A 55662-nucleotide genomic window follows, 5' to 3' on the forward strand; every position below is an offset into this window, starting at 1 on the left:
CCCAGTCTCCCACGCGGGCCCGGCCCGGACCGGCCCCCGCGAAGAAGCCGTGCCGCTGGTGCTCGGTGAGATCTGGCCGGCTCCGAATCAGTTGTGAAGCCGGGGACCGAGCCACTATACCGATGGATGACGGCTCGGGTAGAGGGGCGGACCGGACCTTCGGCGATCGCCGGTCGATTCCGCTCGGTAACCGGCGAATGCCATTACTCACCGTACGAGACGGGACAACCTTCGGTCAGCCAGCGGCTTCCCGCCGGTCTGACATGTGGGGCAGTACTGGAGGCTCGAATCGGCGAACGAGACCTCACGCACCGTGTCGCCGCAGACCGGACACGGCAGCCCTTTGCGGGCGTGCACCTTCAGGCCCGAGCGCTTCTCGCCCTTCAGCTCCGCGGCCCGTTGCCCCATGGACCGGCGTACCGCGTCGCCGAGCACCGTCCGCGTGGCCGCGTGCAGGCCGGCGAGCTGGTCGTCGGTGAGCCGGTCGGTGATCGCGAACGGCGAGAGCCGCGCCGTGTGCAGGATCTCGTCGGAGTACGCGTTACCCACCCCGGCGAGCACCGACTGGTCGGTCAGCACGCCCTTCACCTGGCCCCGGCGACTGCGCAGCCGCTCGGCGAAGGTCGGCAGATCCGCCTCCAGCGCGTCCGGCCCGAGCTTCGCCACACCCGGCACCAGCGCCGGGTCGGTGACCAGATAGGCGGCCAGCTTCTTCTGGGTGCCCGCCTCGGTCAGGTCGAAGCCGGAGCCGTCGTCGAGGCGTACCCGCACCGCGATCGGGCCCTTGCCGGGCCGCAGCGGGGTCGCCGCCGGGAACGCCTCCCGGTAGTGCAGCCAGCCTGCCCGGGCCAGGTGGACCACCAGGTGCAGGCCCTCGTCGAACCGGACGTCCAGGAACTTGCCGTACCGGCCGGCGCCGGTCACGGCGCGGCCGGCGACCGCGCTCGGCGGCGGGTCGTACGTCTTGAGCGCGCTGATCGCGGCGACCTCGAACCGCTCGACGCGGCGGCCCACCGCACGCTCGCGCAGGTAACCGGCGAGCGCTTCCACCTCCGGTAGTTCGGGCATCGTCCAACGGTAGCCTTCTTTCCCGTGAGCGCGAGGAATGAGCTTGCGAGTCCCGCAGTCGCGAACGAAAGGCGAGCTCTGTGAGAATCGTGGTGGCGCACAACCGGTATCGGGAAGCCCAGCCCTCCGGCGAGAACACCATCGTCGACGCGGAGATCGCCCAGCTCACCGCCGCCGGCGTGGAGGTGCTGCCGTTCCTGCGCAGCTCCGACGAGATTCCGTCGATGTCCAAGCCGGCCAAGGCGCTGCTGCCGATCTCGCCGATCTGGGCGCCGAAGGCCCAGCACGACCTCGACCGCCTGCTCACCGAGCACCGGCCGGACGTGCTGCACCTGCACAACCCGTACCCCCTGCTCTCGCCCTGGGTGGTGCGGACCGCGCACAGGCGCGGGGTGCCGGTGGTGCAGACGGTGCACAACTACCGGCAGGTCTGTTCCTCGGGCCTGTACTTCCGCGACGGCGTGATCTGCCAGGACTGCCGGGGCCGGGCGCTGGGCGTGCCGGCGATCGTGCACCGCTGCTACCGCAACTCCCGGGCGCAGAGCGCGCTGATGGCCACCACGCTCGCCGTGCACCGCCCGACCTGGAAGTCGGTGGACCGGTACATCGCGCTCACCACGGCGGTCGCTGATCATCTGCGCGACTACGGCATCCCGGACGAGCGGATCGTGGTCAAGCCGAACGCGGTACCCGACCCGGGCACCCCGGCGCCGGCCGGGAACGGCTTCCTCTTCATGGGGCGGCTCAGCCCGGAGAAGGGCCTGGACCTGCTGCTCTCGGCGTGGCGGCGGCACCCGGTGGGCGCGCTCGGCCCGCTGCGCATCGCCGGTGACGGCGAGCTGCGTCCGCTCGCCGAGGCGGCCGCCGCCGAACGGCCCGACGTGCACTACCTGGGCCAGCTCGACCGCTCCGGGGTACGCGCCGTGCTGGCCGACAGCTCCGTGGTGCTGGCCACCTCCACCTGGCACGACGTGCTGCCCACGGTGATCATCGAGGCGCTGGCGTCCGGGCGGCCGGTGCTCGGCACCGCGCTCGGCGGCATCCCGTATCTGGTGGGCGCGGACGGCCCGCGCGAGCCCGCCGGCACCGGCCCGGCCGAGGTGGCCACCGCGGCGCCGGGCGACGGGCGGGTCGCGTTGCCGGCCGGGGTGCAGCGCGGCGAAGCCGGCTGGGTGGTGGCGCCGGAGGTGGACGCGCTGGCCGCAGCGTTGCCGCTGGCCGCCGCCGAGGCGGGAATGCTCGCTGGTCCGGCCCGGTCCCGCTACGAGCGCACCTTCCACCCCGACGTGATCACCAAGCGCCTGATCGACATCTACGCGGGCTTGCAGAGCCGCGCCTGACGCGATCTGACCACTTTGCGTTACTGGTAGGTGCGCATCTGCGTCGGTCACCATCTGTGACGGGCGGTTTCTCGTCGATCCGTGCCCTCGATCATCGATCATGGCTCGAGCTGCTCGAATGCCTAGAAGCCGGCTTCGCCGGTAGATGCCCGTCCGCCCCCTTTGCTCTGCAGCCATCGACGCGGCAGTGACCGAGAGTTCCTGGTGCGCTTATGGCTGCAGAGCAAAGGCGCCGAAGGCGAACCGCCCGCCCTCGCAGGGGCATCACTATCAGTGACCGACGTCCGGTGCGGCGACAGAAGGGATCGGCCGCGCGGGGCCATCGGCGCGTCCGCCATGGTGGCCTTCTCACTGACCACGATGGCGGAGCGGGGCGAGGGCGGGAGAAGGCTTCAGCGTAGGGAGGCGCGGGCGGAGAAGGCGATGCTCGCCAGCAGGAAGCCGCCGTTGACGACGGTGAACGCCACCATCACCCAGAACGCCAGCGCGGGCGCGAAGGCCAGCACCAGACCGGCCACGAAGATCACCGCACCGTAGTCGCGGACCAGCTTCACGAGGCGTACCGGGAGCGAGGTCGAGGTGACCATGCTCGCCGCGTTAGGCCCGGACTGCATCACCGACGTCACCAGGTTGACCATCCAGGTGCCCGCGAACACCGCCACCAGCCACACCGGCGTGGACGGGCGCTGTGCCACGGCTGTCGCGCCGATGGCGGCCACCAGCGCGATCTGGGCGGCCACGTCGCAGAGCACGTCGATCCGGGCGCCGGCCGTGCTGCGCTGATCGGTCACCCGGGCGAGCTGCCCGTCGGCGCAGTCCAGCGCGTACGCGATCTGCCACGCGACCAGCGCGAACAGCCCGACTGCCCAGGCCGGTACGGTGCCGGCGGCCACGTCGTCGGCGAGCGCCACCACGGTGATCGAGGCGGCCAGCCCCAGCACCAGGTTGGTCAGCGTCAGCGCGGTCGGGCGCAACCCCAGGCGCTGGGCGGCAAGCGCGAAGGCAGCCCCGATCCACTGGCTGATCGACTCGCTGAACAGGCCGCCTCCCCGGTTGACCCGGTGGAAGTCGGCGACGGTGGGGCGGGGCTCAGCCAATGTGGTCGCGGAGGGCACCGGCGTAGTCTGCCAGCCGCTCCCGCGTCTCGGTAGCCGACATCGTGAGGTGTTCGAGGATGGTGTAGCGGTCCGGCCGGGTGGCCGGCGCGAACTGCACCGCCTCGACGAACTGGTCGTCGGTCAGCTCGACCTCGGCGGGCAGCCGGGGCAGTCCGTGCCGGGTCAGGCAGGCCGCCATGTCGGCGAACCGCCGCTCGTCGCCGCGCAGGTACGTGCAGAACAGCGCGCCGAGCCCGGCCAGCTCGCCGTGCGAGGCGGTGCCGGGGAACAGCGCGTCGACCGCGTGCATGATCTCGTGGCAGCCGCCGCTGCACGGCCGGCTGGTGCCCTCGATCGCCATCGCCAGGCCACTGGAGATCAGTGCCTCGGCCAGCACCGTCACGAACGCGTCGTCGCTCATGTCACCCGGATGGTTCAGCACCGCCTCCGCGCCGGCCCGGGCCAGCGAGGCGGCCAGCCCGTCGACGCGCTCGCCGCGTACCTGGCGGGCGAGATCCCAGTCCGCCAGGGCGCTGATGTTGCTCACCACGTCGCCGATGCCGGCCCGGTTGTGCCGTTCCGGCCCGGCCTCCACGAAGTCTAGATCCACGATCACCGCGATCGGGATATGCACGCCGTAGGAGCCCTTCAGGCCCTCGGTGATCAGGCTCGCCACCGGGGAGGCGATGCCGTCGTTCGCCAGCGCGGTCGCCACCGAGACCATCGGCAGACCGCGCCGGGTCGCGGCGTACTTGGCCACGTCGATGGTCTTGCCGCCGCCGATGCCGACGACCGCGTCGTACGACCGGGCGCGCAGCTTCGCCCCCAGGTCGTCGGCGGCGTCGAGCGTGCCCCCGGCCACCGTGAACACGTCGGCCGAGCGCAGCGACGGCCGGATCAGTTCGGCGATCCGTTCGCCCTGCCCCGGCCCGACCACCACGGCGACGTCGCCACCGGCGGAGATCCGCCCGTCGGAGAGGATCGACGCCAGGTCGGCCACCGCGCCCCGCCGCACGTCGATGTGCAGCGGGGTGAGGACGCTGCGGGCTAGTAGCGGCACGCGATCTCCCGCGCCCGGGCCAGATCGGCGTGGTTGTCGACCTCGACCCAGGACACGTCACCGATCGGGGCCGCCCGCACCTCGCCGCCGCGCTCGGCGAACTCCTGGTAGCCGTCCTCGTAGTAGAGGTTCGGGTCGCGTCGCCAGGTCGCCTCCAGGGCGTCCGCGAGCGGCACCGCCACCTGCGGCTCGATCAGCGTCGCGCCGATGTACTCGCCGTACGCCTCGCCCGGGTCCATCAGCTTGGTGATGCGGGTGAGCTGGCCGGCCGCGTCGAAGGTGGTCTTCATCTCCTCCTCGGCCAGCGGCTTGAGGGTGTCCACTGCGAGCAGGATGCCGGGGCCGCGCTCGGCCAGCAGCGTCTTCTCCACGCTCACCGGGTGCACGGTGTCGCCGTTGACGAGCAGCACGCCCCGGGAGAAGTGCTCCCGCGCCAGCCAGAGCGAGTACGCGTTGTTCCACTCCTCGGCCTTGTCGTTGTGGACCAGGGTGAGCGTGACGCCGTACTTCTCCTCCAGGGCGGTCTGGCGCTCCCGCACCGCGTCGGCCGCGTAGCCGACCACGATCACTACTTCGTTCAGCCCCACCTCGGCGAGGTTGCGCAGCGCGATGTCGAGGATGGTGGTCTCCCCGTCGACCGGCACCAGGGCCTTGGGCAGGGTGTCGGTGTACGGCCGCAGCCGGCGCCCCGCTCCCGCGGCGAGCACCATCCCGATCATGCCGACACGCTCCTCTTCTCGACCCGATTCCACCCGGCGAGGATATCGCCGGACGCGGACCCGCCGTGGTTCAGCCCGTCAGCCCGATCGAGCGCAGCGCGGCGAAGCCGTCCTCCGCGATCCGCCGGATCAGCCCGTCGTTGACGTCGCGGTGCTCGTCGAGCAGCGCGATCTCCGACTCGGCCAGCCAGCGGAACTCGGTGTGCTTGCCGGCCTCCAGCCGGGGGCGGCTGAGGTCGCCGTCCACCCGGACCAGGAAGTCGGTCTCGATCCGGGTCAGTCCGTCGTCGGCGGTGTAGCGGTATTCGCCGACCAGGCCGAGCACGTGCGACACGGCCCAGCCGGTCTCCTCGGTGACCTCCCGGCGCAGCGCGTCGTCGATCTCCTCGCCCGGTTCGAGGTGGCCGCCGACGATGTCCCAGCAGTTCGGGAAGAGGCGCCGATCGGGGGACCGGCGTTGGATGAAGATGCGGCCGTCGTCGTCGACGATCAGCGCGCCGGTGCAGCGGAGGGGCTCGGTGGGCACCCTCCGACAGTAGCCATCCGGGCCGTATCCGGCGATGCCCGTTCTTGTCCCGGTACGCATCGAGGGCCCACCATGTCCGTACTCAGTCGCCGTCCCACAGGGGTGATGTGTGATGCAGGTACGGGAAGCGATGTCCAACGAGGTACTCGTGGTCGGGCCGGAGCACACGCTCCGGCAGGCGGCCCGGATGATGTCGGCCCGCGGTGTCGGGTCGGCGGTCGTGATCGACCCGGACTCCGAGGGGGTCGGGATCATGACCGAACGAGATGTGCTGAAGGCGATCGGCGCCGGGCTCGACCCGGATGTCGAGCGCACCGGAGCACACCTGACCTGGGACGTCGTCTACGCCGGCCCGGACTGGACGGTCGAGGAGGCAGCCGCGGCGATGGCCCGGGGCGGGTTCCGTCACCTGGTCGTGCTCGACGGCCGGGAGGTGGCGGGAGTGATCTCGGTACGGGACCTGATGCGGGTCTGGGCGGGACAGCACGCGCCGACCCGTACCTGATGTTCTCCGGCGCGACCGGCGCCGGAGAAAGGGCGATGGCCCGGCCGATATCGGCCGGGCCATCGTCGTATCTGTTCTCGGTCGTGCCCGCCCGTCAGGGGCCGACGAAGACCGAGGTGCCGCGCCAGTCCACGTCATCGACGCCCGGACCGCTGCGCACCGTGGCGGAGCCGGTCGGCACGCCGTCCGACCACGCCATCGTGGACAGGTTGCCGGTGCTCCGGGAGACGACGTAGAGCGTGTCGGCGTCCAGGAACAGGCCGCCCGCGTCGGCGAAGGCGGTGGTGCCGGTGACCGTGTTGCGCTCGGCGCCGACGGTGCCGGTGTCCGGCGCGAAGCCGCGCCAGAACAGCGTGCTCTGACCGGCCAGCGAGTAGTAGATGCGTCCGCTCTTGTAGAACATCGCGGTCACGTTCGGCAGCTCCGCGGAGAAGTTGCCGGTCATGCCGGCGTACGTGGAGCCCTCCGGCGCGGAGCCGGTGACCACCAGGTCCCACTTCGCGTCGTGGTACGGGTCCAGCTTCTTCGGGGTGCCGAACTCGCTGCCGTCGAACGAGCGCTTGTAGAGGTCGCCGCCGACGCCGTAGAACAGGTCACCGCCGACCCAGAACGCGCCCTTGATGGTCGACCAGCCGGTGTTGTCGCCGTTCGGCACCGACATCGCGTTGCCGACCGAGGTCGCGCCGTCGTACGTCCGCTTGGTGATGCTGTCGACGGTGGTGGCCGGCGGCACCGGGGGCAGCTTGACGATCTCGATGCCCTGCACCAGCGGGTTCTCCAGGACGCGACCGAAGTCGATGTCGATGTTGCCGTCACTGGTGATCGGGAACGCCCGCATGGTGCCCCGGTTGGTGGCGCCGATCGCGGCGATCGGGTCGAAGTTGCTCAGCTTGACCACACCGTCGATCGACACGTTGAACTTGCGCTTGCCGGCGGTGGCGGTGCCGGACCAGCGGTTCGCCAGGTAGAGACGCACCTGCACCGGCGTCCCGGCCGGGACCGGGAAGTCCCACTGCATGTCCGGCGCGGGCGACTCGTCCCACCGCTCCGCGTTGAACAGCTCCACCGGCGTACCCGACGGCACCGTCCCGTCGAGCGTGGCGTTGGTGGTGTAGCTGGTCACCTGGTTGCCGGCGTTGTGGTAGGTGCTCGGCGCGGCGGCGGTGTCCGCGGCCCAGGCCGGGCCGCTCGGCGCGGCGAGCTGGTCGCCGCCCGCGTTGACCCGGTAGAGCACGTCCGAGGCGTCCGGGGTGGGCGCGGTCTTGACGATCTCGATGCCGTGCAGCAGCGGGTTCTGCAGCACCCGGCCGAAGTCGATGTCGACCACGCCGTCGCTGACCACCGAGATGGACTGCATGGTCCCGCGGTCGGTTCCGCCGGCGGTGGCGACCGGGTCGAAGTCGTTCAGCTTGAGCACGCCGTCGATGCTGACGTCGAACTTGCGGGCGCCCGGCTTGCTCGTGCCGGACCAGCGGTTGGCCATGTAGATCCGGACGTCGACCCGGGTGCCGGCCGCGACCGGGATGTCCCACTGCATGTCCGGGGCGGTCGACTCGTCCCACCGCTCGGTGTTGAACAGCGTGGCCGGCGTGCTCGCCGGCACGGTCGGGTCGAACGTCGCGTTCGTGGTGTAGCTGGTGACCTGGTTGCCGGTGTTGTGGTACGGGCTCGGCTCGGTGGCGCTGTCGGCGGCCCAGTCCGGTCCGCCGTCGGTCGCCGGGATGGCCGGACCACCGGCGTTGACCCGGTAGAGCACCTCGGTCTGCGCCGCGCGGCCGGCCTGGTAGACGTTACCCGGCAGGCCCTTCGTGCTGGTCGAGTGCGGCGTGCTGCCGCCGTCCAGCGGGAAGAAGGCGATGCGCTTGCGCTGGTAGTCGAAGTTGCCGATGTACTCCTGGTCGCTGCCGAGCCAGAGGCCCTCCTGGGTCACCAGCATCTCGGTGACGCCGTAGCCGCGCGGGTGGCGGCCCGGGTTCCAGGACAGCGGCAGGCCGCTCACCGGGTCGAGCGCGGCGATGCTGGCCCGCGGCACCGCGCCCGGTCCGGCCTTGTCGCGGGCGAGCGGGTTGTTCGACCAGCGGAAGTGGCCGCCGACGTAGATGGCCTTCTCGCTGATGCCGACGGAGAGGAAGGTGTCGCCGCCGCTGAAGTTCGTCCAGGTCGGCTTCTGGTCGGGGCCGGTGGCGGCGGTCTCCCAGCGGGCCGCGGAGTCGCAGAGCGTGCCCGGGTACGACGCGCCGGTGGTGACCACCACGAAGTACTTGCTGTCCGGGGAGAACTGGACGTCGCGCACCCACGAGTCGAACGCGGTGTACTTGCAGGCCGCGGAGTAGCCGTCGGTGTTCCAGTCGGAGACGGTCGCCGAGCTCTCGCCGAGGTTGATCCGCACGATCTGGTCGTGCACGACGCCGTCGGCCTTCTTGAAGTTGCCGATCACCACGAGGTGCTTGCCGTCCGGCGAGACGGTGAACTTCTCCACGCCGACACCGGCGGAGGCGCCGTTGTTGGTCGGGGTCCAGTTGTGGTTCTCGGTCAGCGACACGGTGAGGTAGTCGTCCACCGCGCCGGTGGTCGGGTTCAGCGAGGCCAGCCCGTTGCGGGTGGTCGTCGCGGTCACCGTGGTGAAGATGCCGCCGACCAGCAGGTGGCCGTCGATGAGCGCGATGTCGTTCACGGTGCCGTTGAACGCCGGGCCCTTGAACCCGTCGACGGGGGTGCCGTCGGCGACGTTCAGCAGGGCCAGCTTGCGGAAGTTCTTGTCACCGACCTTGTTGAACTTGCCGGCGACGTAGACCGTGCCGGGGGTCGGGCCGGCGATGATGGCGGTGACGTCGTTGTCCAGCACCGGCGCGAACGCGTTGTCGATCTTGCCGGTCGCCTTGTCGAAGGCGAGCAGACCGCGGCGGTCGACCGGGGTGGGTGAGGAACCCCGGTTCTGCGCGTTGGTGAACGAGCCGCCGACGATCACCTTGCTGCCGGCGTCGTGGATGGCCAGGACGTTGCCGTCGTTGATGTTCGGCGTCTTGTCCGAGGGCACCTCGCCGACCGTCGTGCTGTGGTCGGGCGCGGGCGCCGTGGCCGGCGCGGCGAGCGCCGGCACCGGTGTGAACAAGGTGGCGATGCCGAGCACGGCAGCGCCGAATGCGGACACCGAGCGGTGTCTCAGGATCGAGGAAGCCACAGGCTACTCCGGGGGGAAACGTCGGAGGCGCTGCGATCGTGGTCGGTGCCGACATGAGGCGGGGCGTCACTCGACCGACCGCAGACGTGAGAGCAATACCTTCTCGCATTCGGCCGTCGCCCGTCCACCCGGGTTCGGCCTTTTTGACCGAGGAAACGCCCCCGGTCACACGAAAAGACGAGCGACGATCACTCGTCGGACACGGAGGGTGTTGCTGAGGAAACGCTCAGGTCGGGCATCGGCGGCTGGAAGTACGGATCGGCCGCCATCTCCCGGAAGACCTGCTCGCTCTCCGGGTCGTTGCCGAACGTGCTGTCGTAGATCGGCTTCTCCGTCTGCCGGGCCGCGAAGTAGACCGCCGCCTTGATCTGCGGGTGCTTCTTCAGGTACGGCCCGACCTCGCGCATCCATTCGGCCCGCTGGCCCGGCCGCCCCTCCTGGGTCAGGCCGTACTCGCCGATGATGACCGGCCGCGGATGCTTCTTGGCGAACGCCATGAAGTGGTCCATCCGGTTGGAGAAGCTGTTCCACTCCGGACTGGGATAGACGTCCGCGCAGAGCCAGTCGACCTGGTCGTCGCCGGGATAGTAGGCGGCGGCCCGGCGCTGCGGCTCGGCGAACCCGTCGGCGTGCGGGCACCACACCCAGCCCGCGTTGGTCACGCCCATCTCGGTGAAGATGCCGCGCACGTGCTTCCAGGCGGCGACGTAGTCCTCCGGCGAGTGCATGCTCGCGGCCAGGTTCGGCCGGTCCATCTCCCACCGGTAGCGCAGCAGCACCGGGACGCCGAACTCCTTGATGTCCTTCGCGCGTTGCCGGATCAGCGAGTCGTAGACGCCGCTGACGGTGGACCGGGTGTCGGTGCCCTGCCACGAGATCATCTGGAGTTTGCCCCGGCCCTGGTACAACTTCTCGGTGGCGCTCGGGAACGGCTCGTTCCACTCGTGGAACATGTGCGCGATGGCGAGCTTGCCGCCGGCCGCCCGGTTGAAATCGTCGAACGCGGCGACCCGCCCGCTGGCGTTGTGGAACTGCGGCTTGACCCAGGTGCCGAGCCAGGCCCCCTTCTCCGGCGGCTCCGGCCCGAGCCCTGTCGTGCGGACCGGTGCGGTCCGCGGTGTCACAGTCGGTGGGGGCGGCGCGGCCTTCGTCGTCTCGCCGGACCCCTCGGAGCCGATGTCACAGGCCGCCACGGCCGGGGCCAGGAAGGCCAGGCCCAGCACGGCAGCCATCGTCAGTCGTAACCGTCGTACCACCGCAACCTCTCCCCAGGACGGTCGCCGGCCACGGTAGGGCCCTGACGGATCCGCGGGGGCGGAGAGGCACGCCGGGCCGGGCGGGCGACCCCTGGCACTCTACCTGTGACGCGGCCCTCAGGCGGGGTAGCCGAGTTGTGCCAGCAGCGGCCCCGCCTGAGCCATCACATCGGCCAGATCCTTTTCGGTCAGTCGCTGCCGCCAGCGTCCCACCGAGCCCGGCCGGGCCTTGGCGAAGCGGGCGTGCAGCGCCTCCCGTCCGGCCGGGTCGCGGACCTCCAGGAAGTCGGCCACGGTCTCGGCCGCCTCGGCCGGGCGGGTGACGACGTCCTCGTACCGCAGGTGCCGTACCCGCTCCGCGGGCAGCTCGGCGAGCTGGGTGAGCGCGCTGCTGGTGAACCGCCGCCACATCCAGGCCGACCGGCCCAGGTCGGAGACCTGGGTGAACTCCTCACGCCGCTCCGGCTCCACCCAGAACCGGGGCGCGGCGCCCCACGGCGTACCGCCCCGGCCGCTGCGGCCACTGCCGGTGGACGCGGCGTTCAGCCAGGGCTGCTCGGCGTGCGACACCGCCACGTCCCGCCCGTCCCGGTAGACGTGCAGGAAGACCGCGTCCGGGAAGACCTCGGTCAGGAACGGCACGATGAAGCAGTTCTCCGGGTCCTTCTCGGCGAAGCGCAGCCCGCCGTGCCCGGACGCGGCGAGCAGCGCGCCGTAGTAGCCGCGGAAGTAGCGGGCCGCCCGCTGCGGCGTCCAGCTTCCCTCGTAGACACAGCGGGCGACCGCCTTGGTCAGGCGCGGTTCGAAGTGGTACGACACGTCCGGCAGCGCGCCCACGCAACTGCCGAGGAACGTGGTGCCGGAGCGCGGGGCGCCCAGGATGAAGATCGGCCGCTCCACCTTCAGGGTGAGCCGGCGGCCGCCCCCCTCCACCGGCCGTTCCAGCTCGCGGCGTTCCTTGCGGTCCGCCAGCAGGCCGACCGCGGCGAGCTTCGCGGCCTTGACGGTGGACAGGCCGGAGTGCGGGGCGTGGGGGGAGTCGCTGGTCATCGAAGGTCCCATCGGTGCGCAGGATCGGTCAGGACTGGGCGGCCGGGTCCGCCCCGGCCCGGTTGCGGCCACGGCGCAGGGCACGCAGCGCGTCGAGGTTCAGCGTGCGCCGCCAGCGCCAGACACCCGCCGCGTACGCGGCCAGCCCGGCGAGGGCCACCAGCGCGAGCATCGGCGTACCGGCGCCGAGCACTGTCGCCGCGCCGAGCGGCAGGCCCAGCGTGACCACCGCGAGCGCCATCGCGGCCCGGGTGCCGGCACCGAACGGGTGCAGCCGCATCGACCACCAGAGCTGGGTCAGCGGCACCAGATTGGTGACCAGGATGGAGACGGTCCAGGCCAGCGCGGCGCCGAGGATGCCGTACCGCGGGATGAACACCAGGTTCCCGACCACGTTGAGCACGGTGCCGGTCATCGCGTTGTAGAACGTCCACGCGGTGCGCCCGGCCATGTTGAGCACCATGTCGACCATGCCGCACCCGGTGGCCAGCAGCATGGTCAGCGCCAGCAGCACCACTACCGCGCGGCCGTCGGCGTAGTCGCCTCCGAACAGCGCCAGCATCGGCGTGGCGAAGGCCGCGAAGATCAGGTACGCGGGCCAGGAGAGGATCACCAGCCAGCCGGTGGCGACCTGGTAGAGCTGACCCGCCTCGGCCCGGTCGTCACGGGCGAACGCGGCGGCCAGCCGGTGCTGCACCGAGCTGGACAGCGCGACGCTGGAGAGCTGACCCAGCGCCAGGAACCGGGTCGCCGCCGTGTAGATCGCCGCGTCCGCCGGCCCGCGCAACGCGCTGAGCAGCACGATGTCCAGCCGTTGCACCACGATCGCGGCCAGGCTGCTGATCGCGCGAGGGCCGGTGAACCGCCAGAACGGCCCGGCCAGCTCGCGCGCCGACACCGGCCGCGTCACCTGCCGACCGGCCCGGCCGACCAGCCGGCTCAGCCAGAGCAGTGCGACCGCCGCGGCGATCAGGTACGGCACCGCCCAGGCCAGCGGCAGCCCGACGGTGGCGGACAGGCCGAGCCAGGCGGCCACCGCCACGCCCAGGAACTGCACGAGTGTGCGACCGAGCCGCTCCACTGTCAGCAGTGGGCGCATCTGGCCGAAGCCGCGGCAGGCGGCGAGCGCGTAGTCGTTCAGCGCGGCCAGCGGCACGAACGCCAGCAGGATGCGCAGCGCGGTGACCGCCTCCGGCCCGGCCTCCGGCATGGTGGCCCGGGCCAGCGCCGGTGCGGCCAGCCAGCCGGCCAGCCCGAGCAGCGTGCCGACCACGAGCACCGGCAGCAACCCGACCAGGATCGTGCCCCGGATCTGGTCGCGGCGGTCGAGGGTGCGCTGGCGGCTGACGAAGTAGACGGTGCCGACGTCGGTGCCGAGCCGGGCCGCCGACGCCGCGATCATGAACGCGCTGGTAGCGGCGAAGAACATGCCCGCCTCGCGGACCGACCAGCCCCGGGCGATGACGATGTTCAGGCCGAACCCGGCCACCGCGGCCAGCCCGACCCCGACCAGGTTGGCGAAGCCCTGCCGGGCCGCGCCGCCCAGCCCCGCGCCCGGTCCGGGGGGCGGTGCGGTGAGCGTCGGGGTGCCGCCGGCGTCGGGCCGGGTCACCGCCGCCACGACGGCACGCGTCCCCACCACGTCGCCAGCCGCTCGTCGTACGGCGCGAAGTGGTCCTCCAGCCGGGCCCGCAGCTCCGCCGACATGGGCGAACGGGAGCGCGAGTTGTGCTTGCCGAACGCGATGTCGGCCCAGCGGGGCAGCTCGAGAAAGTCGCAGACCGCGTCGAAGGAGGGGCGCGGGTCGGCGAAGAAGTCGTCGCTGTCGATGACGTGCATGCGGTCCCGGCCGACGAGCGCCTCCAGGCGCTCCAGCTGCTCGATGTAGCGGCCCCGGGCCAGGTACGCGTTGTGCTGGAGGTGCTCGCTGGCGTACGACGCGGAGCTGATCATCCGCTCCCGCTCGCCGGCCGTACGCGACTCCTCCAGCGCGAGCGCCCGCTCGAAGTCCGCCTCGGTCTCGTAGCCGCGGGCCAGCTCGTGCGAGTGCGCGGAGTAGGCCCGCTCCACCGGGTCGCGCAGGAGCACCAGCAGCTTCACCGAGGGCAGGTCACGGGCGATGCGCTGCCCGGCCAGCGGGTGGAACATGTAGTACGGGCTGGACTCGCCGGTGATCCCGCGTACCCCGATCTGGGCCTTCACCGCCTCGGCCTTGCCGGTGGTGGGGAAGTGCCCGAGATACCAGCTCATCCCCCGGTGGTAGTCCATGTCGAAGTAGTGCACGCCCTTGTGGTACGCGGGCGGCAGCACACCGGGATGCTGCGAGAGCGTCTTGAACAGCGAGGTGGTGCCGCAGCGCTGCGCCCCCACGATCAGGAATCCCGGCACCATCCGCGAACCGGCGGTCAAGCGGCCGACCGTCCGGCTCACCGACTTCACCGCGCGGAGCGCCTGCTCCTTGGCCAGCGTCACGTCCCCACTCCTCAACTCAGCCGGCCCGGCGGGCCAGGTGTTCCTCAACCGCGGGCAGCAGCCAGGTGTCGACGTGCCCCAGCCGCGCACCCGCCTCCGCCTGCCGGTCACGCAGATAGCGCGCCGCCAGCTCCACCAGGTAGAGCACGGCGACCAGATCGGCGCCCCCACCGGTCTGGTCGAACGGCGCCAGGGTGGCCCCGGCGCCGGCGATCAGCGCGCGGGCCGCCTCGACGGGTTCCACCCCGTCGTGGCTCATCGCGCCCTGCACCGCCAGGTGCAGCGCGTCGTAGCCGGCCGGCACGTCGGCCTCGAACCGTTCCCAGTCCCAGACCAGCACCCGGCCGTCGGCGAGCACCGCGCTGTTGCCGCCGTTCCAGTCCCCGTGCCAGGCGCCGAACGCCACCATCGGGTCGGCGTCCGCGACGGACTTCAGCGCCGCACGCAGCCGTCCGGCCTCCGGCCGGGGCCCGAGCGCGTCCACCGCCGCGGTGAGCCGGGCGGCGTGCCCGCTGCCCGCCCAGGACTGCCGGCGTACGCCGAGACAGCCGGCGACCGCCACCATGGCCGCGCGTTCGGCGGCCTGGGCGGCGGCCGGGGTGGCCCGGGGCAGTCGTACCGGCAGCGCCTCCTGCACCAGCAGCGCGTGGCCGTGCCAGTCGCCGTGATGGCGTACCCCGGCCAGCACCACCGGCCCGAGCGGCACCTCGGCGAGGCGGCGCAGCGCGTCCGCCTCCGCGTGCACCAGCGCGCGGGTCAGCGGGTCGACGCCGAGCTTGGCGTACCCGAGGGCCCGGCCGTCCGGGGCGAGCAGTTGCAGCACCGGCTTGCGGTTCGCCCGGGCGGGCCCGATGTGCAGGCTGACCAGGGCCGGTTCGCCGAGCACCTCGGTCAGGTACGCGTCCAGCCCGCCGCCGTCGACCACCAGCCGGTCGCGGAACACCATCGGGCCCAGCCCGAGCCGGAACGCGGTGGACAGCCCCTGCCGGACCAGCTTGGCCTTGCGGCCGACCGCCTCGGTGGAGTGCCGGACCGCGCTCGCCGCCGCCCGGCCGGAGCCGGTCGGCACCAGCAGCCGGGGGCGGGACGCGGACGGCACCACCACCCAGCCGGCGCCGCCGCGGCGCAGGCCGGGCTCGGCCGGCGCGGGCCAGATCAGCCCGGCCAGTTCACCGAGGTACGCGGCACGGCCGTCGCCGTCCGGGGGTACGCGGAACACCATCAGCGGTCACCGGTCGTTTCCAGTCGGGCCCGTAGCCCGGCGATCGTGCCCTGGGGTGGCTCCGGCGCCAGCGACCGGCGGATCCGGTCGTTGCGGGCCAGCAGGGCGACTGTGATCAGGGCGTAGGCGAGTGTCGCTTCCATCGCACCGTAGGTGAACTGGAAGAAGAGCATGAGGATGAGCACGAGCGTGCCGGCGATCCCGATGGCGCTGTGGTCGCGCCGGTAGCGCCAGATGCAGTAGAGGAAGAACGCGTTGTAGCAGATGGCGCCGACCCAGCCCTGCCCGACGAGCAGCGCCCAGACCTGGCCGTTGCTGCCCAGCTCCCGGTTGCCGCACTGCTTGCAGTCCTCGGACTTGCCGATGGCGATGGACCGGTTGCTGCCGATCAGCGCCCGGTTGCCGCCGTACCCGAGGACCGGCGACTGGTTGGCCGCGGTGACCGCGCCCTGGGACAGGGTGGTCCGGATGTCGTCGCTGTGGCCGTTCTGGAGGCGTTCGTCGAAGGTGCGGCCGAGCGGTGTGGCGACGATCAGCACCCCGATCAGCCCGACCGCCAGGGCGAGCCCGCCGAGCACCACCATCCGGCCGCGCAGCGCGAGCCGCAGCGCGACGTACGCGGCGGCGATGCCGAGACCGATCCACAGGCCCCGGTTCAGCGAGTAGACGATCGGGAAGATCGCGGCCAGCGCGATCGCCACGCCAGCGGTACGGCGCAGCGGCTTGCCCAGCACGACCCAGCCGACGATCAGCCAGACCAGCAGGATCGCGGTGTTCTGACCCCACGAGTTCGTGTAGGTGAACGGCGCGGACGGGCGGGGCGAGCTGGCCTCCCCCTCGATCACCTGCTGCACCTGCGCGAACTTGATCTCCATGAGCGAGGTGACGTACGGGTGCCCGGCGATCGACTGGGGCAGGACGAAGCGCAGCGGCGCGACGAACTTGAGGTTCGGGAACAGCGAGCCGATCCAGCCGCCGAGCACCACGACCACGCCCATGAACCCGAACAGCCGGACCATCCGCCGCTGGGACAGCTCCCGCTCCCGCAGGTTGTAGACGTAGAGCATCGTCACGGTCATGGCGACGTAGTTGGCGAGCCGGATGCCCCAGCCGATGTACTTGCCGCTGCCGCCGGGCGGCAGCGTGTTCGGCGCGGTCAGGTCGAGGGTGAGCACCGACAGGAACACCCAGAGCAGCAGGACCATCCAGATCCCGAAGCCGGGTGGCACCCGGATCGGGCCCCGCTTGCGCATCTGCGCCACCATCGGCACCGCGAAGATGACGAAGACGAAACTCGACACGCCGAGCACCCACCACAGCGGGTACAGCAGGAAGACCGAGATCAGCGGCCATGCCGTCGGCAGCCGCCACGACCAGCTCTCCGGCCGCGCCGTCACCGGCCGGAGGCGGTTCCCGTCCGGCGGTGAGACCGCCCCGACCGGGACCGTCCCGCGCGCGGTGCGGGGCGGGGTGGCGGTGCTCATTTCACGGAGACCTTGGCGGTGGTCGGCGCGTAGATGACCCACGCGTTGCCGGGCTGGGGGTGCAGGAGGTCACCGCCGGTGTCGGCGAGCGTGCAGATCATGCCCAGGCCGGGCTTGCGCCACCGGCCCTTCGCGCTGTTCGGCCCGGACACCGCCAGCACCGCGCCCTCACCGAAGACGTTCGCCGAGGGAAGTGAGCGCGGGGACGGATTGCGGACGTCCAGCGTGCGGTATTCCATCGTCAGCACGATGACGGCGGCGGCGGTCACGGTGACCTTGCCGACCTTGGCCGCCCAGAGGGACTTCGCCTGGTCGTACCGCCAGACCATCGGCGGGCCGCCGGCGACGGTGACGGTGAGTTCGGTGGCGGGGGCGAGGTCGCGGGCGGCGAGCGCGTCGCCCTCGCCGGCGTGATCGATCGGCGGGGTGGGCGGCTGGCCGCCCTTCGGGGCCGCCTTGAGCAGCGCGGCCGTCGACGTGTAGTCGCCGGAGAAGACCTTGCTGTCGTCGTCGGGCGTGACGCCGTCGAGGTCGGAGTTCTCGAACTGGGTGAGGAAGCCGGGAGGGCCGCCGTCGTAGCCGACGAACGGGCGCAGCACCGCGAGCGACCGGATGTCGACCGGCCGGATCTCGGTGACCGGGCCGATCTTGGCGGCGTCCCTGGAGTGGAACACGGCGGTCAGGTGCAGCGTGTCGGACTCGGCGAACTCGGCGTAGACCAGATCGGCGGCCTCAAGGCCGGCCGGGGTGGTCGCCGGGCTCACCCGCAGCGGCACCGCGACCGCCTGGCGGGTCGCGGCGGCCGGGGTGCCGACCGGCGCGCCGGTCAGCGGGCCGGTCGGCAGGGTCGGCGAGGCACTGGCCCCGGACGGCGAGGCGGTGACGTCGCCCGGGTCCACCACCTGGATCTTGCCCGGCTTGGGCTCGGGCTCGCTGCACCCGGTACCGACGCCGAGGACGACGGCGGGGGCGATGGCGGCGCGGAGCATCTGCCGGCGGTTCACCCCAGGTCCTCGCCGGAGTCGAGGGCGTAGCTGCGGCCGTCGCCGTCACCCCGGGAGCGGTACGTGCCGCCGGTGCCGTTGAGCGGCACCGGCTTGCCCGGCACGCCCTGGTTGCCCGGGCTGGGCGGCGGGGTGGCCTTGCCGGGTGCCGGCTTGGCCGGGCCGGGCCGGGACGACTGCATGCGCGGCAGCACCATCGTCGACTCGGCGGACGGGCCGGGGCTCGGCCGCGGCTTGGGCCGGGCGGCCGGTGCCGGCGGGGTGCTCGACGCGCCCGACGTGCCCGAACCGCCCGAGGACGCCGGCCGGGCGGCGCCGGCCGCCGGTGCGGGCAGGCGCGGGGCCAGCACGGCACCGATCACCGGCGCGTTGACCTGCTCGAACTGCTGCAGGGCGGCGGTGATCTCGCCGCTACGGGTCTTGCCCGCCTCGGCCACCATGATCACGGCGTCGACGTACCGGCCCAGGGCCTGGGCCTCCACGGCGAACGTGGGCTGGGCGGTCTCGATGATCACGTGGTCGAAGCGCGCGGACAGCTCGTGCATGATCTCCAGCAGCCCGGCGACCGGCAGTTCGACCTCCGCGTCCAGGTCGCCCGGCACCAGCACCCGGAGCTGGCCCAGGCCCGGCACCGGCGCGAGCGCCTTGAGCGGGGGGACGTCGCGGCGCAGCACCGAGGCCAGGTTGTGCCGCCCCTCGGCCACGCCGGTGATGGTGCCCACCATCGAGTCGTGCTTGGTGGTGATCAGCGCGACCTGCTGGCCGGTGCGGGCGTACGCGGCGGCGAGGTTGGCGGCGACGAACCCGGCGGCGGTGCCGGCCGAGGCGTCGCAGAGCAGCAGCTGGCGGCCGCGTCCGCCCTGTGCCGGTTCGGGCACGGCGGACAGCAGCACGTTGCGCAGCCGGCCCAGCTCGCGGGACACCCGGTGGGTGGCCGGCAGGACGGCGAGCGAGGGCGTGCGGACCGGTAGCTCCAGCAGCAGCGGCACGCCGACCCGGTCGGAGATGTCACGGCCGCGCCGGATCCGGGTGTCGAGCCGGTCCAGCACCAGCGCCAGCACGATGCCGAGCAGCAGGCCCGCGCCCATGCCGCTGGCGAGGTTGAGCGTGCGGTTCGGCGAGCTGGGCCGCTCCGGCAGCCGGGCGTCGGAGATGATCTCGCCGGGGTCGGAGCCGGCCGACACCAGCGGGCTGAGCCGGTTGTTCAGGTTGGTGATCTGGCTGGTCAGGACGCTCCGCTCGGCCTCGGCCCGCTCCCGCTCGGGCGAGTTCGACGGGGACGCGGCGATCCGCCCGGCGACCGCGCTGAGCTCCTTCTGGAGGCCGGCGATCTGCTGCTTGAGCGCGTTGGTCTCGTTCTCCAGCGTCTTCTGCGCGGTGGCCTTGCGCAGGTCCAGGTACGCCTGGGCGAACGCGTGCGAACCGGACTGGGCGCCCTCGGCGCTGTTCGCCTCGTACGCCACCTGCAGGATCTGGCTGTTCGGCGGCACCTTGACGGTCACCGACTTGACGAGCTGGTCGGCCCCGGTGTCGACCTTCATCAGCGCCTTGGCACGCTCGGCCACCACCAGGGAACGGACCACCTGGGCCTCGGTGTCGAGGTTGACCTTGGCGTTCGGGTTGTTCTCCGCGCCCGAGCCGAGCGGGCGCACGAGCAGCGACGTGGTCGAGGTGTAGCGCGCCTCCTGGACCTGGCTCAGCGCCAGCCCACCGCCCAGCCCGAGGACCGCGGCGAGCAGCAGGATCCACCAGCGGCGGCGCAGCCAGCCCAGGTAGGCCATCAGGGCAAGACCGTCGGCGTCGCTCTCGGCCAAATGGGGTGAGGGCATCAGAGTCTGTCGCTCCCTTTCGACCGAGCCGGGCAGTCCACGGCACAGCTGGACCTGACCGTGGCCTTGAGTGTCCCCGATCCGAACGACGAGGGAAAGTCTGCTCACGTTCCGGTAAGCCTGCCCGGGTGTGGGCAGCCCGCGTAGAAATGGCCGATCGGCGCTGACCATTCGGCGGGTTTCCCGGTGTCGGGCCCGACCTGCCCCCGGATAAGCCGACGTCGCCGACGGCTCTCGTGCGGAGCGGTGACGGAATCCTGACACATCTCACTTTCTTCCGGTGTCCCGGCCCGGCCTTCCGGCGGTAACGGGCTGACCTGGACGGCGACCGGTCGGTGCATGTCCCAGTGACGGGAATCGAGAGGTGAGCCGACCGGCGCGTCAGGATCCGTCCAATGGCCCCTTCAGTTGCCCAGGGGCGCGCCAGTAGGTTGTCAGGACGCGTCCGAGGGGCTTTCACAAATCCGGACGCGTCATCCGCGTACGGGAGGAAATCTGTGGTGAGCGGGTCAACCGAGGACTCGGGGCAGGTCCTGCTGGTGGGGTCCAGTGGCGGGCACCTGGCCCAGCTCCTGGCCCTGGAACCGTGGTACCGGGATCGGCGCCGCGCGTGGGTCACGTTCGACACCCCGGACGCGCGCTCGCTGCTCGCCGGTGAAGACGTGGTCTGGGCGCACCACCCCACCACACGCAACGTCAAGAACCTGGTACGCAACGCGTTCCTCGCGCTCAAGGTGATCCGCCGGCGTCAGGTCGACGCGGTGGTCACCACCGGCGCCGGGGTCGCCCTGCCGTTCGTGGTGGCGGCCCGCATGCGCAAGATCCCGACGGTCTACATCGAGGTGTACGACCGGATCGACAGCGCGACGCTCACCGCCCGGCTCTGCCGCCCCTTCCTCTCCGCGATGCTCGTGCAGTGGGACGAGCAGCGCCGGATGTACCCGGAGGCCACCGTCGTGGGGAACCTCCTCTGATGGCGCACATTCCGCAGCAGCGGGACCGGCGTTCCGCGGCACCGTACGTGCTGGTCGTCGTCGGCACCGACGTGCACCGCTTCGACCGGCTGGTCGGCTGGCTGGAGCGCTGGCACGCGGCCCGGCCCGGGGTCCGGCTGGTCCTCCAGTACGGCCACAGCCGCACCCCGGCCCTGCCCGAGGCCACCCCGTTCCTCGGCCACGAGGAGCTCCAGCGGGCGATGGCGGAGGCGACACTCGTGGTCAGCCACGGCGGCCCGGCCACCATCACCGAGGCCCGGCGCAACGGCCACCTGCCGATCGTGGTGCCCCGCGACCCGTCGCACGACGAGCACGTCGACAACCACCAGCAGCTGTTCTCCCGTCGTCTGGGCGCGGCGGGCATGGTGCGGCTGTGCGAGTCCGAGGCCGAGCTGCTCGCCGCGCTCGACGAGGGCCTCGCCGACCCGAGCCGGTTCGTCCTGGCCGCCGACCCGGGCCGTCCGGACCCGCGCGCCGAGGCGGTCGCCCGCGTCGGCGCGGTGATCGACGAGCTGGTGGCCCGCCGGGTACGGCAACGAGCCGTCGGGCGTCGCGGATGAGCGCCCCGGATCCGGCTCCGCCGCGGGTCCTCTTCGTCGGCGGCCTCGGCCGCAGCGGCTCCACGCTGCTGGAGCTGCTGCTGGCGCAGAGCGCCGACGTGTGCGCCGTCGGCGAGGTGGTGCACCTGTGGGAGCGGGCGCTCGGCGCCGACGAGCGGTGCGGCTGCGGCGAGCGGTTCACCGCCTGCCCGTTCTGGCGGCAGGTCGGCGACCAGGCGTTCGGCGGCTGGGCCGCTGTCGACCGGGACGACGTGCTGGCACTCAAGGACCGCGTCGACCGGACCCGGCACATCCCCCGGCTCGCCAAGGAATCGCTCCCGCCGGAGCAGCTGGCCGACGTGCGCCGCTACGCCGACCTGTACACCCGGATCTACCGGGCCGCGCTGTCGGTGACCGGCGCCCGGGTGGTCGTGGACTCCAGCAAGCACGCCTCGCTCGCGTTCGCGCTGCGCTGGGCCGAAGGGCTCGACCTGCGGGTGCTGCACCTGGTCCGGGACAGCCGGGCGGTGGCGTACTCGTGGGGCAAGCAGGTGCGCCGCCCCGAGGTGGTCGACGGCGAGGACTTCATGCCGACCTTCTCGCCGTTCGAGGTGAGCAAGCTGTGGACCGCGCAGAACGCCGCGTTCCACCTGCTCGCGTCCCGGGCGAAGGTGCTGCGGCTGCGCTACGAGGACTTCACCGCCGACCCGGCCGGCACCGTACGCCGGGTGCGGGACTTCGCCGGCCTGCCGGACGACCCGGCGGCGCTGCGCATCCTGGCCGGTGCCGACGACACCGGCGCGGCCCCCGAGCCGGCCGCGCCGTTCCGTGCGCACAGCGTCGCCGGCAACCCGTTGCGGTTCAGCGGCGGGCCGTTGACGGTGCGCCGGGACGAGGCGTGGCGGGACCGCCTGCCGCGCCGCAGCCGTGCCGTGGTCAGCCTGGCCACGCTTCCCCTGCGGGTCCGCTACGGCTATCTGGGCCAGCGGGGATCCGACGAGTCCGTGGAGAGAGCATGAGTGGGCCGAGCATCTCGGTCGTCGTACCGACGCGGGACCGTCCGGAGCTGCTGCGTGCGGCGCTCGACGCGATCCTCAGCCAGGCGCACCCGGGCCTGATCGAGGCGATCGTGGTCTACGACCAGTCCGAGCCGGACCGGTCGCTGGAGACCGATCGGGGTGACCGCCGGATCCGGGTGATCACGAATACCCGTACCGCCGGGCTGGCCGGCGCGCGCAACACCGGCATCGAGGCCGCCACCGGCGACTGGGTGGCGTTCTGCGACGACGACGACGAGTGGCTGCCCGGCAAGCTGGCCGCCCAGTTCGGGGCGCTCGACGCGCACCCGGACGGCGCGCTGGTGAGTTGCGGCATCCGGGTCAGCTACGACGACCGTACGGTGGACCGTTCGCTGGACCGGGCCCGGATCTCGCTGGAGGCGCTGCTGCGCGACCGGCTCACCGAGCTGCACCCGTCCACGTTCCTGATCCGCCGGGCCGCGCTGCTCGACGCGATCGGCCTGGTGGACGAGCAGATCCCGGGCAGCTACGCGGAGGACTACGAGTTCCTGCTCCGCGCCGCCCGGTACGCCCCGCTGGTGAACGTGGAGAGCCCGTACGTGCTGGTCCGCTGGCACAAGCGGTCCTACTTCGCGCAGCGCTGGGAGACCATCTCGACCGCGTTGCAGTGGCTGCTGCGCCGCTACCCGGAGTTCGCCACCGTGCCGCACGGCGAGGCGCGGGTCGCCGGGCAGATCGCCTTCGCGCAGGCCGCCATGGGCAACCGGCGGGACGCGGTGCGCTGGGCCCGGCGCACGCTGGCCCGCAACCCGAAGGAGCCGCGCGCGTACCTGGCGCTGGCGGTGGCGAGCCGTGCGGTGCAGGCCGACCGGGTGCTGCGGACGCTGCACAAGCGCGGCCGGGGCATCTGAGCCGTACGCGAAACGGGCGGGCGACCGAGGTCGCCCGCCCGTTGTCGTCGCGTCGCGATCAGGCCGTGCAGAAGGACTTCCACGCCTGGATGCTCGGCTGGTCGAGCAGCCGGAAGTCGCCCTGGTCGACCGTCTGGTTGTAGTACGCCACGAACTCCGGGCGCTGGCCGTTGAGGAAGCCGGTCATCGACCGGATCCAGGCCGCCCGTCCGGTGCCCGCGTCACCCGGCACCAGGTCGCTGCCGGTCTCCGCGACGCCCCACGGCTTGCCTAGTGCCTTCGACTTGCTGATCATGGGGCCGTAGATCTCCTGCGGCGAGGCGTACCGCTTCCACTTCTTGCCCCAGTTGTAGCAGTCCCAGCCGAGCGCCTCGATCACGTCGCCACCGGGGTAGAACGCGTCGAAGCTGCGCCCGGACTTCGGATCCAGCGTCCAGCACATCAGGATCAGCGTGTTGATGAGCTTGGGGTTGCCGGTCCGGTCGGCCAGGCCGGCGATCCGCTTCCACGCCGTCCGGTACGCCGCCGTGCTGAACGCGCCGCGCTCGACGTCGTCCTCCGGCTCGTGGAAGTACGACCAGTAGACGTTGTGCTCGCGCGGGATCGAGGAGAACCAGGAGGTCAGGCGGGAGTCGAACTTGCCGGTGTTGACCTCCTGCGGCGAAGCCTTGAAGGACACCACGACGGTCCGGTCCACCACGTCGGCCCGGCTGCCGGACCAGGCCGGCGGCAGGCCGGGGAAGAAGATCCGGGCCATCCGCAGCTTGCCGAAGGTCCGGTCGGACCGGGCCAGCGCCTGACCGAACGTCTCCCCGCTCTGCACACCGATCGAGGCGCCGGGCAGCGTCAGTCGCGTACCGCTGAAGGCCGGCCCGGCGTCGGCGGAGGCCGACGGACGCGCCGAGGGCTTGCCGCCGAGACCCTGGTCGGCGGTCGGCGACGCGCCCGGGGTGGCGGGCGTGCCCGGGCCCATCGAGGTGGCCGGTCCGACCGAGCCGGGCGTCCCGCCGGCCTGCCGTTCCGCCGCGTCGGGTCGCAGCGTGGCCACCGCGACCCCGCTGCCGGCCACGGCCAGGACCAGTGCCGCCGCGAGGGCGACCCGCCAGCGACGACGGGAGCCTCCGGGCGACGGCGCGGGGGCGAGCGGCGGCGCGGGCGGGCGGCCGGGCCCACCGGTGGCCGGCCCGTGTGGAACGTCCACCGGGGGCGGTCCGGTCAGCGTGGCGGTCGCCGCGGTGCCGCCGTCGTGCTGCGGCGCCCAGCCGTTCGTGGTGCCGGGTGCGGCGTCCCAGCCGGCCGGGTCGTGCCCGGGCCCGTCGTGGTGACCGGCGCCGGGCCGTTCGTGCTCGGGCCAGGGCAGGTCACCGCCGGCGCGGGCCGGTGCCGGTGGTGGCGCGCTCTCGGCCTCCGGCCAGGGCAGCGACGGGCCGCCACCCTGGCGCGGAATGTCCTGACCCGGCCACAGGCCGGTCGGCTGCCCGAAGGCATTGTGCGGCTCTCGGTCGGCCGGCATGACCCTCCCTGGCTGTCGGCGGCCCGTGGTCGGGCTCAGATCGCCACGCATACCTGCCCGACGATAACCCTCATCCACCTGGCCGTACGTACCGTGACACTCAACCGAACGCCTGACCGTGGTTGTCGGTGACGGTCGAAGCGGGCATCTCGACCCCGGTCCGGGCGATCGCGTCGAGCAACTGGTCGGCCAGTTCGGGCCGGCAGACCAGCAGATCGGGCAGGCGCGGGTCGGCGCGGTTGTAGCGCAGCGGCGAACCGTCGATCCGGGACGCGTGCATGCCCGCACCCAGCGCCACGGCGACCGGGGCGGCGCTGTCCCACTCGTACTGACCGCCCGCGTGGACATACGCGTCGACCTCGCCGGTCACCACCGCGCAGACCTTCACACCGGCCGAGCCCATCGGCACGGCGGTGGCGCCGAGCATCTCGACCAGCTCGCCCACGAACGCGGGCGGGCGGCTGCGGCTGACCGCGATCCGGATCGGCCCGTCCGACGCCTTCGGCTGCGGGCAGGTGGTGCCGAGCACGAGCGGCGTACCGTCCACGGTGGTCCGGGCGGGCATGCCGACCGCGCCGGCGACCAGGGCGCCGTCCGGGGCGGCGGAGCGCTGCCAGAGCGCCACGTGCACCGCCCAGTCGTCCCGCCCCTCCTCGGAGAACTCGCGGGTGCCGTCCAGCGGGTCGATGATCCAGACCCGGTCCGCCTCGTGCCGGGGTGCGCGCTCGCCGTCCGCCCACGCGCGGCGCGCGTCGGCCTCCTCCTCGGAGAGCACCGCGTCGGCCGGCCGCAGCCGGGACAGCGCCGCCGTCATCAGCTCGTGCGACGCGCGGTCGCCGGCGTCCTTGAGCGCCTTCGGGTCGGCGAAGCCCTGCCGGTCCCGCAGCGCGGTGAGCGCCTTGCCGGCCTCGGTCGCCAGCCACTGCGCGAACCGCTGGTCGTCGAGCCGTCCCGCCTCGTCCTCGGTCACGAGCCTCATCCCTTGTTCTCCCGGGTCTGCCGCGACCCGTCATCCTTCGGCGTCCGGTCGGACCGGCGCCAGCGTCCGTCGGATCGTAGACAGTCGGGAACTGCTGTCGGATCCCCCGGACGCACCCGGTGACCCGCCCGGCCGCCCGCATGTTGAACTTCGCGTGTATCGCGGTCGGACCCGCCGCGCCAGGCCCTAGGCTCTGCGCATGACCGCCGAGCAGCTGATCTCGTTCGCCCGTGGCGCGCCTTCGCTGGACATCGTCGATGTCGAAGGGCTCAAGGCCGCCGCTGTCCGCGCCTTCGACGCCGACCCCGCCGGGGTCACCGCGTACGGCACCTCCGTCGGCTACCCGCCCTTGCGGAAGTGGATCGCCGAGAAGCACGGTGTCGAGGCCGACCAGGTGCTGATCACCAACGGCTCGTTGCAGGCCGACGCGTTCCTCTTCGACCACCTGGTCCGCCGGGGCGACGCGGTGGTGGTCGAGCGTCCGACGTACGACCGCACGCTGCTCAACCTCAAGCAGATGGGCGGCGAGGTGCACGGCGTGACGGTCCAGCCGGACGGCCTGGACACCGCCGAGCTGCGCAAGCTGCTGGAGTCCGGGGTACGGCCGCGGCTCGCGCACGTGATCCCCAACTACCAGAACCCGGCCGGCGTGACCCTCTCCCTGGAGAAGCGCCGTGAGCTGCTGGACCTGGCCGCCGAGTACGACTTCACGATCTTCGAGGACGACCCGTACGCGGACATCCGGTTCCGCGGCGAGCCGCTGCCGTCGATGTTGTCGATGGACACCCGGGGCGTGGTGGTGCACGCCTCCAGCTTCACCAAGACGGTCTGCCCGGGCGTACGCGTCGGCTACCTGGTCGGCCCGGCCGAGCTGATCGCGGCGATCGCGAAGCGGGCCACGAACCTCTACATCTCGCCCGGCATGGTGGCGCAGGCGATCGTGCACCAGTTCTGCGTCTCCGGCGCGATCGACGAGTCGATCCGGACGGTCCGCTCGGCGCTCGGCGAGCGGTCGGCGGTGCTGGCCGAATCGCTGCGCCGGCACATCCCGGAGGCCCGGTTCGTGGAGCCGGACGGCGGCTACTTCCTCTGGGTCGAGCTGCCGGAGGACGTCGAGGTCGACCGGCTCGCCCCGGCCGCCGCCGAGCGTGGCGTGGCGGTGGTGAAGGGCAGTGACTTCATGGTCGACGGCGGCCGGCACGCGCTGCGCCTGGCGTACTCGGCGGTGACGGCGGACCGGATCGACGAGGGTGTGCGGCGTCTCGCCGAGGCGATGGCCGCCGTACGCGGCTGATTTTCTGTCGGGTTTCTGACAAAAAGGCCCCGCTGGCCGGTTCGGCACTCCCGCCGGGCCGGCCGGCACCCCACAATGCTGCGAGTGCCGCTCACCTTTGGCAGGTGACCTGCCCGCACGCCGGACGACCGGCCGGGCCGGCGGCACGCCCAGCATCACTCCCGCCCCCAAGGGGTGCCGGGTGGGCCGTGTCGCCCCTCACCCCCCTGACGCGGCCCGGCCCGCCCGGCGCCGCCGCGTGACACCCGTCGCAACCACCAGTTCCCCGCGCCCGCGCCCGCGCTGCGCTTCCCGCCGGTCGGCGTAACCTGCAAGCCGCAGCTCTAGGGAGAGGGGGCGAGAGATGACGGACCGGGTGGCACGCGACCGAACCGCCGGCACCGACGGCAGCCGGGCACTGCGCCCCCGCGCCTGGTCGGCCCCGGTACGCGCGATGTCCCGCATCCTCAACGCCGACGGCTCCCCGCGTACGGCCCAGCCGACCGGCCCGGAGCGCAGCGGCATCGTCGACTGCGGGCTGTACGTCGACGGCGAGCGCCGGCCCGGCCGCCCCCAGTACGCCGACGCGCTCGCCGCGGCCCGGCAGGAGCGGGACGGCTTCGTCTGGCTCGGCCTGCACGAGCCGGACCTGACCGAGATGACCGAGATCGCCGCCACCTTCGGCCTGCACGAACTCGCCGTGGAGGACGCGGTGAAGGCCCAGCAGCGCCCCAAGCTGGAGCACTTCGGCGAGATCGTCTTCCTGGTGCTGCGCACCGCCCGCTACTGCGAGCACACCGAGCTGACCGAGAACTCCGAGGTGGTGGAGACCGGCCAGGTGATGCTCTTCATCGGGCCGCACTTCGTGATCAGCGTGCGGCACGGCGACGCCTGCCGGCTGGCGCCGGTCCGCGCCGACCTGGAGGCGAAGCGGGACCTGCTGCGGCACGGCCCGTGGGCCGTCGCGTACGCGATCACCGACCGCGTGGTGGACCTCTACCTGGAGGTCGCCGACCGGCTGGAGGACGACCTCGACGTGCTGGAGGCGGACGTCTTCGACCGGCAGAGCAGCGGCCGGATCCAGCGGATCTACCAGATGAAGCGGGAACTGGTCGAGTTCAAGCGGGCGGTGGTGCCGTTGCAGCGCCCGCTGATGACGCTCACCGCGCAGGTCAACCGCGCGGTGCCGCAGGAGGTACGGCGCTACTTCCGCGACGTGCAGGACCACCTCAGCCGCACGGTCGAGCAGGTGAACTCCTACGACGACCTGCTCAACTCGATCCTCCAGGCCCGGCTGGCCCAGGTCACCGTCGACCAGAACAACGACATGCGCAAGATCGCCGCCTGGGCCGCGATCGGTGCGGTGTGGACGGCGATCGCCGGCATCTACGGCATGAACTTCGACAACATGCCCGAGCTGAAGTGGACGTACGGCTATCCGGGCGTCTGGGCGCTGATGCTCGCGGCGTCCTTCACGCTCTACCGTCTGTTCCGGCGCAACGGCTGGCTGTAGCCGCCGGGCCCGCGCCACGCCGCCCCGTACACGCGGAAGCGCCGGCCACGCGGGGTGTCCCGCGTGCCGGCGCTGATCCGACGGTACGAGGTCAGCGGCGACCGCCGGCCTTCGCGGCGTTCTTGCCGGCCTGCACGGCCTTGGTGATGTCGTCGGCCGGGCGGCCGGAGACGTCCCGGGCACCCTCGGCGACGGAGGGAACCTGGTCGTTCGGGTGGATCACCGGCTGGCTGCCGGAGGTGGCGGTCGACGCGCTGCTGCCCTTGGCCACCGCCGAGGAACCGGCGCCGGTCGGGCCGGCCTGGGTCACCTTCGCGCTCGCGTCCGGGGTCTCCACCACGATCGTGTCCACGTCCTCCCGCATCGGCTCCAGCTTGTCCCGACCGCTCGCGCCGAGCGTGCCCGTCGCGCCGAGCGTGCCGGTCGGGTCGTACTCGGCCCACTCCTGCTGCTCGCGGCGGCGGCGCATGGCCATCGCACCGGCCAGGCCGGCGACGGTGCCGGCCACCAGCAGGCCCGCGGTCATGCCCCGCGACCTGCGCTGCTTCTTCTTTCCGGGCTTCATGTTCTTCGCCTTCTTGGTCATCGCGGCCTGCTTCTTGGCCATCACCTTGCGGCCGTCCGACGCCTTGCCGGCGGCCTCGACCCGGGCGTTGCGCACGGCCAGCAGCACCGGCGCGAGCGCCGCGGCGGTCGACGCGAACCCGCTGGACGCGCGGTCCCGGACCAGGACCGCGGTCGGCGCGACGGCACCCCGGGCTGCCTGGACCCGCGGGCCGACAGTGGCGCCGGCACCCTTCGCCGCGTGCGTGGCGGCTTGCCTCAGGTGACCGATGCCCTGGTTCAGCTCGACCTTCGCGAGCTGGCCCTGGGTCTTTCGCCGCCCGATTCCAAACACGGTCCCACCTCCTGGGAGTTGTTCCTTCGTCATCCTCCACCTTCGAATGCCTCCGCATGGCCAGATCGGGCACATGGGAGGATCCGCAAGGAACTGAACTACGAGTGAGGAGTACCCGTGGCCGAGGCTGTCTACGCCACCTTGCACACCAACGCCGGCCCGATCCGGCTGGAGCTCTTCCCGAACCACGCGCCGAAGACCGTCCGCAACTTCGTGGAGCTGGCCGAGGGCACCCGGGAGTACATCGACCCGCGTACCGGTCAGCCGGGCAGCGGTCCGTACTACGACGGCACCGTCTCGCACCGCGTGATCAGCGGTTTCATGATTCAGATGGGCGACCCGACCGGCACCGGTCGCGGTGGCCCGGGCTACAAGTTCGCCGACGAGTTCCACCCGGAGCTGCGCTTCGACCGGCCGTACCTGCTGGCGATGGCGAACGCCGGGCCGGGCACCAACGGCTCGCAGTTCTTCATCACGGTGTCGCCCACGCCACACCTGAACAACCGGCACACCATCTTCGGCCAGGTGGCCGACGAGCAGTCCGCGAAGGTGGTCGACTCGATCGCCAACACCCCGACCGGCCCGAGCGACCGGCCGCTGCAGGACGTGGTGATCGAGCGGGTCGAGATCGAGCACAAGCAGTCCTGACCGGCACGCGGGTACCTTTGCTCGCATGACTGAGCGCTCGGGCCAGCCAGGCGACGCCACCGGGGGTCCGGTGCCGACCACTCCGGTCTGCTACCGGCACCCCGGTCGGGAGACGTACATCCGGTGCAGTCGGTGCGACCGGCCGATCTGCACCGAGTGCATGCGGGACGCCTCCGTCGGCCACCAGTGCCCGGAGTGCGTCGCCGAGGGCCGCCGCAGCGTGCGGCCGGCGCGTACCGCCTTCGGTGGCGGTGCCGCCGGCCGCCAGGGCAATGTCACGAAGGCGCTGATCGCGCTGAACGTGGCGATGATGCTGCTGTCCATCCTCTCGGCCCGCAGCGGAACCGCGGTGGCCGGCGGCGGCCTCGGCGGCCTGATGGGCAACGGGACCCCGCTCACCGAGTGGGGAGCGGTGCTGGGCCTGGCACGCTTCCCCGACGGGCACGTCGGCGGGGTGGCCGACGGCGAGTGGTACCGGCTGATCACCGCCATGTTCCTGCACTACGGCGTGCTGCACCTGCTGCTGAACATGTGGGCGCTCTGGGTGCTCGGCCGGACGCTGGAGGCGGTGCTCGGGCCGCTGCGCTTCCTGGCGCTCTATCTGCTCGCCGGGCTCGGCGGCAACGTCGCGGCGTACGTGTTCACCGAGCCGAACCGCTTCACGGCCGGCGCCTCGACGGCGGTCTTCGGCCTGTTCGCCGCGATCTTCGTGATCATGCGGCGGCTCGGCCGGGACACCTCGGCCATCGTGCCCATTCTGGTGATCAACCTGATCTTCACGTTCACCGTGCCGAGCATCTCGGTGGCCGGGCACCTCGGCGGTCTCGTGGCCGGCGCGCTGGTGGCGCTGATCCTGGCGTACGCGCCCCGGTCGCGGCGGACCGTGTTCCAGGTGGCGGGCTGCGCCATCGTGCTGGTCGCGTTGATCGGCCTGACCCTGGTCCGGACCGCCGCCCTGCTCGGCTGACCGGCCTCATCGTGCGGCGGGGCGGGCCTCGGTCAGCGCCGCGGCCACCTCGTCCAGCGGCGCGTCCAGGTCACGGCGGCCGAACAGGTGCAGCGACTCCCCCGCGTCGATCTCCAGCGTCTCGGCGGTGATCCCGCGCCGGGCACGCCGGTCCAGGCGGATCGCCTCCACCGCGTCCCACGGCAACCGGCGCCGCCCGGCGAATCCCCGCAGCACGGTCAACCCGTCCGGATCGACGGCGAGGCGGACCGGCGCGACCACGTCGCGCAGCGCCCAGGCGAGCAGGCCGGCGGCGGCCAGCCCGGCGAGCGCCGGCCGGACCGGATCACCGCCGGCGAAGACCAGCCCCAGGGCCAGCAGCGCGAGCGCACCGAGCGCCTTGAGCACCGGCACCTCGCGCGGTACCCGCCACTGCCGGACCGGCGGCGACTGTGGATCCATCCACCCAGCATGCCAGCCGTCCCGGCCGCACGCCGGGAGAGGACGGCCGGTACGGGGAGCACGTAGTATCGGGGCAAGCGAGGTTACCGGGGAGTAGACATGAGTGACGCGGTCATCGTCGGCGCGGTACGGACCCCGGTCGGGCGGCGCAAGGGCAGCCTCGCCGGAGTGCACCCGGTCGACCTCTCGGCGCACGTGCTGCGCGCTCTCGCCGAGCGCACCGGCATCGACCCGGGCCAGGTCGACGACGTCGTGTGGGGCTGTGTGTCGCAGGTCGGCGAGCAGTCCTGGAACGTGGCCCGCAACGCCGTGCTCGCCGCCGGCTGGCCGGAGTCGGTCCCGGGCACCACGCTCGACCGCCAGTGCGGGTCGAGCCAGCAGGCGCTGCACTTCGCCGCCGCGACTGTTCTCTCCGGTCAGGCCGACCTGGTCGTCGCCGGTGGCGTCGAGTCGATGACCCGGGTGCCGATGGGTTCCAGCGTCGCCGGTGGCATGCCGTTCAGCGCGGCGATCCTGGAGCGCTACCGCGGCGTCGAGGGCGTCGCGGAGGACTCCCCGTTGCCGTTCAACCAGGGCGTCGGGGCCGAGCTGATCGCGCAGCGGTGGCGCTTCTCGCGTACCCAGCTCGACGAGTTCGCGCTGGCCAGCCACGAGAAGGCGGCAGCCGCGCAGGACGCGGGCGCGTTCGAGGCCGAGCTGGCCCCGGTGGCGCTCGCCGACGGCGGCAAGTTCTCCGCCGACGAGGGCATCCGCCGCGACACCTCGCTGGCCAAGCTGGGCGAGCTGCCCACCCCGTTCCGCGCCGACGGCGTGGTCACCGCCGGGTCCGCGTCGCAGATCTCCGACGGCGCCGCCGCGCTCGCGGTCACCACCGCCGAGTGGGCCAGCCGGCACGGCCTGCGCCCGCTGGCCCGGGTGCACACCGCGGTGGTCGCCGCCGACGATCCGGTCACCATGCTCACCGCGCCGATCCCGGCCACCGCGAAGGCGCTGCGCCGCGCAGGGCTGGGCATCGAGGAGATCGGGGTGTACGAGGTGAACGAGGCGTTCGCCCCGGTGCCGCTGGCCTGGCTGGCCGAGACCGAGGCGGACCCGGAGCGGCTCAACCCCCGGGGCGGGGCGATCGCGCTCGGTCACCCGCTCGGCGGTTCCGGCGCGCGGATCATGACGACGATGCTCCAGCACATGCGGGACAACGGCATCCGCTACGGCCTCCAGACCATGTGCGAGGGCGGCGGCATGGCCAACGCCACGATCGTCGAGCTGCTCTGAGCCGACCGGCCGCCGGTGTCGCACCGCGGGTGCGACTTGCACGTGTGGAAGTTCCAGAAATCGGGCGTGACCCATATCACCCCTGGTCATCGGCTCGTTGGACCGGGCATGGACGTGTTCTCGCGAACGTTCCTTCCGGCCGCCGCCGAGACCGGCCTGGCGACCCAGACCGTCACCCGGCACATGCCGGTGTTCCGCCGGTGCGTCGGCTCCGGCGACGCGACCATCCTGGTCACCCGGTGCAGCCGCCCGGACGACCCGGTGGGCGGCGACTACCTGATGCTCCTCACCCACCGGCGGCTGGTGGTCACCCGGCAGACCCGGGTGCTGCACCGGCTGCGCCTGCACCTCAACACCGAACTGCGCGAGCTGAGCAACGTGACGTGGAGCCCCGACGCCCGCGCGCACAGTGTGGAGCTGGCGGCCACCGCGATCGACGGGGTACGCGAGCGTTTCGTCCTGCGTACCCACCACCCGAAGCAGGTGTGGCAGCTCGACGCACTGCTCAACCACGCCTTCCGCACCCGCCTGCGTACGCCGGCCGAGCGGGTGGTGGCGACCATCGGCGAGTCACCGGCGGGCGCCCGCCCGACGGTGCTCCGGCCCGCACCGGCCCGCTGACCTTCTCCTTACCTGATCCGAACATTCCCTGACCGGCCCGCCGGTCGCCGGTCGGTCATCATGAGCCGGTGACCACCGCCGCCCCGCCCGGGCTCGTCCTCGTGGTGGAGGACGAGCCGGCCATCGCCGACCTGGTCCGGCTCTACCTGACCCGGGACGGGTTCGGCGTACACCTGGAACGGGACGGCGAGGCCGGGCTGGCCGCCGCGCGGCGCCTGCGCCCGGTGGCCTGCGTGCTCGACATCGCGCTGCCCGGCCTGGCCGGCACCGAGATCTGCCGCCGGCTGCGCGCGGACGGCGACTGGACGCCTGTCATCTTCCTCACCGCCCGCGACGACGAGGTGGACCGCGTCGTCGGCCTGGAGCTGGGCGCCGACGACTACGTCACCAAGCCGTTCAGCCCTCGCGAGCTGCTCGCCCGGCTGCGGGCGGTGCTGCGCCGCACCGCGGGCACGCCCGCCGAGCAGCCCCGCACGCTCGGCGCCGTCACACTCGACCCGGCCCGCCGGACGGTGACCGCCGCCGGTACGCCGGTGCAGCTCACCTCCACCGAGTTCGACCTGCTCGCCCACCTGATGGCGCGTCCCGGCCGGGTGTTCACGCGGGAGGAACTGCTTGCCGGCGTGTGGGGGTACGCGGCGCACGCCGGTACCCGGACCGTCGACGTGCACGTGGCGCAGGTGCGGGCCAAACTCGGCCCGGGCAGCGTGATCCGCACACACCGGGGCGTCGGGTACGCCGCCGATGCCTGAGCAGCCCGCCGTGCCGCCGCCGCCCATGGTGCCGCCGCCGCCCACGGTGCCGATGCCGCGCCGCCCCGGGCGGACCCTCACCGCCCGCGCCGTGCTCGCCACCTGCGCGGTGGCGCTGGTGTCGGTCCTCGTCACCGCGCTCGTCGCGGTGCCCCTGGCGGTACGCGGCGCGGAGCGCCGGGACCGGGAGGCGCTGGCCGCCCAGGCCCGCCTAGCCGCCGACGTGCTCCGGGTGCGGGCGGTACGCCAACGCGACGGCACCGGAGACCGGCTCATCCGGCAGCTGCGTCAGCAGCAGATCGACGTGTACGTGATCCGGGACGGACGGGCCGACCGGCCGGGCCTGCCCGCACCGCTGGTGACGCGGGTCGCCCGCGGCGAGAACGTCTCCGGGCGGCGGCTGGTCGACGGGGAACGCCGGCTGGTCGAGGCGCGGGCGCTGCCCGGCGGGGACGGCGTGGTGCTGACCCGTGCCCGCAGCGCCGCGCCCTGGCGGGAGGTGCTGCGCGGACTCTGGCTGCCGCTGCTCGCCGGACTCGCCGCCGGTGCCGCCGCCGGACTGCTGCTCGCCCGCCGGCTGGCCCGGCCGATCCGTACCGCCGCCACCGCCGCTGCGCGGCTGCGCGCCGGGGACCGGGCGGTCCGGGTGCCGGTCGAGTCGCCCGACGAGGTGGCCGACCTGGCGCACGCGCTGAACGGCCTGGCCGCCGCGCTCGCCACGAGCGAGGGGCGGCAGCGTGAGTTCCTGCTCTCCGTCTCGCACGAGTTGCGGACCCCGCTCACCGCCATCCGCGGCTACGCCGAGGCGCTGGCCGACGGGGTGATCGAGGCCGATGCGGTGCCGGCGACCGGCCGGACCGTGCTCGCCGAGGCCGAACACCTGGACCGGCTGGTCCGTGACCTGCTGGCGCTGGCCCGGCTGGAGGCGGTCGACTTCCCGCTGGAACCGGTGCCGGTCGACCTGACCGGGCTCGCCGCCGACGCGGAGCGTGCCTGGTCCGGCCGGTGTGCGGCGCTCGGGGTGCCGTTCCGGCTGGAGACGCCGGGGGTTCCGGTGCCGGCATACACCGACCCGGGCCGGATCCGGCAGGTCGTGGACGGACTGCTGGAGAACGCGCTGCGGGTCGTACCCCCGGGGGCGCCGGTGGTGCTCGCGGTCCGGGCCGACGGCCCGGCGGGCGGCGGCGTGCTGGAGGTCCGGGACGGCGGACCCGGTTTCACCGACGACGACCTGCGGGTGGCGTTCGAGCGCGGCGCGCTGCACGAGCGGTACCGGGGCGTGCGCAAGGTGGGCAGCGGGCTCGGCCTGGCGCTCGCCGCCGGGCTGGTCCGCCGGCTCGGCGGGGACATCGCCGCCGGGCACGCCCCGGAGGGCGGGGCCGCGTTCACCGTCCGGGTGCCGCCGGATCCTTACCGGGCTCGAACATCGGCTTGACCGTCTCCTCGCATCGGTGCGGAACGCTCGGCTCGTCACCGCGAGGAGAGGACCACTGATGGCACGTCAGCGAATCGTCACCGGCGCCACCGCACTGCTCGCCGCAGCGGCGCTCGGGCTGGCCGGATGCGGCGCAACCCGGCCCGGACCGGCACCGGACGACGCGGTCGAGGTGAGCGCCGCCCTGGGCGCGGACGGCCAGGCGCTCGCCGCGCTCGGCCTGGACGCCGGGGAACTGGACGTGGACCCGGTCGCCGCGCCGGCCCCCTCCGGCACCCCGCAGGCCGGGCCGGACGGCAAGGGCGAGCGGGCGAAGAAGGGCCACGAGCGGCACCGGGCCCGGGTGTTGCTGCGGCGCAACACGCTGCACGGCGAGGCGGTGGTGAAGACCAGGGACGGCGGTACGAAGACGGTCGCGGTCCAGCGCGGCGAGGTGACAGCGATCGACGACAGGTCGATGACCGTCAAGTCCACCGACGGTTTCACAGTGACGTGGACGTTCGGCGAGAAACTGCGGGTGGTCGAGCGCCGGACCACGATCCGATCGAGCGATATCAAGATCGGTACGACGGTCGGGGTGGCCGGTGCCAAGGAGGGCGACCGGAGCGTGGCCCGGCTCGTGGTCGTACCACTTCGTCAGGAATAGGGTGCCCGGGCTGTCGTGACCTGAGCAATGTGCCAGGCTACGCTATGCCCCGACCTGCCATCGCCTCCGTGGAGATTCCGTGAAGCTCTCGATCCTCATGCCGGTCTACAACGAGGAAGAACGTATCGCGGATGCCCTCAAGCAGGCATTGGCGGTGGACTACCCCTGCGAGATCGAGCTCGTCGTCGTGGACGACGGCAGCCGGGACGGCACCGGCGAGGTCCTCGGCCGCGTGGACGACGCCCGCCTGCGGGTGATCACCCACCAGCGCAACGCCGGCAAGGGCGCGGCCATCAAGACCGCCGTCGACAGCGCCGAGGGTGAGTACATGGTCATCCTCGACGCCGACCTGGAGTACGACCCGCAGGACATCCCGCGCCTGCTGGAGCCCGTGCTCGACGGCCGGGCCACAGTCGTCTACGGCAACCGGACCTTCGGCAGCCACAGCTCGTACAGCTTCTGGTACGTGATGGGCAACAAGGGCGTCACGCTCGCCGCGAACGTGCTCTACAACTCCTACATCGGCGACCTGGAGACCTGCTTCAAGCTGATGCCGCTGGAGCTGTACCGCTCGCTCCAGGTCCGCTCCCGTGGCTTCGGCATGGAGGCCGAGGTCACCGGCAAGCTGCTGCGCCGCCGCATCCGCCCGTACGAGGTGCCGATCAGCTACCGCGCGCGGGGCCGCGAGGAGGGCAAGAAGATCACCTGGAAGGACGGCGTCGAGGCGATCTGGATCCTGGCCCGCGAGCGCGCCCGCCGCCGCCCGGCCGGTCCCGCCGCCGCGCACTGAGCCGTCGACGGAACCCCGCGAGCCCGGCACGAGCCGAGGTCGCGGGGTTCCGTCGTGTCCGGACCGCTCAGCCGAGGAACGCGTCGACCGAGCGGCGCAGCCCGGCGGCGTCCAAGCCGTGCCAGCGTTCGTGGTCGTCGGCGGTGCCGTAGCGGCGCAGGTCCTTGCGGCCCACCCCGAGCGCCAGCAGCCGGTGCGGCCGGTCGGCCAGCGCCTCCGACACCACCCGGGTCGAGGTGCCCGCCAGGTACGGCTCGACCAGAACCACCTCGGTCGCGGCGAGCGCCCGCAGCCCGGCCGTGTCGAACGGCCGCGGCCGATGGGTGTACGCCACCGTGACCGGCCGGTCGGCGACCGCGGCCACCGCCGCGTCCAGCACCGGACCGACCGCCACCAGCAGCGGCGCACCCGGCCCGGCGTCCCGGACCACGTGCAGGTCACCCGCCTGCGGGTACGCCCGCGCGTTGGCCTGGATCGACAACCGCAGGTACGCCGAGTCCTGCCCGCACACCACGTCGCGCAGCAGCGGCCGGACCTCGTCCGGGTGCCCCGGCACGTGCACCGTCCAGCCGTCCAGCGTGTCCAGCAAGGCCACGTCCGCCGGGCCGAGGTGGGTGCGTCCCGCCTCCGCCCGGTCGTACGAGCCGCCGATGCCGACGAGCACCGCGCCGACGCCCTGGTGGTCGAGGTCCAGCTTGATCTGCTCGTACGCCCGCTCGACCAGGAACGGGGCGTAGCTGTGCACGATCGGCCGCTGCCCGGTCAGCGCCAGCCCACCGGCGACCCCGACCATCAACTGTTCCCGGATGCCCACGTTGACGACCCGGTCCGGGTACCGGGCGGCGGCCGGCTCGAACGCGGCGGCGGAGATGTCGGCGAGCACGACAGTCGTACGTGGATCGGCGAGTACCTCCTCGGTGCTGGTGACGAACGCGTCCCGCATGGTGCTGCTCATGCTCACTCCCCGTCCGTGACGACCGCGACGACGACGTGCGGCCGTTGATCGTCGTGCCCGGTGAGGGCGGTGTGCAGGGCGTCGTGGTCGCGCCCGTCGACGGTGGCGGCGCTCCACCCGTTCACCGTGAACCGGCTCGCCGCGCCGCCCGGCCAGCCGTACGTGGCCGAGCGGTTGTCCAGCACGATCGCGGTCAGGTTGCCCAGCCCGGTCGCGCCCGCGTACGCGATCGCCTCGTGGTTGGAGCCCTCGTCGAGTTCGGCGTCGCCGAGCAGCACGTACACCCGGGGTTCGGTGCGGCCCTGGGCCCGCAGCCCGAGCGCGGTGCCCACGCCCAGCCCGAGCCCGTGGCCGAGCGAACCGGAACCGATCTCGACGCCCGGCACCAGCGTGCGGTCCGGGTGGTCGCCGAGCCGGCTCGCCGGGCCGCCCTGGTCGTCCAGCCACTCGGGCGGTACGAAGCCGCGGGCGGCGAGCAGCGCGTAGTACCCGGCGACCGCGTGGCCCTTGGAGAGCAGGAAGCGGTCCCGGTCCGGGTCGGCCAGGGTGGCCGGGGTGATCCGGAGCACCCGGTCGTAGAGGACCTGGAGCACGTCGAGCGTCGAGTACACGTTGGCGCCGAACTCGCGGCCGGCGCGCACCCGGTCCAGGAGCGTGCCCAGATCAGTGGCAGTGGTCGTCGTCATACCGATAGCCTCGGACTTGAAGCGAACTTCAACTCAAGGCCGTGTGATGCACGAAGCAACACTGACCATCGGGCAGCTCGCCGACCGCAGTGGCGTCGCGCCCTCGGCGCTGCGCTACTACGAGCGGCTCGGCCTGATCCACGCCGCCCGCACCGGCGGCAACCAGCGCCGCTACGCCCGCACCGAGCTGCGCCGGGTCGCGTTCATCCGGATCTCCCAGCAGGTGGGTGTCTCGCTGGAGGAGATCCGGGCGGCGCTGGACTCGCTGCCGTCGGGGCGTACCCCCACGCCCGACGACTGGGCCGCGCTGTCCCGTGCCTGGCGGGACCGGCTGGACGAGCGGATCCGGCTGCTCGGCAAGCTCCGCGACGACCTGGACGGCTGCATCGGCTGCGGCTGCCTGTCGTTGCAGCGCTGCACGCTCTACAACCCCGGCGACTCGCTCGCCGCCGAGGGCCCCGGCCCGCGCCTCATGCTCCCGCGCCCCGGCCAGGGCTGACCCTCACCGGACCAGCAGCACCTTGCCCAGGTGGTCGTTCGTCTCCACCAGGCGGTGCGCGGCGGCGGCGTCGGCCATGTCCACCCGGGCGTGCACCACCGGCCGGATCCGGCCCGCCTCCACCAGGGGCCACACCTGCTCCCGTACGCCCCGGGCGATCGCCGCCTTCTGCTCGACCGGGCGGGACCGCAACGCCGTCGCGTGCACCGCCGCCCGCTTCGCCAGCAGCATCCCCAGGTCGAGTTCGCCCTTGCGGCCGCCCTGCATGCCGATCACCACGAGCCGACCGCCGGTCGCCAGCGCCGCCACGTTCCGGGGCAGGTAGGACGCGCCCATGATGTCCAGGATCACGTCCGCGCCCCGGCCGTCGGTGACCCGGCGTACCTCGTCGACGAAGTCCTGCTCGCGGTAGTCGATCGTGTGGGCGGCGCCCAGCTCACGCAGCCGCTCGTGCTTCGCCGAACGGGCGGTCACCACCACCGTCGCGCCGAGCGCCACGCCGAGCTGGATCGCGAACGTGCCGATCCCGCTGCCGCCGCCGTGCACCAGCAGCGTGTCGCCCTCGGCCAGCCGGGCCAGGTCCACCACGTTCGACCAGACCGTGCAGGCCACCTCCGGCAGCGCCGCCGCGTCGACCAGATCCACCCCGGCCGGCACCGGCAGCAACTGCCCGGCCGGCACCGCGACCTGCTCGGCGTAGCCGCCGCCGGCGAGCAGCGCGCACACCTCCTGGCCCACCGACCAGCCGGTCACGCCGGGACCGAGCGCACGCACTGTCCCCGAACACTCCAGACCGGGGTACGCGGACGCGCCCGGCGGCGGTGGGTAGTGCCCCTGCCGCTGCAACAGGTCGGCCCGGTTCACCGCGCTCGCCCGCACCTCCACGACCACCTCGCCGGGGCCGGGCTCCGGGTCCGGCACGTGGGCCCAGACGAGCGCCTCGGGTCCGCCGGGTTCGGTGATTGTGATCGCGCGCATGACTCAGTCTTACCCGATCTGCCCGTCGCCGCGCAGGTGCACCGCCCGGGACGGCTGCCGCGCCGGTCCTACGGCCACTGTGGACCTGTCGGCGGCCATGATTCCGCTGATCAGCGCCACTGCCGGACTCTCCCGCGCGCACCCGTTCTCGCACCGGAGGTGGGACGGCGGCTTGCCCGGTACGGCGTTCGTGGCAGACTGGTCCCCGGTCGCGCACCCCTCGGGGGCGTGCCGGGAGGGTTCGCCTAGTGGCCGATGGCGCTGGTCTTGAAAACCGGTAAGGCAGCGATGTCTTCGTGGGTTCGAATCCCACACCCTCCGCCAGTAGTTGATCGCCTTCACGCAGCTCAGCGCTCACCTCGGCCAGCGGTAGCGGAGTGTGCGGCCCGTCGGACGTGTCGGCTGAAGAGAAGTCATGACCTCTACGGCTTATGCCTCTCAGGCATAAATATGACCGAGAGGCATAAGCCTTAACAGGAGATGTGTTCTCCCGGGGCTGCGAGCATCAGACCGTCGATGCGGCAACCGTGACTGGCCTGCCGTCTCCCCTGTCCCCACTCGCCAAATCACCCGTTACGGCGGTCGTCGAGGGCAAGCACCTGATCTGTGCGTCAGCCCGACCTTGCGACCAGCGCGACGAACGTCGGTGCCGGAATGTGAGCGACGGCGGCAGGGCGGCGGAGGGGAGGAATGGCGGGGCGGCGGAACAGCGGGAGCGTGGCGCGGGTCGTAGGCTGCGGGGTGCGGCGACGGCGGGAGGGCCTGGTGGCGGAGACGGCGACGGTGGCCGAGGTGACGGCCGAGCTGTCCGCGCTCGACGATCCGAAGATCCGCGCGGTCAACGAGCGGCACGGCGACGACCACGGGGTCAACCTGGGCAAGCTGCGGGCGATCGCGAAGCGGCTGAAGACGCAGCAGGACCTCGCGCGCGAGCTGTGGGCGACCGGGGACAGCGCGGCACGCCTGCTGGCGCTGCTGATCTGCCGGCCGAAGGCGTACGGGCGGGACGAGCTGGACGCGATGCTGCGCGAGGCGCGTACGCCGAAGGTGCACGACTGGCTCGTGAACTACGTGGTGAAGAAGAGCCCGTACGCGGAACCGCTACGACTGGCCTGGTCGGCCGACCGGGATCCGGTGGTGGCGAGCGCCGGCTGGGCGCTGACCACCGAGCGGGTGGCGCGGAAGCCGGACGGGCTGGACCTGGCCGGTCTGCTCGACGTGATCGAGGCCGAGATGGCCGGTGCGCCGGAGCGCCTCCAGTGGGCGATGAACCACTGCCTGGCGCAGATCGGGATCGAGTACGCCGCGTACCGGGACCGCGCGATCGGCATCGGCATCGGCGAGCGGCTCGAGGTGCTCAAGGACTACCCGACGCCGCCTGGTTGCACGTCGCCGTACGCGCCGGTCTGGATCAACGAGATGGTGCGCCGACAGCACGGCGGCGCGGACAACGGGGTATGAAGGGGCGCAGGACATTCGCGTACCCGGAAGGACCGTTTCGATGACCCTGGAACGACCGATCGCCCCGGACCCGTACGAGCTGCTGCCGACGGTGCCGTCGTTCGACCTGACCAGCGACGACGTGCACAACGGCGAGCCGATGGACGCGCGGTACGCGCACGGCAGCACCGGCGGCGAGAACGTCTCACCGCAGCTGTCCTGGTCGGGCTTCCCGGCCGAGACCAAGAGCTTCGTGGTCACCTGCTTCGACCCGGACGCTCCGACCGGCAGCGGCTTCTGGCACTGGGTGCTGGTGAACCTGCCCGCGTCCGTCACCGAGCTGCCCAGCGGCGTGCGGGAGGCCGACCTCGGCGGCGCGTTCAGCGTCCGCAACGACTACGGCGACACCGGTTACGGCGGCGCGGCGCCGCCGGCCGGGGACCGCCCGCACCGGTACGTGTTCGCGGTGCACGCGGTGGACGTGGACCGCCTCGACATCCCGGCCGGGGCGAGCCCGGCCTTCGTCGGCTTCAACCTGGCGTTCCACACCCTGGCCCGGGCGGTCATCCGCCCCACGTACCAGATCAAGGAGTGACGGGCGGCCGGGGGCCGTCGCGGCCCCCGGCCCTCAGGCCGGTACGCGGGCGACGGCGAAGACGGACTGGCCGAACGGGGGCCGGACGCGCTGCTCGGCGGCCTTGGTGACGGGCAGTACGAGCGTGTCGTACACCTTGACCATCGGGCCCTCCTTCGGCATCAGCCGGAAGACCTTGGTGGCCATGAAGTAGCCGATCAGGCCGAGCGCGTTGGCGTAGTGGATCCGCTCGACGGTGAGGCCGGCCTCGGTCATCGCCGCGGCGAGCGTCTTCTTCGTGTAGCGGCGGACGTGACCGGTGGCGATGTCGGCGGGGCTCATGGCGAACTGGAACGCCGGCACGATGATGACCACGGCGCCGCCGGGGCGGACCAGGTCGCGCATGCTGCGCAGCGCGCCCACGTGGTCGTCGATGTGCTCGAGCACGTTGTAGGACACGGCCGCGCTGTAGTCGCCGCGTTCGTGGTGCGGGAGGAGCATCTGCCGGACCTCGACGCCCGGGTGGTCGGACAGCCGTTCCTTGAGCTGGATCAGCCGGTCCGGGTCGGCCTCGGTGGCGGTGATCCGGGGTGCGTACGCCGCCCACGCGGAGGCGTAGTCGCCCAGGCCGCTGCCGATCTCGATCGGGTTGTCACCGAGGTAGGGCACCGCCAGCTCGACGAACCACTGCCGGTGGTTGACCGCTGTCGCGAGGCCTTCGAGCACCTCGGACTGGACGCGCTGATCCCCAGTGATTTCTGCCATGCGTCGATTCCTCACGATATGACTGACCCGCGCCTGGACCGTCAGAGTCAACCATCTGGATGACTGAGGGGGAAATCGGGGGACGGATAGGGGGCCGAATTGTGATGCGGAGGGGTGCCTGATCGGCGGTCGGCGAACTCGGCACATAGTACGTGAGTCTGCGGAACATTGCACCTGCCGGTCATTCCCGGACTACGCTCTGAAATGTCATGACTACTCCGGAATCAGCGGCGGACCCGACGAAAGCAGGGCAGGGCAGGCGGATCGACGCGCTCGCCGTGCTCAGCTTCGTGCTGCTCGCGTTCTGGGTGACCGCTCGCCTCTGGGTCGATCCGCGCAACGGCATTCGGGACAATCGGACAGATCAGGCGCAATTCGAATGGATGATGGCGCATGGTGCGCGTGTCGTCACTGATTTCGCCTATCCGTTCACCTCGGACCGGATGAATGTGCCGGATGTCGTCAATCTCATGGCTAATACGTCCGTATTATCCGTTTCACTGCCGCTGACCCCGATCACGCTCTGGGCGGGTCCGCGCTGGTCCTTTCTGATTTTCCTCACTCTCGGGCTCGCCGCCACGGGCGTGTCCTGGTATTTCCTGCTCTCCCGAGTTGTCGTGAAGTCCCGTGGCCCGGCCTGGCTCGGTGCCGCCTTCTGCGCGTTCGCGCCTGCGATGATCTCGCACGCCAACTCGCACCCCAACATCGTCAGCCAGTTCGTGGTGCCGCTGATCATCTGGCGGACGCTGCGCCTGGCCGAGCCCGGCCGGTGGCTGCGCAACGGCGTCCTGCTCGCCCTGGTGATCGTCTGGCAGGCGTTCCTCAACCTGGAGATCCTGCTGATGACCGCCATCGGGCTCGGCGTGGTGGTCCTCGCGCTGGCGCTCGGCCGTCCCGCGCTGCGCTCGGCGGCCCGCCCGTTCGCCGCCGGACTGGCGGTGGCCGCGGTGGTCGCCGGGGCGCTGCTCGCGTACCCGCTCTGGGTCCAGTTCTTCGGCCCCGGCGCGTACAGCGGGCTCTCCACGCTGATCCGCGGCTACTCCACCGACCTCGCCGCGTACGTGGCCTGGTCGCGGGAGTCGGTAGCGGGCGACGCCCGGGGCAGCGAACCGCTCGTCAAGAACGCCACCGAGGAGAACGCGTTCTTCGGCTGGCCGCTGGTGATCCTGGTGATCGCGCTGGTCTGGTGGATGCGCCGCAACGCCGTGGTGCTCGGGCTGGCGGCGGTCGGGCTCGTGTTCGCGCTCTTCTCGCTCGGCCGGGAGATCCGCTACGACGGGCAGGACACCGGCATCCCCGGCCCCTGGGCCGCGCTGGAGAACCTGCCGGTTCTGCACTCGGTGGTGCCCACCCGCTGGTCGCTCGCGCTCACCCCGATCATCGGCGTGCTGCTCGCGTTCGGCGCCGAGCGGGTCCGGCGGCTGGCCGTACGGCACCCGGACGCGCGCGACCAGATCCGGTTCGCCACCGTCACCGTGCTCGCCATGGCGCTGCTGCCGATCCTGCCCACCCCGCTGCCGGCCAAGCGCCTCGACCCGACCCCGGCGTTCGTCACCTCCGGCGCCTGGCGTCCCTACGTCGCCGACGGGCGGAGCATCGTCACGCTGCCGCTGCCCGACACCACGTACGCGGTCCCGCTGCGCTGGTCCGCCGAGACCCGGCTGGACATGCCGCTGGCTCGCGGCTACTTCCTCTATCCGGACACCCGCCCCGGCGGGGACCGGATCGCCCTGTTCACCGCGCCGCCGCGCCCGACGAGCACGTTCTTCGAGACGGTACGGCGCACCGACGCGGTTCCGCCGATCACGCCACAGGACCGGGTGGCCGCCGTGGACGACCTGCGCTACTGGCGGGCCGGCGCGGTGATCCTCGACCCCCGGCTGCCGCAGGCCGAGGCGCTGCGCCGGGCGATGACCGAGCTGAGCGGGGTCACGCCGAGGCGTACCGGCGGGGTGTGGTTGTGGGACGTCCGGCCGCTGGCCGACTGAGCGGTCAGCCCTGGCGGACGCAGCAGCCCTGGCACACCTTGGGCCGGGGCAGCGTGAACGCCAGGCAGCAGGTGCGGCGCTGCACCGTCGGCTCGCCGCCCGGGCCGGGCACCAGCTCGACCAGGTCGCTGAGGTCGAGCGCGTCCAGCACCGCGCCGACCGCCGCCGTGGACGAGCCGGGCAGCGCGTCCGACGCCCGCAGGATGCCGTGCGCGATGCCGGAGGCCACCGAACCGAGCAGCGTACGGGTGCCGATCCGGACCTCGCCCTGGATGGCGCCGATCAGCGGCGCGAAGTGGGCGTCGAGCAGGGACGCGCGCAGCGCGCCGAGCAGCGCCGCCTCGTCCGGGACCACCAGGACGCCCGGAGCGCCGGCGAGCGCCAGCGGGTCGCTCGGCAGCACCGCCACCGGGGTGGAGGCGCGCAGCCCCAGCGTGAGGAGCTGGTGGTGGTCCTCGAAGTGCACGAGCACGTCGGCCGGGCCGAGCAGCGGCACCCGGCGGGCGGACGCCCAGCCGAGCACGGCGGGCAGCGCGGTCCAGTAGCTGTAGGACTTCCAGGCCAGCGCGGCGCAGGCGTGCGGGGTGCCGCCCCAGCGGCGGCCGGCGGCGGTCAGGAACTCGGACAGCAGCGTGCCGTCGATCAGGCGGGTGGCGGGGGACCAGCGATCCAGCTCGTCGTGGACCAGCAGACCGGGCGCGAGGCCGGGCAGGTCGTCGGTGCCGAACATGGCGCGCAGGGTCGCGGTCACCGGGGCAAGCGGGGTGGCGGCGTCGCGCCCCGGCATCACCGCAGTCACCTGGCCGTCCCCTGTCCTGTCGCCCTGCGGTCGGCGCCTGTCGTCGACCAAAGCTAAGGCTAGCCTAACCACCCTCCCGGCGGGAGGGGAAGAGGTGCCGCGGCATCGCGGGGAGGTCCCCGTCACTGGCGCGCCGTCGCGTACTACCCGGCCCGGAAGACGGAAAACGCCGCCGGAGAACCGGCGGCGGACGGCGTAAGGATCGGCGTACGTCGCTGAAAAGTCAAGGTGAATGTCGAATACGAGGCAGTTTCCGTACACGTTCGGCCACTCAACGTGAAAATGGTCTTCCCGCGTACGAGGAAGCTGATGACGACCTCACCGATCGAGCGTGCCGCGGACTCGTTCGCGGCCGAACTCGCCCGGCACCGGACCGGCCGAGGGCTGTCCAAGAAGCAACTCGCCACCATGATGGGCTTCGACCCGTCCTACGTCAGCCACGTCGAAGGGCGCCGGCACCGGCCCACCGAGGACTTCGCCCGCCGGGCCGAGGCCGTCCTGGAGGCCAGCGGCGCGATCTGGCAGCGCTTCCGGGAGTACGACGAGCTGCGGCACGGCCGCACCGGCGCGGCGCACCGCGATCCACCCGTCCCTGGCCAGTGGCTGCCTCCGGGGACCGGCCTGGTGGTGGAACGGGAGGCGGCCACGCTCACCCACACCGGTGACAGCTACCACTGTGCGATCCGGCGGGAGCTGTACAACGCGGGAACCGAACCGGTCACCCGCTACCTGGTCCGGGTCGCCGTCGACCGCTACCCCAACGACCCGGGCCGCTCCAACCGGCACCACCGGGAACACCCGCTCACCTTCGCCGAGCTGCAACTCACCGCGTACCGGGACGACGGGAACGGACGCGAGCCGATGCACTGGCGGGCCAAGCACGACCGGGACGCGTTCAAGGAGATCTGGCTGCTGTTCGAGAACGACGAGGGACGCTTCCCGCTCTACCCCGGCGACCGGGTCACCATCGAGTACGCGTACCGCGTCGGCCGGGACAAGTGGGGCCCCTGGTTCCAGCGGGCCGTACGCCTGCCCACCCGGCACCTGGCGGTGCGGCTCGACCTGCCTGCGGACCTCGACCCCAAGGTGTGGGGTGCGGAGACCTCGCTGTCGGCGGAGGAGGGCCCGCTGCGTACCCCGATCCAGCGTGCGGTGGACGGCGGCCGGGTGGTCTTCGACTGGGGGACCGACGACCCGCCGCTGAACGCCCGCTACCGGATGCAGTGGCGGTTCCGCAGTCCCGAGCCGGACGCCGAACCGGACAGCGTGCCCACCGGCGGCGCCCGGGTACGGGCCAGCGACCGGATGCGCGCAGTCGGCATCGTGCAGCGGGGCGACGACCTGCTGCGGCAGCGGGCCCGCCAGTTCGACCTGCCGGCCGACGAACCGCACGCCCGGCAGGTGATGGACCGGCTCGCCGCGATGCTGGTCCGCTTGGACGAGCTGCACCCGTTCAGCAAGGGCGTCGGCCTCGCCGCGCCCCAGCTCGGCATCGGCTGGTCGGCGGCGCTCGTGCGCCCGGCCGACCGGGCGGCCGACCCGGTGGTGCTGCTCAACCCCCGGGTGGTGGACGCCGCCGCCGAGACCGACGAGCAGTACGAGGGCTGCCTCTCCTTCTTCGACCACCGCGGCCTGGTGCCCCGGCCGCTGCGGATCGACGTGGAACACGCCCTGTGGGACGGCAGCCGGGTGATCACGTCCTTCGAGTACGCGATGGCGCGGCTGGTCGCGCACGAGATCGACCACCTCGAGGGGCGGCTGTACGTCGACCGGATGGCACCCGGCGTGCCGCTGGTACCGGTGGAGGAGTACCGCGAGACCGGCACCCCCTGGCGTTACTGAGAAACGGGGGGCCGGGTCGCGTGCCCCAGGGGGCAGGGGCACGCGACCCGGCTCGGGGGGAGCAAGGTTCAGAGGTTGCCGAACGTGTCGTACCGGATGTGGTCCGGCGGGACGTCGTCGGCGGCGAGCGCCCGCAGGGTGGATCGCACCATCGCGGCCGATCCGGAGACGTAGCAGTCGTGCGTGGTCCACGGGCCGTACCGGGTGACCACCTCGGAGACGTCACCGAGTTCGCCGCCGAAATCCGGGTCCTCGCTGCACGCGGGTGTCACCGACAACCACGGGTGGGTCGCGACGAGGTCCTCCAGGCCGGGCAGCCCGTACAGCTCGTCCGGGCGGCGCGCGCCGTAGAAGACGTGCACCCAGCGGGTGCGGTTGACCCGGGTCAGCTCCTCCACCAGCGCCTTGATCGGGGCCAGGCCGACGCCGCCGGCCACGCAGAGGACGTCCCGGGTGGACTCCGGGTCCAATGTCATCGAGCCCATCGGCGCGGCCACCCGCAGCAGGTCACCCGGTTTGGTGCGGCGCACCAACGCGCCGGACACCCAACCGGCGGCGCCCGGCGGCGTCCGCACGTGGAACTCCAGCACGTTCTCCTCGTTCGGCGCGTTCGCCACCGAGTACGTCCGCCACACCCGCGGGTGGTAGCGGGGTGCCTCCACGCTGACGTACTGCCCCGCCCGCCAGGGCAGCGGGTGCTGGAGCGCGCGTACGGTCAGCACGGCCGTGTCCGGGCCGTGCCGCTCGTGCGTCAGCACCTCGGCGTGCCAGTACGGCGGGTTGCCGTCGGCCTCCGCGCCGGCCAGCATCCGCGCGCTGATGCTCGCGTACGCCTCCCGCCACGCCTGGTCGTACTCCAGGTTCCAGCCGTCCCCGGCGGTGCTGCGCAGCGCGTCGAGCAGCGCGACGCCCATCGTCGCGTAGTGCTCGGCCGTCACGTGGTACTTGCGGTGGTCCCGGCCCAGCGCGCGCAGGTACTCGTCGAAGCTCTCCGGGTCGCCCACCGTCTGGGTGGCGGTGACGATGGCCTCCAGGATGCGGTCCCCCTGGCCGTTCATCTGCACCGGGAAGAGCTTGCGCAGCTCCGGGTCGAGGAGGAACAGCCGGGCGTAGAAGTGCCCGCTGAGCCGCTCCCGGTGCTCCTCGACCAGGGCCCAGCTCTCCTTCAGCAGCCGCGCGAAGTTCTCCACAGGGGCACGCTCCTTCTCCGTACGGGCGGATCGGCAGCCATAGAATGTCCACGGAGCGTGTGTGCCGGTCGCACAGACTGTGCGATCGCCGGGCCGGACGCCGAAGTGATTTCATGGTCCGGTGACGGTTGACGAGCTGGCCCGCCCGGTCTCCCGCCGGATGCTGGGCACCGAGACGCTGCTCGTGCTCGGTCTGTCCCTCGGCCAGTCGGCCGTGTACGCGCTGGTGTCGCTGATCGCCAAGCTGACCGCGACCGGTGGCCTGTCGAAACAGACCGCTGCCCTGAACACCTCCGTGTCGGCCCGGCCGTACCTCGACCTCACGTACCAACTGCTCGGGATCGTCTTCGCGTTGCTGCCGGTGCTTCTCGCCGTACACCTGTTGGCGCGTGACCCCGGCGACCCGGCGCGGACGCTCGGCGTCGACTTCCGGCGGCCCGGCTCCGACCTGGCCCGGGGCGCGGGCCTGACCGCGCTCATCGGCCTGCCCGGGCTGGCGCTGTTCTGGGTGGCGGCACAGCTCGGCCTCAACGCCACGCTGGTCCCGGCCGCGCTGCCGGACCTCTGGTGGACGGTGCCGGTGCTGATCCTCGCCGCCGTGCAGAACGCCGTGCTGGAGGAGGTGATCGTGGTCGGCTACCTGATCACCCGGCTGCGGCAGCTCAACTGGCGGATCGGCGCCGTGCTCGCTACGAGCGCCCTGCTGCGCGGCTCGTACCACCTCTACCAGGGCTTCGGCGCCTTCGTCGGCAACGCGGTGATGGGCGTGATCTTCGGGCTGTTCTACCTGCGCACCCGCCGGGTCGCCCCGCTGATCGTCGCGCACACGCTGCTCGACATCTTCGCGTTCGTCGGCTACGCGATGCTGCCGAAGTCCTGGTTCGACTGGCTCTAGGTCGTCGCCTCCTCGCCGTGGTGCGCCGATGGGGCGCGGTGGGCTCGGTGCCGTTGCGGGTCAGGCGCGGCGTGGCCGGTACCGGGCAACCGCCCGCGCGGCCAGCCGCTCGGCCGTCGCCGTACCGCCGGTCGCGGCCGCCAGCGCCGCCGCCCCCGGCAGCAACCGCGCGGCCAACCGCAGGCCGAGCCAGCCGCCCGCCTGCGCCGCCACCGGCGTGGCCAGCCGCCAGGCCGCCTCCGCCACCCGCCCCCACGGCCCGTCCGCCGGCGCGTCGGCAGCACGGGCCGCCGCCAGCGCCGCCCGAGCGGTGCCGTCGTCCGGGTGCACCAGCGTGAGCACCAGCAGTTCGGCCGCCCGATCCGGATGCGCCGGATCCCGCCCGTACGCCGCCGCCAGATGCAGCACCAGGTTCGCCTGCGTCCACAGCACTGCCGCCAGCTCCGCGACCGGTGCGAACATCCCGGCCCCGGCTGCCAGCGCCCCACCCGTACCGGCCATCCGCACGAACCGCCGGGTCGCCAGCCGGGCCACCCCGTCGGCGTCCGCCTCCGGGTAGGCCCGCCGAACCTGCTCCACCCAGGCCGAGGCCCGCGGCCCGAGCGCGTCGACCGCAGCCAGGGCCAGCAGCTCCGGCGCGAACCCGGGGTGGTCGCGCAGCTGCGGCCCCACCGTCCGCCAGCCCGTTTCCGGGGTACGCGCGACGTCGAGTTGTGCGGGTGCCCGCGCGACGACGACCGCAGTCGTTGGCGGGCTCGCCTCTGCCGTCGGCGGGGCGGCTTTCGTCGGCCGGCGGGTCCGGCCCGGCGAAGGTGCGGTGGCGGGACGCTCCGCCGTGACCGGCTCGGTGCCGTCGGGCTGCCGTTCGGCAAGAGCGGGCTCTGTCGCGCTGATCGCCGTCTCCTGCCTCGGAGGCGACGCCTTCCGAGTGGCCTTCTTGACCGCCGGCGCAGCCTTCTTCGCAACTGGGGCGGCTTTCTTCGCGACCGGGGCGGCCTTCTTGGCGGCGGGAGCGCGGCGCGTCCGTTTCGGCGTCTCCTCCCCGGCCGGTGGTGACGTCGACTCGGCCGGAGGCTCGGCAGCCCTTCGCTGCTCCGCTGTGACGGGCCTCTCCTCGGCCGGGAGCGTGCTCTCCCCGGCGCTCGGCGGCGGCTCTGCGGCAGTCGTACCCGAAGGAGTGGCGGAAGTCCCCGAGGTGGCCTGCTCTGACGGCGGCGTACCCGGGCCGCCGGTGGAAGCCTGCGGGGTGGCGCGCTCGCCGGGCGTACCCGGATCGGCGGGTGAAGGGTCGGCGGCCGGACGCGGGCGCGGCGCCGGCGGTGCGTCGGCGGTCGGCGCCGGCGGCTGGAAGACGACAGTGGGCGCCGCCCGGCGCGGACGCCTGGGCGTCGGTGTGTCGCTCGTCGCGGCGCTTGCAGCGGGGTCCGGGACCTGTGGAGGGCTGAACGTCGGTCGTGGGGAGCGACTCCGCCGGGCCTTGGGGGCGGGCTCGCGACGGGGCGGATCGCTCGGCGGCTGCTCCTGCATATCGATGGAGCGTAGCCGTGGGAGTGATCCCGCACACGACGAAAACGCGGTGGGGGCGGCCGGTCCGATAGTCGCTTTGCCCCCGGCGGGTGCGGACCTGTATCCTCGGGCGCGGTGACCTCGTGGGTCACCAGGGAGACTTCGCCTAGTCTGGTCTATGGCGCCGCACTGCTAATGCGGTTGGGGTCTTAAAGCCCCTCCCGGGTTCGAATCCCGGAGTCTCCGCGCGAAAGCCGGTTGTGTAGACTGGCCGAGCACCAGGCGCCCGTAGCTCAACGGATAGAGCATCTGACTACGGATCAGAAGGTTAGGGGTTCGAGTCCCTTCGGGCGCACAGACAGCCCCCTAGCAGGCCCAACGGCCGCTAGGGGGCTTCTTGCTGTCTAGCCGTTCCTGTGAAGACCTCCTCGTTCCGCGAGTTGTACGCGTCGTCCCTCGGCGGACGATCGGATGATCGCGTCCAGGAGTCGGTGACGTGTGACGGCGTGGGCGAAACCCGGAGCGGTCGTGGTGCCGTTGACGAGATCGTTCCGGATCGCCGCGTATGTGTGCGCCAGGTTGTGGATCGGTGTTCCGGCCAGGTGGGGGTAGTCGTCGTGGCCATCGGGCAGTGTCAACGGCGACAGTGGGGCGCGGCCTCGTGCGCCGCGCACCGTAACGGGCCCGAGGTGGGGATATCCGCTTGCGGAGGTGATTTCGAGAGTTCCCTCGGTGCCGTCGATGAGCAGCGAGAACCAAGGTCCGGACAGGGTTGCTCCACGGTGGTGGGCGGAGAGGATCGCTCCGTCGGGTAGCCGGCCGGACACGGCGATCTGGTCCTCGGCGGTCATCGGGACCGTCTGTCCGGTGCGGCCGAGCGCAACGATCGGGTGCCGGGTGGCCGTCGAGGCGACCACGTCCTGCAGCTCGCCGACGACCATCGACACAGTGTCGATGGCGTTTCCGAACGCAATCGTGAGCATCGTGGCGCCGAGCGTGCGATCGAGGGTGTATCGCATGCGCTCGGAGACCGGGTTGCCCCACTCGACCGAAGAGGCCAGCACCGTCGCGGACAGCACGTTCCCGACGTACCCGTCGGCGACGAGGCCGGCCAGCCAGCGGAAGGTGGGCGAGGAGCGCCCATGAAGCCCGATGAAGGTACGCGTGTCGCGGGCGGCGCCTTCCATCTCCTCGGCTTCGGCCAGGTCGACGGCGAAGGGCCATTCGCTGAGCACCGGCACTCCCGTCCGTAGGGCGGGCAACACCAGCTCGCGGTGGTGGGGCACCTTGACCGCGACGACCACAAGGTCGACGTTCTCGTCCTTCACGAGTTGGTCGACCGAGGCGTAGCCGGGCACCCCGAACGCGGCGCCGGCAGCAGCGGCCGACGCGGGGGAACTCGTCGCCAGGGCGGTGAGTTCCATGCCGTCGACTGCCGACAACGCGGGCAGGTGGGCCCCGGCCGCCCATCCGCCGGACGTGCTGAGCCCTACGATCCCCACGCCGAGCGGGCGTCTCCCGGGTTTTCCCATCACGTTTCGTCGCCCTTTCGCGTGCTTGCGCCGTGCGGGGTGGTCACGTCGGCCAGGCGAGCAGTGCCGTGTCGACGATCTCGTCGAGCGTGTCGGGCCCGAGGCCGTTCGCGGCTTGGACGGCGATGCCGAATCCCGTCGTCATGACGTATCGGGCGAGGCGTCCCGGGTCGGCGTGGCGTGGGAGGTCGCCCTCCTCGACGGCGCGCCGGAAGCGCGCTTCGAGCTGGTCGCCGGCGTCGACGCGCCAGGTGACCAGCACGTCGTGCGCGGGGCGGCTCTGTTCGCTCAGCGCCAGCGCACCCTGCACGGACAGGCACCCCGCGGGGCGGCCGGGCGACGTCGTCGTGCGGACGGCTCCCCGCAGGAATGTCTCGGCCACCGCGCGGGCGGTGGGCTCCCGCAGGGCGCGGGTCACGTAGGAGGCCGGCCCTTCGGCGTAGCGCTGCACAGCCTTGCGGAAGAGCTGCTCCTTGTTGCCGAAGGCGGCGTACATGCTCGACTTGGTGATCCCCATCGCGCTGGTCAGGTCCGTGAGGCTGGTGCCGTCGTACCCCCGCGCCCAGAACACCTGCATGGCCCGCTCCAGTGCCTCGTCGATGTCGAACTCCCGGGGGCGGCCGAGGGCGGTGCTCTGGGATCCACTCATGACGGCATCCTCCTCGATTCGGGGTCGGCAGGGTCGACGGACCGCCATGCCACCTGTTCCTCTCCTCGCAGCCGACTTTACTCCCGGTCGGTCCAGATGTGCTAGCATTCTGTACCGACCGGAACTTAAAGCGGTCGGGCCTACTACAGGAAGAGGAACACCACGATGAGAACCGTCTCGCTCGGCGGACTGGAGACCTCCCGCATCGGTCTGGGCGCCATGGGCATGTCGGCCTTCTACACCGGGGCCGGCCAGCGCGACGACCAGTCCATCCGCACCATCCGGCGGGCCCTTGACCTCGGCGTCACGCACATCGACACCGCCGAGGCGTACGGCCCTTACGCCAACGAGGAGCTGGTCGGCCGCGCCATCAAGGGACGCCGGGACGAGGTGGTGCTCGCGACCAAGTTCGGTCACCTCTCGTACACCGGCCGCCCGGGCAACGACAGCAGCCCGGCCAACGTCCGGCTCGCAGTGGAGGGATCGCTGCGCCGCCTCGGCACCGACCACCTGGACCTCTACTACCAGCACCGGGGCGATGGAGTCACGCCGATCGAGGAGACCGTCGACGCGCTGGCGGAGCTGGTGGCCGAGGGCAAGATCCGCCACATCGGACTGTCGGAGGCCGGGGCCGCGACGATCCGGCGGGCGCATGCCGTTCACCCGATCGCCGTGGTGCAGTCCGAGTACTCGCTGTGGGTCCGCGACCCCGAGGCCGAGGTGCTGCCGGTCCTGCGTGAGCTGGGCGTGGGTTTCGTCCCGTACGCCCCGCTGGGCCGCGGGTTCCTCACCGGGGGCATCCGCACCCTGGACGACCTCGACGCCGACGACTGGCGCCGTACCAACCCCCGCTTCGCCGGCGGCAACCTCGAACGCAACATGCGCATCGTCGACGAGGTCCGCGCCGTCGCCGCCGAGGCCGGGGCCACGCCCGCGCAGGTCGCCCTCGCGTGGCTGCTCGCCCAGGGCGACGACATCGCCCCCATCCCCGGCACCACACGCATCGACCGGCTCGAGGAAAACGCCGCCGCCGACCGCATCACCCTCACCGAGAACCAGATCACCCGACTGCGGAACCTGACACCGGCCACCGGCGACCGCTACGACCAGGCCAACATGGCCGCCCTCAACCACTGAGCCGGTCGCCACCCCCGGTCGTCCCCGAAAGGTGGCGCACAGCCTTGAAGGGCATCACATGACCACCCGTCACATGGCATCGAACGATGTCTCGACCGCCGGCGGCCTGGCGTCCTGGGCCGGCGTCGGCTCTCTGAGTCTCGGCATCTTCGCGTTCATCATTGCCGAGTTCCTGCCCGCAAGCCTGCTTACGGAGATCGCCGACGGCCTGAACGTGTCCACCGGCGCGGCCGGGCGGGCGCCATCGCAGTCATTGCCGGCGGCCTCCTGCTCACCTCGCTGAGCCGCCCGAGCCACTAGCCAGTCCTGGCCCACATCCCGCCACGACGACCGCACGGTACTTCTTCCGCCGGTAGACCCGGGCGCAATGACGTACCGACCGATTCATCTGTCAGTTACGCCCGTGCACCAGGGCCGTCCGCTGGACGCGATTTCGCCGTGCAGCCGGATCGACAGCGATCGGCACAAGGCCGACCACGCTTGAGGAGAGAACCATGAGAACAAGAATGACGGTCCTGATCAGGACTGCCGTCGCCGCCATCGCTGGAATCGCCGTTCTGACCGGGCCCGGACCGGTCCCATCGAACGCCGGCGTGAACCTGCGGCCGGAGTCGGCCGTCGCGCAAGGCGTCACCGCCGGGCTGCCCTACCGGCCGCCGGACGGCTTCCAGTCGAAGTACGCGCAGGTGAACGACTTCCGGATGCACTACCTCCGCGGCGGCAGCGGCTCGCCGGTGGTGTTGCTGCACGGCTTCCCGCAGACCTCCGCCGAGTGGGAGCCGCAGCTCGAGGCACTCGCCAAGGACCACACCGTGATCGCGGTCGACCTGCGCGGGACCGGTGACTCATCCGTCCCGCAGAAGGGCTACGACACGGCCCAATTGGCCGACGACGTGCACAAGCTGCTCACCCGGCTCAACCTCAACAAGGGCGTCCAGATCGTCGCCCACGACATCGGCGCATGGATCGCCTACCCGTACGCCGCAATGTGGCCCGACGAGGTCAGCCGAATGGTGGTGATGGAAGGGCCCATCCCCGACCGGTCCCTCTACACATTCCCGGCCTTCCCCGCGGAGGGGGCCCTGTCGACGTGGCACCTCGGGTTCTTCCAGAAGGACTTCGCTCAGGACCTGGTCCGTGGACACGAGCGCGACCTGGTCAAGGGGTTCGTCGAGCAGTACCTGGCAGTGGACGGGGCTTTT

The 55662-nt window shown here is 72.4% G+C and carries 52 protein-coding genes and 3 tRNA genes (1 of these 55 cut by a window edge); 28 read left to right on the plus strand and 27 right to left on the minus strand.

What is annotated here, in order from left to right; all coding sequences use genetic code 11:
• Positions 1–207: 207 nt before the first annotated feature.
• Positions 208–1068, minus strand: coding sequence for an Fpg/Nei family DNA glycosylase (locus tag O7607_RS13125; RefSeq protein WP_269703468.1), 861 nt, complete (start codon positions 1066–1068; stop codon positions 208–210).
• A gap of 80 nt (positions 1069–1148) precedes the next feature.
• Between O7607_RS13125 and O7607_RS13130 the strand changes: the two genes are divergently transcribed.
• The gene (locus O7607_RS13130; RefSeq protein ID WP_269703470.1) at positions 1149–2408 is read left to right on the plus strand and encodes a glycosyltransferase family 4 protein; all 1260 of its coding nucleotides are present in this window, start codon (positions 1149–1151) and stop codon (positions 2406–2408) included.
• 392 nt (positions 2409–2800) lie between these two features.
• Here the strand turns inward: O7607_RS13130 and O7607_RS13135 are convergent, their stop codons facing one another.
• From O7607_RS13135 to O7607_RS13150, 4 genes are all read right to left on the minus strand, one after another.
• The gene (locus O7607_RS13135; RefSeq protein WP_269703472.1) at positions 2801–3523 is read right to left on the minus strand and encodes a CDP-alcohol phosphatidyltransferase family protein; all 723 of its coding nucleotides are present in this window, start codon (positions 3521–3523) and stop codon (positions 2801–2803) included.
• On the minus strand, positions 3498–4565 hold the full coding sequence (locus O7607_RS13140; protein WP_269703473.1) for an iron-containing alcohol dehydrogenase family protein: 1068 nt from the start codon (positions 4563–4565) through the stop codon (positions 3498–3500). The genes O7607_RS13135 and O7607_RS13140 overlap by 26 nt, the downstream gene beginning before the upstream one ends.
• Entirely contained in the window at positions 4553–5284 is a 732-nt protein-coding gene (locus tag O7607_RS13145) for a phosphocholine cytidylyltransferase family protein (RefSeq protein WP_269706965.1), read from the minus strand. The genes O7607_RS13140 and O7607_RS13145 overlap by 13 nt, the downstream gene beginning before the upstream one ends.
• A gap of 70 nt (positions 5285–5354) precedes the next feature.
• Positions 5355–5810 (minus strand): NUDIX domain-containing protein, encoded by a 456-nt coding sequence (locus tag O7607_RS13150; RefSeq protein ID WP_269703476.1) that lies wholly within the window; start codon positions 5808–5810, stop codon positions 5355–5357.
• 112 nt (positions 5811–5922) lie between these two features.
• On the opposite strand from O7607_RS13150, the gene O7607_RS13155 reads away from it, so the two are divergent.
• Positions 5923–6315: a CBS domain-containing protein gene (locus O7607_RS13155; RefSeq protein WP_269703478.1), complete on the plus strand. Its 393-nt coding sequence runs from the start codon at positions 5923–5925 to the stop codon at positions 6313–6315.
• Between the two features lie 94 nt (positions 6316–6409).
• Here the strand turns inward: O7607_RS13155 and O7607_RS13160 are convergent, their stop codons facing one another.
• The 9 genes from O7607_RS13160 to O7607_RS13200 all read right to left on the minus strand — a co-directional run bounded on the left by O7607_RS13160 (position 6410) and on the right by O7607_RS13200 (position 19813).
• Positions 6410–9466, minus strand: coding sequence for a malectin domain-containing carbohydrate-binding protein (locus tag O7607_RS13160; RefSeq protein ID WP_269703481.1), 3057 nt, complete (start codon positions 9464–9466; stop codon positions 6410–6412).
• Positions 9467–9684: 218 nt separating this feature from the next.
• Entirely contained in the window at positions 9685–10728 is a 1044-nt protein-coding gene (locus tag O7607_RS13165; RefSeq protein WP_269703482.1) for a glycoside hydrolase family 26 protein, read from the minus strand.
• A gap of 141 nt (positions 10729–10869) precedes the next feature.
• On the minus strand, positions 10870–11802 hold the full coding sequence (locus O7607_RS13170) for a sulfotransferase family protein (RefSeq protein ID WP_269703485.1): 933 nt from the start codon (positions 11800–11802) through the stop codon (positions 10870–10872).
• A gap of 28 nt (positions 11803–11830) precedes the next feature.
• Positions 11831–13444: an MATE family efflux transporter gene (locus O7607_RS13175; protein WP_269703486.1), complete on the minus strand. Its 1614-nt coding sequence runs from the start codon at positions 13442–13444 to the stop codon at positions 11831–11833.
• A complete protein-coding gene (locus tag O7607_RS13180) occupies positions 13411–14274 on the minus strand; it encodes a sulfotransferase family protein (RefSeq protein ID WP_269703488.1) in 864 nt (287 codons plus the stop codon). The genes O7607_RS13175 and O7607_RS13180 overlap by 34 nt, the downstream gene beginning before the upstream one ends.
• A gap of 16 nt (positions 14275–14290) precedes the next feature.
• Entirely contained in the window at positions 14291–15496 is a 1206-nt protein-coding gene (locus tag O7607_RS13185) for a hypothetical protein (protein WP_269703490.1), read from the minus strand.
• Positions 15496–16980 (minus strand): O-antigen ligase family protein, encoded by a 1485-nt coding sequence (locus tag O7607_RS13190; protein ID WP_269703492.1) that lies wholly within the window; start codon positions 16978–16980, stop codon positions 15496–15498. Before O7607_RS13190 ends, O7607_RS13185 begins: the two co-directional genes overlap by 1 nt.
• Positions 16977–17984, minus strand: a complete 1008-nt coding sequence (locus O7607_RS13195; protein ID WP_269703493.1) for a DUF3048 domain-containing protein — start codon at positions 17982–17984, stop codon at positions 16977–16979. Before O7607_RS13195 ends, O7607_RS13190 begins: the two co-directional genes overlap by 4 nt.
• Positions 17981–19813, minus strand: coding sequence for a Wzz/FepE/Etk N-terminal domain-containing protein (locus O7607_RS13200; RefSeq protein ID WP_269703494.1), 1833 nt, complete (start codon positions 19811–19813; stop codon positions 17981–17983). Before O7607_RS13200 ends, O7607_RS13195 begins: the two co-directional genes overlap by 4 nt.
• A 497-nt stretch (positions 19814–20310) precedes the next feature.
• Here O7607_RS13200 and O7607_RS13205 point away from each other — a divergent pair, with 497 nt between their 5' ends.
• The 4 genes from O7607_RS13205 to O7607_RS13220 are packed head-to-tail and all read left to right on the plus strand — an operon-like array spanning position 20311 to position 23277.
• Positions 20311–20787 (plus strand): polysaccharide biosynthesis protein, encoded by a 477-nt coding sequence (locus O7607_RS13205; RefSeq protein WP_013289269.1) that lies wholly within the window; start codon positions 20311–20313, stop codon positions 20785–20787.
• The gene (locus tag O7607_RS13210) at positions 20787–21368 is read left to right on the plus strand and encodes a glycosyltransferase (protein WP_269703495.1); all 582 of its coding nucleotides are present in this window, start codon (positions 20787–20789) and stop codon (positions 21366–21368) included. Before O7607_RS13205 ends, O7607_RS13210 begins: the two co-directional genes overlap by 1 nt.
• Complete coding sequence (locus tag O7607_RS13215) at positions 21365–22366, plus strand: sulfotransferase family protein (protein ID WP_269703496.1); 1002 nt, start codon at positions 21365–21367, stop codon at positions 22364–22366. The genes O7607_RS13210 and O7607_RS13215 overlap by 4 nt, the downstream gene beginning before the upstream one ends.
• Positions 22363–23277: a glycosyltransferase family 2 protein gene (locus tag O7607_RS13220; protein WP_013289266.1), complete on the plus strand. Its 915-nt coding sequence runs from the start codon at positions 22363–22365 to the stop codon at positions 23275–23277. The genes O7607_RS13215 and O7607_RS13220 overlap by 4 nt, the downstream gene beginning before the upstream one ends.
• Positions 23278–23335: 58 nt before the next feature.
• Here the strand turns inward: O7607_RS13220 and O7607_RS13225 are convergent, their stop codons facing one another.
• Both O7607_RS13225 and O7607_RS13230 read right to left on the minus strand, forming a co-directional pair.
• Positions 23336–24790 (minus strand): hypothetical protein, encoded by a 1455-nt coding sequence (locus tag O7607_RS13225; RefSeq protein WP_269703498.1) that lies wholly within the window; start codon positions 24788–24790, stop codon positions 23336–23338.
• A 100-nt stretch (positions 24791–24890) separates the two neighbouring features.
• Positions 24891–25769, minus strand: a complete 879-nt coding sequence (locus tag O7607_RS13230; protein WP_269703500.1) for a 3'(2'),5'-bisphosphate nucleotidase CysQ — start codon at positions 25767–25769, stop codon at positions 24891–24893.
• 199 nt (positions 25770–25968) lie between these two features.
• On the opposite strand from O7607_RS13230, the gene O7607_RS13235 reads away from it, so the two are divergent.
• Positions 25969–27063, plus strand: a complete 1095-nt coding sequence (locus O7607_RS13235) for an aminotransferase-like domain-containing protein (protein ID WP_269703502.1) — start codon at positions 25969–25971, stop codon at positions 27061–27063.
• A 343-nt stretch (positions 27064–27406) separates the two neighbouring features.
• Positions 27407–28555: a magnesium/cobalt transporter CorA gene (gene corA / locus O7607_RS13240; RefSeq protein ID WP_269703503.1), complete on the plus strand. Its 1149-nt coding sequence runs from the start codon at positions 27407–27409 to the stop codon at positions 28553–28555.
• A gap of 91 nt (positions 28556–28646) precedes the next feature.
• On the opposite strand, the gene O7607_RS13245 is transcribed toward corA, so the two are convergent.
• Positions 28647–29486, minus strand: a complete 840-nt coding sequence (locus O7607_RS13245; protein ID WP_269703504.1) for a hypothetical protein — start codon at positions 29484–29486, stop codon at positions 28647–28649.
• An 84-nt stretch (positions 29487–29570) separates the two neighbouring features.
• Here O7607_RS13245 and O7607_RS13250 point away from each other — a divergent pair, with 84 nt between their 5' ends.
• Positions 29571–30101, plus strand: a complete 531-nt coding sequence (locus tag O7607_RS13250) for a peptidylprolyl isomerase (protein ID WP_194800379.1) — start codon at positions 29571–29573, stop codon at positions 30099–30101.
• Positions 30102–30126: 25 nt separating this feature from the next.
• Entirely contained in the window at positions 30127–31068 is a 942-nt protein-coding gene (locus O7607_RS13255; RefSeq protein ID WP_269703505.1) for a rhomboid family intramembrane serine protease, read from the plus strand.
• A 6-nt stretch (positions 31069–31074) separates the two neighbouring features.
• Here the strand turns inward: O7607_RS13255 and O7607_RS13260 are convergent, their stop codons facing one another.
• Complete coding sequence (locus O7607_RS13260; RefSeq protein WP_269703506.1) at positions 31075–31509, minus strand: PH domain-containing protein; 435 nt, start codon at positions 31507–31509, stop codon at positions 31075–31077.
• Positions 31510–31608: 99 nt separating this feature from the next.
• Between O7607_RS13260 and O7607_RS13265 the strand changes: the two genes are divergently transcribed.
• From O7607_RS13265 to O7607_RS13290, 6 genes are all read left to right on the plus strand, one after another.
• Positions 31609–32781 (plus strand): thiolase family protein, encoded by a 1173-nt coding sequence (locus tag O7607_RS13265; protein WP_262013003.1) that lies wholly within the window; start codon positions 31609–31611, stop codon positions 32779–32781.
• Positions 32782–32889: 108 nt separating this feature from the next.
• Positions 32890–33402 carry a hypothetical protein gene (locus tag O7607_RS13270; RefSeq protein ID WP_013289256.1) on the plus strand — a complete coding sequence of 171 codons (513 nt, stop codon included), beginning with the start codon at positions 32890–32892 and terminating at the stop codon, positions 33400–33402.
• Between the two features lie 68 nt (positions 33403–33470).
• Positions 33471–34154 (plus strand): response regulator transcription factor, encoded by a 684-nt coding sequence (locus tag O7607_RS13275; protein ID WP_269703507.1) that lies wholly within the window; start codon positions 33471–33473, stop codon positions 34152–34154.
• A complete protein-coding gene (locus O7607_RS13280) occupies positions 34147–35589 on the plus strand; it encodes a sensor histidine kinase (RefSeq protein WP_442929482.1) in 1443 nt (480 codons plus the stop codon). The genes O7607_RS13275 and O7607_RS13280 overlap by 8 nt, the downstream gene beginning before the upstream one ends.
• 58 nt (positions 35590–35647) lie before the next feature.
• Positions 35648–36235 carry a hypothetical protein gene (locus tag O7607_RS13285; protein WP_269703508.1) on the plus strand — a complete coding sequence of 196 codons (588 nt, stop codon included), beginning with the start codon at positions 35648–35650 and terminating at the stop codon, positions 36233–36235.
• Between the two features lie 79 nt (positions 36236–36314).
• Positions 36315–37025, plus strand: a complete 711-nt coding sequence (locus O7607_RS13290; protein WP_135242490.1) for a glycosyltransferase family 2 protein — start codon at positions 36315–36317, stop codon at positions 37023–37025.
• Positions 37026–37092: 67 nt separating this feature from the next.
• On the opposite strand, the gene O7607_RS13295 is transcribed toward O7607_RS13290, so the two are convergent.
• Both O7607_RS13295 and O7607_RS13300 read right to left on the minus strand, forming a co-directional pair.
• Positions 37093–37968, minus strand: coding sequence for a transketolase family protein (locus O7607_RS13295; protein ID WP_269706967.1), 876 nt, complete (start codon positions 37966–37968; stop codon positions 37093–37095).
• Between the two features lie 14 nt (positions 37969–37982).
• Entirely contained in the window at positions 37983–38666 is a 684-nt protein-coding gene (locus O7607_RS13300; RefSeq protein ID WP_269703509.1) for a transketolase, read from the minus strand.
• Between the two features lie 46 nt (positions 38667–38712).
• Here O7607_RS13300 and soxR point away from each other — a divergent pair, with 46 nt between their 5' ends.
• Positions 38713–39165, plus strand: coding sequence for a redox-sensitive transcriptional activator SoxR (gene soxR, locus O7607_RS13305; RefSeq protein WP_269703510.1), 453 nt, complete (start codon positions 38713–38715; stop codon positions 39163–39165).
• Positions 39166–39168: 3 nt separating this feature from the next.
• Here the strand turns inward: soxR and O7607_RS13310 are convergent, their stop codons facing one another.
• The gene (locus O7607_RS13310; RefSeq protein WP_269703511.1) at positions 39169–40143 is read right to left on the minus strand and encodes an NAD(P)H-quinone oxidoreductase; all 975 of its coding nucleotides are present in this window, start codon (positions 40141–40143) and stop codon (positions 39169–39171) included.
• A 234-nt stretch (positions 40144–40377) separates the two neighbouring features.
• Between O7607_RS13310 and O7607_RS13315 the strand changes: the two genes are divergently transcribed.
• The 3 genes from O7607_RS13315 to O7607_RS13325 all read left to right on the plus strand — a co-directional run bounded on the left by O7607_RS13315 (position 40378) and on the right by O7607_RS13325 (position 42178).
• Positions 40378–40467, plus strand: a tRNA-Ser gene (locus O7607_RS13315).
• A gap of 441 nt (positions 40468–40908) precedes the next feature.
• Positions 40909–41604, plus strand: coding sequence for a DNA alkylation repair protein (locus tag O7607_RS13320; protein ID WP_281579502.1), 696 nt, complete (start codon positions 40909–40911; stop codon positions 41602–41604).
• A gap of 40 nt (positions 41605–41644) precedes the next feature.
• The gene (locus O7607_RS13325) at positions 41645–42178 is read left to right on the plus strand and encodes a YbhB/YbcL family Raf kinase inhibitor-like protein (protein WP_269703513.1); all 534 of its coding nucleotides are present in this window, start codon (positions 41645–41647) and stop codon (positions 42176–42178) included.
• A gap of 33 nt (positions 42179–42211) precedes the next feature.
• Here O7607_RS13325 and O7607_RS13330 read toward each other — a convergent pair whose 3' ends face one another.
• Complete coding sequence (locus O7607_RS13330) at positions 42212–42922, minus strand: class I SAM-dependent methyltransferase (RefSeq protein WP_194800391.1); 711 nt, start codon at positions 42920–42922, stop codon at positions 42212–42214.
• A 209-nt stretch (positions 42923–43131) separates the two neighbouring features.
• Here O7607_RS13330 and O7607_RS13335 point away from each other — a divergent pair, with 209 nt between their 5' ends.
• Positions 43132–44910: a hypothetical protein gene (locus tag O7607_RS13335; RefSeq protein WP_269703514.1), complete on the plus strand. Its 1779-nt coding sequence runs from the start codon at positions 43132–43134 to the stop codon at positions 44908–44910.
• Between the two features lie 4 nt (positions 44911–44914).
• Here O7607_RS13335 and O7607_RS13340 read toward each other — a convergent pair whose 3' ends face one another.
• Positions 44915–45697, minus strand: coding sequence for a hypothetical protein (locus tag O7607_RS13340; RefSeq protein ID WP_269706969.1), 783 nt, complete (start codon positions 45695–45697; stop codon positions 44915–44917).
• Positions 45698–46018: 321 nt separating this feature from the next.
• Between O7607_RS13340 and O7607_RS13345 the strand changes: the two genes are divergently transcribed.
• Entirely contained in the window at positions 46019–47551 is a 1533-nt protein-coding gene (locus tag O7607_RS13345; RefSeq protein ID WP_269703515.1) for a peptide deformylase, read from the plus strand.
• A 68-nt stretch (positions 47552–47619) separates the two neighbouring features.
• On the opposite strand, the gene O7607_RS13350 is transcribed toward O7607_RS13345, so the two are convergent.
• Positions 47620–48741: a globin domain-containing protein gene (locus tag O7607_RS13350; RefSeq protein ID WP_269703516.1), complete on the minus strand. Its 1122-nt coding sequence runs from the start codon at positions 48739–48741 to the stop codon at positions 47620–47622.
• Between the two features lie 121 nt (positions 48742–48862).
• On the opposite strand from O7607_RS13350, the gene O7607_RS13355 reads away from it, so the two are divergent.
• Positions 48863–49636 carry a CPBP family intramembrane glutamic endopeptidase gene (locus O7607_RS13355; RefSeq protein WP_269703517.1) on the plus strand — a complete coding sequence of 258 codons (774 nt, stop codon included), beginning with the start codon at positions 48863–48865 and terminating at the stop codon, positions 49634–49636.
• Between the two features lie 60 nt (positions 49637–49696).
• Here O7607_RS13355 and O7607_RS13360 read toward each other — a convergent pair whose 3' ends face one another.
• Positions 49697–50308 (minus strand): hypothetical protein, encoded by a 612-nt coding sequence (locus tag O7607_RS13360; RefSeq protein WP_269703518.1) that lies wholly within the window; start codon positions 50306–50308, stop codon positions 49697–49699.
• Between the two features lie 989 nt (positions 50309–51297).
• On the opposite strand from O7607_RS13360, the gene O7607_RS13365 reads away from it, so the two are divergent.
• Both O7607_RS13365 and O7607_RS13370 read left to right on the plus strand, forming a co-directional pair.
• A tRNA-Ser gene (locus tag O7607_RS13365) sits at positions 51298–51388 on the plus strand.
• 36 nt (positions 51389–51424) lie between these two features.
• Positions 51425–51497 (plus strand) — tRNA-Arg (locus O7607_RS13370).
• Positions 51498–51546: 49 nt separating this feature from the next.
• On the opposite strand, the gene O7607_RS13375 is transcribed toward O7607_RS13370, so the two are convergent.
• Entirely contained in the window at positions 51547–52674 is a 1128-nt protein-coding gene (locus O7607_RS13375; RefSeq protein WP_269703519.1) for a Gfo/Idh/MocA family protein, read from the minus strand.
• A 43-nt stretch (positions 52675–52717) separates the two neighbouring features.
• Positions 52718–53323 carry a TetR/AcrR family transcriptional regulator gene (locus tag O7607_RS13380; RefSeq protein ID WP_269703520.1) on the minus strand — a complete coding sequence of 202 codons (606 nt, stop codon included), beginning with the start codon at positions 53321–53323 and terminating at the stop codon, positions 52718–52720.
• A 165-nt stretch (positions 53324–53488) separates the two neighbouring features.
• On the opposite strand from O7607_RS13380, the gene O7607_RS13385 reads away from it, so the two are divergent.
• The 3 genes from O7607_RS13385 to O7607_RS13395 all read left to right on the plus strand — a co-directional run.
• Positions 53489–54460, plus strand: coding sequence for an aldo/keto reductase (locus O7607_RS13385; protein ID WP_269703521.1), 972 nt, complete (start codon positions 53489–53491; stop codon positions 54458–54460).
• A 58-nt stretch (positions 54461–54518) separates the two neighbouring features.
• The gene (locus O7607_RS13390) at positions 54519–54743 is read left to right on the plus strand and encodes a hypothetical protein (RefSeq protein WP_269703522.1); all 225 of its coding nucleotides are present in this window, start codon (positions 54519–54521) and stop codon (positions 54741–54743) included.
• Positions 54744–54966: 223 nt separating this feature from the next.
• Positions 54967–55662 carry the 5' portion of an alpha/beta fold hydrolase gene (locus O7607_RS13395; RefSeq protein ID WP_269703523.1) on the plus strand. The gene runs 306 nt beyond the window's last position, so the window shows 696 of its 1002 coding nt (coding positions 1–696); it begins with the start codon at positions 54967–54969; the stop codon falls past the right edge of the window.

The organism is Micromonospora sp. WMMA1949 (genome assembly GCF_027460145.1).
GTDB lineage: Bacteria > Actinomycetota > Actinomycetes > Mycobacteriales > Micromonosporaceae > Micromonospora.

What these genes read in the sequence shown, in the direction of transcription:
- O7607_RS13375 (WP_269703519.1), bottom strand. Translation starts at nt 52,674, where the DNA reads ATGGGAAAACCCGGGAGACGCCCGCTCGGCGTGGGGATCGTAGGGCTC.
- O7607_RS13385 (WP_269703521.1), top strand. Translation starts at nt 53,489, where the DNA reads ATGAGAACCGTCTCGCTCGGCGGACTGGAGACCTCCCGCATCGGTCTG.
- O7607_RS13235 (WP_269703502.1), top strand. Translation starts at nt 25,969, where the DNA reads ATGACCGCCGAGCAGCTGATCTCGTTCGCCCGTGGCGCGCCTTCGCTG.
- O7607_RS13200 (WP_269703494.1), bottom strand. Translation starts at nt 19,813, where the DNA reads ATGCCCTCACCCCATTTGGCCGAGAGCGACGCCGACGGTCTTGCCCTG.
- O7607_RS13325 (WP_269703513.1), top strand. Translation starts at nt 41,645, where the DNA reads ATGACCCTGGAACGACCGATCGCCCCGGACCCGTACGAGCTGCTGCCG.
- O7607_RS13255 (WP_269703505.1), top strand. Translation starts at nt 30,127, where the DNA reads ATGACTGAGCGCTCGGGCCAGCCAGGCGACGCCACCGGGGGTCCGGTG.
- O7607_RS13155 (WP_269703478.1), top strand. Translation starts at nt 5,923, where the DNA reads ATGCAGGTACGGGAAGCGATGTCCAACGAGGTACTCGTGGTCGGGCCG.
- O7607_RS13245 (WP_269703504.1), bottom strand. Translation starts at nt 29,486, where the DNA reads ATGACGAAGGAACAACTCCCAGGAGGTGGGACCGTGTTTGGAATCGGG.
- O7607_RS13125 (WP_269703468.1), bottom strand. Translation starts at nt 1,068, where the DNA reads ATGCCCGAACTACCGGAGGTGGAAGCGCTCGCCGGTTACCTGCGCGAG.
- O7607_RS13390 (WP_269703522.1), top strand. Translation starts at nt 54,519, where the DNA reads ATGACCACCCGTCACATGGCATCGAACGATGTCTCGACCGCCGGCGGC.
- O7607_RS13165 (WP_269703482.1), bottom strand. Translation starts at nt 10,728, where the DNA reads ATGGCTGCCGTGCTGGGCCTGGCCTTCCTGGCCCCGGCCGTGGCGGCC.
- O7607_RS13215 (WP_269703496.1), top strand. Translation starts at nt 21,365, where the DNA reads ATGAGCGCCCCGGATCCGGCTCCGCCGCGGGTCCTCTTCGTCGGCGGC.
- O7607_RS13260 (WP_269703506.1), bottom strand. Translation starts at nt 31,509, where the DNA reads ATGGATCCACAGTCGCCGCCGGTCCGGCAGTGGCGGGTACCGCGCGAG.
- O7607_RS13225 (WP_269703498.1), bottom strand. Translation starts at nt 24,790, where the DNA reads ATGCCGGCCGACCGAGAGCCGCACAATGCCTTCGGGCAGCCGACCGGC.
- O7607_RS13300 (WP_269703509.1), bottom strand. Translation starts at nt 38,666, where the DNA reads ATGACGACGACCACTGCCACTGATCTGGGCACGCTCCTGGACCGGGTG.
- O7607_RS13340 (WP_269706969.1), bottom strand. Translation starts at nt 45,697, where the DNA reads ATGCCGGGGCGCGACGCCGCCACCCCGCTTGCCCCGGTGACCGCGACC.
- O7607_RS13230 (WP_269703500.1), bottom strand. Translation starts at nt 25,769, where the DNA reads ATGAGGCTCGTGACCGAGGACGAGGCGGGACGGCTCGACGACCAGCGG.
- O7607_RS13380 (WP_269703520.1), bottom strand. Translation starts at nt 53,323, where the DNA reads ATGAGTGGATCCCAGAGCACCGCCCTCGGCCGCCCCCGGGAGTTCGAC.
- O7607_RS13335 (WP_269703514.1), top strand. Translation starts at nt 43,132, where the DNA reads ATGACTACTCCGGAATCAGCGGCGGACCCGACGAAAGCAGGGCAGGGC.
- O7607_RS13295 (WP_269706967.1), bottom strand. Translation starts at nt 37,968, where the DNA reads ATGCGGGACGCGTTCGTCACCAGCACCGAGGAGGTACTCGCCGATCCA.
- O7607_RS13220 (WP_013289266.1), top strand. Translation starts at nt 22,363, where the DNA reads ATGAGTGGGCCGAGCATCTCGGTCGTCGTACCGACGCGGGACCGTCCG.
- O7607_RS13170 (WP_269703485.1), bottom strand. Translation starts at nt 11,802, where the DNA reads ATGACCAGCGACTCCCCCCACGCCCCGCACTCCGGCCTGTCCACCGTC.
- O7607_RS13210 (WP_269703495.1), top strand. Translation starts at nt 20,787, where the DNA reads ATGGCGCACATTCCGCAGCAGCGGGACCGGCGTTCCGCGGCACCGTAC.
- O7607_RS13145 (WP_269706965.1), bottom strand. Translation starts at nt 5,284, where the DNA reads ATGATCGGGATGGTGCTCGCCGCGGGAGCGGGGCGCCGGCTGCGGCCG.
- O7607_RS13285 (WP_269703508.1), top strand. Translation starts at nt 35,648, where the DNA reads ATGGCACGTCAGCGAATCGTCACCGGCGCCACCGCACTGCTCGCCGCA.
- O7607_RS13280 (WP_442929482.1), top strand. Translation starts at nt 34,147, where the DNA reads ATGCCTGAGCAGCCCGCCGTGCCGCCGCCGCCCATGGTGCCGCCGCCG.
- O7607_RS13190 (WP_269703492.1), bottom strand. Translation starts at nt 16,980, where the DNA reads ATGAGCACCGCCACCCCGCCCCGCACCGCGCGCGGGACGGTCCCGGTC.
- O7607_RS13265 (WP_262013003.1), top strand. Translation starts at nt 31,609, where the DNA reads ATGAGTGACGCGGTCATCGTCGGCGCGGTACGGACCCCGGTCGGGCGG.
- corA (WP_269703503.1), top strand. Translation starts at nt 27,407, where the DNA reads ATGACGGACCGGGTGGCACGCGACCGAACCGCCGGCACCGACGGCAGC.
- O7607_RS13185 (WP_269703490.1), bottom strand. Translation starts at nt 15,496, where the DNA reads ATGGTGTTCCGCGTACCCCCGGACGGCGACGGCCGTGCCGCGTACCTC.
- O7607_RS13345 (WP_269703515.1), top strand. Translation starts at nt 46,019, where the DNA reads ATGACGACCTCACCGATCGAGCGTGCCGCGGACTCGTTCGCGGCCGAA.
- soxR (WP_269703510.1), top strand. Translation starts at nt 38,713, where the DNA reads ATGCACGAAGCAACACTGACCATCGGGCAGCTCGCCGACCGCAGTGGC.
- O7607_RS13310 (WP_269703511.1), bottom strand. Translation starts at nt 40,143, where the DNA reads ATGCGCGCGATCACAATCACCGAACCCGGCGGACCCGAGGCGCTCGTC.
- O7607_RS13270 (WP_013289256.1), top strand. Translation starts at nt 32,890, where the DNA reads ATGGACGTGTTCTCGCGAACGTTCCTTCCGGCCGCCGCCGAGACCGGC.
- O7607_RS13330 (WP_194800391.1), bottom strand. Translation starts at nt 42,922, where the DNA reads ATGGCAGAAATCACTGGGGATCAGCGCGTCCAGTCCGAGGTGCTCGAA.